The following is a 57,671-nucleotide window of genomic DNA, read 5'->3' as shown; positions in this document are numbered from 1 at the left end:
TTTGATGTAATCTCTTTCTCGCAGTATCAGTAGTCCATTTGTCATTCCACGGTTCTGCATTGAAAGTTTCGACATACGACTCTGCTAATTCATTTAGATGATTTAATGTAATTTCTTCATAATTTAAATTATTCATTGTTTCATATATCCCCGTTTCAAATTCTGAATTTTTATTTACTGGTTTTCATATTGTATCGGAACATACGGAAGTATCCCCTAAGTGATCTCATCAGCATAATGAATCTCCGTATGTATCACGGAGCGATAGTCCGCTGCAGTTGCTTTAATGCATGGAAAGTCCTTACATTTCTTACATTCTGATAGACATTTTTGAGATGCGCATTCTTTCGCATTACACAGATCATCTTTGCAATAACATTGATTACTATAACAACCTTCACAACGCATACTCCAATCCGTTTGTCCCCACATTTTAACTAATTGATGTCGTAAATAAAATTATTTTTAAGCAAGTCGAGCAACTCTATATTAGTGCCATGTTTTAAAACATAATCGAAAACATTCTTCCTCTGAAATGCCGCCAATACTAATTCCGAATCCAGCTTAGGCAGCACCTCTGCCAATTTTCGTTTTGTAGCTGCATTCATTTCCTTCAACTTTCTGGTATCTGCTCTTTTTCTTTCTGCATCTTTTAGCGGATACCCACTTCCAAATGGTCCATCAAAGAGTTTGTCCAATGTACTCTGCAGATTAATTTCTCCTGACCATCCAAAATTCAAACCAAGCGGAAAGGATACTGCATTCCCATCATTAATTCTCCCGAAAAGAAATGCATCCGCAGGATTGGCAACATATCCACACAAAACACCTGGCAGACTGTTACAAGCGAGCGTCATCCCCTGTCCGGAGGAACAGCCAGTTACAGCAAAATCTATTGCTCCACTTTCTAATAGCAAACTAATCATCAAGGCAATTTCTATGTAAGAATACGTAATTTCTTCCTCTGGAAACACACCAAAATTTATTACTTCAGATTCCTGATTTCTCACCGCTTTTACAACACATTCATATAACAATGTATTTTTCTCTTTTTGAGAACTAGCCTGAATCACCGCAATTTTCATCTTATTGAACCTCCATCTCTGCATCTCGCTCTAATCTTTTGCTCGCTAATTTGTAAACCTGCTGAACTTCTTTTAATGATAAATCCCAGGTGTCTAATTCTTTTGAAATAAGTTCCGGAAATTTCTTACTGATATCTTTTAATGCATTTCCTACGGATTTACGAGCATATGCGCTTTCGTCCTCTTTGCGCGCAGACAATATATCAATTGCCACTTGAGGATGATCCTTAAAATAAGGTCGGCTTGTCCATACTCTTAATCCTTCAGTAACAGCTCTGCGGACATTTGCACAATCACTGTCCAGCCATTCTTTCAGAAGGGGCAACGCCTTCTCATAGCCGATAATCTTACAATGATTATCGAATGCCATGGACAATATTTCCTGCACTTTCCAACTTTCGTGTTGGCTGACCACATTTTTAAGAAAAGATAATGCTTCTTCATATGCATGCGCAGAATATCCCAATAAGAATACACCAACTTCCTGTATTTGAAAATTATCCGATTGATAAAGTTCAAGCCCCATGTTATAGCATTCTTCCAAAGTATGCTCTTTATAGTATTTTTTCGCCTCTGTTTTTACTATTTTTAAACTATCTCTTTCTGGTATTAATTCCGCCAAATATAACATATAATTGTTCATAATCACTTAAATCCCCCTTTTTAACTCCAAATCACAATACAAAATGACAACTTAAATAGTGTTAACTAAAACAAAGTCAACTGTTCATACTTCTCTGGAAATTCATGCAAATACTGAAAACAAGCATCCATATCACAGATAATCCCATTCGTACGGCATTTATCCCGGAATAATTTCATTAATTCCCGACTCCGATCACTTGGAAGTTCATAAGCATATCCATATCTCTGATGATATCTTTCTCTCATACCTGGGAAATGTCTATCTAATGCTGCATAAAAATATTCCCTGTCACCCTCACGCAAGGTCAATCCCATCCCGAAACAGATAATCCCATATACTTTTGCCTGTATACAGTAATCCAGAATGCCTTCGATATTTTCCCTGGTGTCATTTATATAAGGCAGAATGGGTGACAGCCAGACCACCGTGGGAATTCCGTTTTCGTGGAAGACCTTTAATGCCTCCACCCGCTCTTTTGTGGTACAGACATTCGGCTCTAAGATTTTACATAGTTTCTCATCATAGGTGGTCAAAGTCATCTGAACAACACATTTTGCCTTCTCATTAATTCGCTTTAATAACTCCAGATCCCTAAGAATCCGATTCGATTTGGTCTGAATTGTTACGCCATATTCATAACGGTCTATGATCTCCAAACATCTTCTTGTCAGATTCAATTTCTCTTCACAATGCATATACGGATCACACATTGCGCCCGTTCCAATCATACACTTCTTTCTCTTGGAACGAAGCGCTTTTTCTAACAATTCCGGTGCATTCTGTTTAACTTCTATATCTTCAAAAGCATGCTCGAAACCATAACATTTACTCCTGCTGTCACAATAAATGCATCCATGCGTACAACCTCTATAAAGATTCATGCCATTCTGTGCGGACAGGATTCCCTTCGCATTCACAAAATGCATACTGCTCCCCCTTCCTCCCTGATATTTTAATACATCTTTTTCACATTTTCATTACACTTATCCGAATGCTGTCGGCCATCTGTTTTCCTACAGTATAATCATCAACACAAAAATCCAAAAAATCAGTTTAAATACTTGTTCAGCATCTTCTCCAATTTGCAAGATTCAAAATCAACTTCAATCCAATCCATATCAGTACCACCAAATAAACTTGTCAGTTTCTCAATGGTTGTATTAAAAGCGTGATGCCGCCGCCCTTGCCTCTGTTCATATAAATTGGTATTCCTGCTCCGGATAATGTCTCCACATCCCGATAAATCGTTCTGACGGATACTTCAAAACGGTCTGCCAGTTCTTTCGCTGTAACCATCTTTTTATCCAGGAGAATATATATGATTTCAAATAAACGGTTAATCTGCATCTCGTCCCTTTCCTCTTATGGGCCGATAAATAATAATATTATCTTGCATATAAATCCCATTCTGACATTTCCCATCTTGAAATGATATTCTATATCCATTATATAGGTTATAACATGACAAGTACATGTCATATTATCTGTTTTTAGACAAAAAATTTACAATTGAAACTATACCTACAGACATGCCACTGGCAGTTCTCTTGAGATGCTTTTGCAGTATAAAAATAGCGACATCCATTTCAGAACACCGCCTTTTTATTAAGAATTAACACCTAGCCATTGCTTAATTATGTACTCTCAATCCATACCGTCCTGTAATACACGAAGCCTTGTAGCGGCAGATGTTTTTTCTAGTATTTTTTCTTTCATCCGATCATAATATACAACCTGCCTCATTGTTGCAATCACCTCTGATATTCCTATCTCTTCTTCGGTTTTATCGCATTCTATGCCCAACACCCTCTTAAGATTATACTCAAGCCACTCAAGCCGCCCATAATTCCCATAATACAAACATTCCCAATTATCAGGCTTCAGACCACCCCCTGCAAAATATGCTTCAATAAAGGCTTCAAACAGTTTAAAATTGATATTACACTCACTATATCCCGACCAGCACAATGCCAGTTCATACATTTCGATGAACGGGCTCGTATATGTAAGACATTCCAGATCAATAATCCGATATTCCATACCTTTCCATAAGACATTCTTACAATCCATATCATTATGGCAGATCGTAACGATAGGTGGAATCTTTTTAATTGCAGCATTTCCTTTTTCCTGACTTTCATAAAGCAGAGAAAGATGATCCTTTAAAAGAATATATATCTCTTGATTTTTCTCCTTCATCTGATCCAGATAATCATTCCAGTCGATACGAATCTCATCTCTTCTATATGGCTCTTTCCTAATGTCTATCTGATGAATTCTTGCAAGTTCCCTTCCAATTCTAATACAATGCTCCTTTGATATTTCCTCTCCGTGCAAGGCTTTCCCATCATACCATTCAAAAATATAAAAGAACCGACCTTCCATCTCCTGCATTTTCTGATTATTGAAAATGATCGCTGGAAGGATAGGAATGCTATGCTTCTCCAAACGAAATTCTAATTCTTCCGCAATTCGATAGTTTTCCTTTGCGCTTTCTCTTTCCATAATATGTGGATTTAGTAATTTGACTGCGTATTTCCCACTCGTAGTAGATATCCCGTACATCTTATGAAGAAAGCCCCCGCTTAAAATAACTGGTTCAGAAAGCATTTTTCCAAAATTATATTTATCACAAATTTTTATTAGTAAATCCATAAACTCTCCTTATAAAATTGCAATTCTATACTCAATCATTTTCGTCTCCTCCTATAGGTTCTTACAATGCCATTCTCCATCGAACCAATGATAGTTCTCTGACAGTTCATCCTTCTCAAATATCTCCATCATCTCTTGAAATCCCTCTGCAAGTGCATATCGACTAATATCTTTCTTATCAATCCAAAACACGTTTCCCTCATCCGAAGATATCACTTCTCCCTCAAATACATCCGTCTTAAAGCAGAACACAATATACCTTCCGTTCCGGTACGGGAACTGTTTAATTCCACACAATCTCAATTCTGAAACATCCAGTCCCGTCTCTTCCTTCACTTCCCGGATCGTAGACCTGACAAAAGATTCTCCTGCTTCTACGTGCCCTCCTGGGAAAGTAATCCCGGGCCAATCCAGATTCAACCGCTCCTGCACTAATATTCTGTCGCCATCAAACACCATACACATATTCGTCAAAACTACTTCCTCAGTTTTTGCCATAATTCCCTGCTCCTAATGATTCCTATCCATATTCAGTTGCTTTTTCGTCAATTATCTGCCCTTAATTATATCCTCAATCACACCCTTAATCAATCCTGCTTCTTACCTAATCTTCCAGTTGTAAAATATCAAGCAAGGAGCGGGTATATGCCCGGCTTCCAACCGTCCATACACTCGCTCCTTGCAATAACTTTCGACAACAAATCTATATTATTCCATCTTCGCCACCGCTGCCTCAATGGCTTCTTTCATAATTCCCATCAATTCATCCACCTGCTCCTTCGTAACAATCAACGGTGGAATCATACGGTTCACCTTGTCTCCAATCGCCGTAATCAATGCTTTTCTGGCAAATACTTCATGCTTAACCTCTACTGCAATCGGAAGATCGTATTCACATCCAACCAGGAGTCCGCGTCCTCTTGCTTCAACTACATGAGGAAGTTTTGCCATCTCCTGAACCATATATTCTCCTACCTCTTTTGCATTTTTACTCAAATCCTTATCCAGGATCTCAGAAACAGATGCCAGTGCAGCTGCACAAGCTACTGCATGACCACCATAAGTAGATCCATGAGTTCCAGCTGTAAATTCGCTTGCAACCTTATTTGTCGCACAGCATGCTCCGATTGGCATTCCACCTCCCATTGCTTTTGCCATGGTTACTGCATCCGGTTTTACTCCATATCCCATATATGCCATCGGCGCTCCGGTACGTCCCCATCCTGTCTGAACTTCATCAAATAGAAGCAGCATATCGTTGTCATCACAAAGTTTACGAAGTCCTTCGATGAATTCCTGAGTTGCCGGATGTACACCGCCTTCTCCCTGTACAGGCTCAATCATAATCGCAATTGTGTTCTCCGTTACTTTAGAAGCAAAATCTTCCAGATTATTATACTCTGCATATGTGAATCCAGGTAATACTGGCTTGAAGCCCACCTGAATTGCATTATCCGGCTGTCCAGTTGCTGACAATGCTCCATAGGTTCTTCCATGGAATCCATTCTTGGCAGTGATAATGTGATATCTCTCCGGACCATAATGGTCAATGCCATATTTTCTTGCCATCTTAATCATACATTCATTAGCTTCAGTACCTGAATTCTGATAAAAGATCTTATCCATTCCAATCGTATCGCAAATCTTCTTTGCCAGTAAAGCCTGTGGTACTGTATATGGATAGTTGAATGTATGCATAATATCATCCACCTGATCCTTAATCGCTGCAACTACTTTTTCGTTTCTGTTTCCAGGACTGTTAACAGCAACACCACCATAAAAATCAAGATAGGCATTTCCTTCTTCATCATACAGATACATTCCCTCTGCTCTTTCTGCAATAAAGTCATAACGCTCGTATGTCTCCACCATGTATTTGTTAACCATATCCTTTAGTTCCTGTGGTGTAAGACCTGCATCTTTTAATCTCATGATAAAATCTCCTTATCTTAGTAAACTATAATTTTGAACAAAAAGAAAAGAGCACCGTATCTACGATACGGCGCCCTTGCCTTTGACGTTTTAAAGTATATACCCAGATTTTCACCTCGTCAATACCCTTTTTTCATTTTTTTAGAATTTTTAAGTGCCTTTTTAATGCAGTAATTGTCAGTCTAAATATATTTTCCTTATTCGCAGCGCATTTTGCATAAAAATAGAGTGTTGAATCAACACTCTATTTATTGCACATATTAGTTATACTTACGTTTTCTAGCAGCTTCAGATTTTTTCTTACGTCTTACGCTTGGTTTCTCGTAATGTTCTCTCTTACGAATCTCCTGCTGGATACCAGCCTTCGCACAGTTTCTTTTGAATCTGCGTAAAGCGCTATCTAACGTCTCGTTTTCTTTAACGATTACATTTGACATAGTCTCACACCTAACCTCCCCTCCAGTCCTATATTGTGCACCATACGACTGTTCGGGTATTTTTCTTGCACTACATAAGATTATAACACATATTTCATTTACGTCAATATTTTTTTCTCTATTATTTGGTAAAAACAGAGAATTAAGCCAACTGCTCTCCTAATACCTCGGCTGCTTTTGCAATGGCATCATCCATGCCTGCCGGATTCTTACCGCCTGCCTGTGCCATATTCGGGCGTCCGCCGCCGCCTCCTCCGACTAAAGAAGCAACTGCCTTAATCAGATTTCCTGCATGCGCGCCTTTGTCCATTGCCTCTTTTGTAGCCATAGCCATCAAACTTACTTTACCATCTGTAGCAGATGCCAAAAGGATGACACCTTCTCCAAGTTTCTCCTTCAACTGATCACCCAGATCACGCAGCCCGTTCATGTCCACGCCTTCCACTTTTGTCGCAAGGAGTTTGACACCTTTTACATCCACAACCTGATCCATAACATCACCCATAGCATCCTTCGCCAGTTTGCTCTTCAGGCTGTCTACTTCGCTATGAAGCGCTTTATTCTCACTCAGCAGATGAGCCACTTTCTCCGTCAGTTTATCAGGTGTTGCTTTCACAAGTTTGGCAGTCTCCTGCAGTTTCTTCTCTAACTCATTATAATAATTCATAAGACCTTTCGATGTCAGTGCCTCAATTCTACGTACTCCGGCTGCAACACCTGTCTCAGACAGAATCTTGAATGCTGTGATCACTCCTGTATTAGCAACATGAGTTCCGCCACAGAACTCAATAGAGAAGTCACCCATACTTACAACACGTACGATATCGCCGTATTTCTCGCCAAAGAGAGCTGCTGCTCCTGTCTTTCTTGCCTCTTCAATCGGCATATTCTCAGCCTTTACCGGCAGACAGTTCATAATCTGCTCATTGACAATCTCTTCTACCTGTTTCAGTTCTTCCGGTGTCATAGCAGAGAAATGTGTAAAGTCAAAACGAAGCCTTTCTGCATTCACAGAAGATCCAGCCTGCTCTACGTGATTACCAAGAACCATACGCAAGGCTTTCTGAAGCAAATGAGTTGCACTGTGGTTATTCGCAGACAACGCACGATTATCCTTGTCCACTTCCAAAGTAACAGCGTCACCAACTTTGATCATACCTTTGGTAACATGCCCAATATGACCGAATTTGCCGCCTAGAAGTTTTACAACATCCTCTACCTGGAATTCTCCTTCTGCAGTACGGATTACTCCCTTATCAGCCTCCTGACCGCCGCTGGTTGCATAGAACGGTGTCTGCCTGACAAAGATGGTTCCTCTCTCTCCGTCAGACAATGCATCTGCTAATTCTGTATCCGTCGTAAGAACCGTAACTTTTGAATCATAAGTCAGATGGTCATATCCTACGAATTCTGTCGTAACACTCGGATCGATAGACTCATATACCGTTACATCCGCTCCCATGTAGTTGGTAACCTCACGAGCCTCTCTTGCCGTCTTTCTCTGGATCTCCATTGCCTCGCGGAATCCTTCTTCATCTACAGACATTCCCTTTTCTTCCAGAATCTCTTTTGTCAGATCAAGTGGGAATCCATAAGTATCGTATAACTTAAACGCACTTGTTCCTTCCAGAATCTTTACACCCTTAGAAGCCATATCTGCTTCCATATCAGCCAGAATAGATAAGCCCTGGTCGATGGTCTTGTTAAACTGCTCCTCTTCTTTCATGATTACTTTGAAGATAAACTCTTTCTTCTCTTCCAACTCCGGATATCCATCTTTAGAACCTTCAATAACCGTCTTAGCCAGATCCACCAGGAATTCTCCCTGGATATTCAGAAGTCTTCCATGACGGCAGGCACGTCGTAACAGACGGCGAAGCACATATCCTCTTCCTTCATTCGATGGCATAATTCCATCAGAGATCATGAAAGTTACAGAACGAATATGGTCAGTAATAACACGAATCGATACATCTGTCTCTGCATTTGTCTCATATTCTACATTCGCAACGCGGCAGACATGGTCTCGTAATGCTTTGATCGTATCCACATCAAACATGGAATCCACATCCTGTACAACACATGCAAGACGCTCCAGTCCCATACCTGTATCAATATTCTTCTGTTCAAGTTCTGTATAATTATTATTGCCGTCATTGTCAAACTGAGTAAATACGTTGTTCCAGATCTCCATATAACGGTCACAATCACAGCCTACGGTACAGTCTGGGCTTCCACAGCCGTATTTCTCCCCACGGTCATAATACACCTCGGAACATGGTCCACAAGGTCCTGAACCATGCTCCCAGAAGTTATCCTCTTTACCAAAACGGAAGATTCTCTCTGCCGGGATTCCAATCTCCTTATTCCAGATCTCCCAAGCCTCATCATCCTCCAGATATACAGAAGGATACAGCCTGTCCGGATCAAGTCCCACAACTTCTGTCAGGAACTCCCATGTCCAGTGGATTGCCTCTGTCTTAAAATAATCTCCAAAAGAGAAGTTACCAAGCATCTCAAAAAATGTACCATGTCTTGCTGTCTTACCTACATTCTCAATATCCCCGGTACGGATACACTTCTGACAGGTAGTCACTCTCTTTCTTGGCGGAATCTCCTGTCCGGTAAAATATGGCTTTAATGGTGCCATTCCTGAATTGATCAGCAACAAACTTTTATCATTATGCGGCACCAATGAAAAACTCTTCATTGCCAGATGATCTTTGCTTTCAAAAAACTCAAGAAACATCTTTCTTAATTCATTTACTCCGTATCTTTGCATAAATCTCCTCCTGCTCTCTATTCATATACATATGGCATATGCACATCATACTGTATACAATATAAAAATCAATAACTAAGTTTTAATTATAAAGAGAAGCAAGCGGTTTGTCAACGTTCCGCTTGCTTCTTTATTGCTTCTTTTCCGCTTCTCTGAGCCTACTTTAACTCGATCTCTTCCAATTCTTTTGCCGGCAGTCTCTTGCTGGAGGCCGCTACGAATGCTTTCACTTTCTTCTGTGCCTTATCAATCGGAATATTCGTTCCGGCACCTGCTGAACATCCGCCCGGACATCCCATACCTTCGATCAGACAGCCATTCTTCTTACCTACCTTGGCAAGAGAAAGCATCTTCTTACATTCTGCCAGACCTTCCGCATGCTCAATCTTCACCTCAACACCTGGGTAATATTCATTGATGCACTGCTCAATCGCATCTGCTACTCCACCGGCTACCGCATAGCCACGTCCTGCTCCTGTTGCATTGTGGAAGGAAGATTCTGCCTCATAGTCTTCCAGATCAATATCTTTGGCATCGAACATTGCCTGCAATTCTTCAAAAGTGATAACGAAATCCACATCACTTCGTACAGTTCTTCTCATCGCTTCCAGTTTCTTTGCCGCACATGGTCCGATGAATACCACTCTTGCATCCGGATGCTCTTGCTTAATCGTACGTGCCGTAGCAACCATAGGTGTTAATTCCTGGGATACCTGATCCACCATATCCGGGAAATACTTCTTAGCAAGCATTGCCCAGGACGGACAGCAGGATGTCAGGAGGAATGGCAATTCTCCTGTCGCCACTTTATTCACATAATGGTGCGCTTCTGCGATTGCTCCGATGTCAGCACCCAACGCAACTTCATATACTTCTGAGAATCCCATCTCTTTTAATGCTGCCTTTAAGTTTCTTGGAGTAATATTATCCCCAAACTGACCAACGAATGCAGGGGCGATCTCAGCAATAATCTTATCCCCTTCTGTCAGTGCTCTTGCCAACTGGAAAATCTGAGACTTATCGGAAATAGCGCCAAACGGACAACTTACCATACACATGCCACAAGATACACACTTGTCAATATTAATCTGTGCGCGCCCCTGAGAATCCGTCTCGATAGCACCTACGCCACAGGCCTTCGCACATGGACGTTCTTTCTTAGCAATCGCATCGTAAGGACAGGCTGATTTACATTTGCCGCACTTGATACACTTCTCAGGATCTATGTAAGAACGTCCCTTCACCATGGAGATTGCTCCCCTTGGACAGACTTCCATACATGGATGCGCAAGGCATCCTTTACACATATTGCTTACTTCATATCCCTTCTCCTCACACCGTTCACAGGCAGATGGAATCACCTGCATAAGCGGCGGCTCATAGTATTTGTCAGAGATGTTGCTGGCTTCCACGCCTGCGGTCAGATGGACCGGCTTATTCTCCGGACGCAGGGACAGACCCATCGCAAGACGAAGGCGCTCTCTTACAACGGCACGAGCACGATACACGCTTTCTCTGTACTTAGTAGTATCCTCGTTGACGATGGTATATGGAATTGCTTCCATATCATCGTTCAGTGTCTCTGGATTCCCTTTGAATCCCAGTCTGGCAACTTCTTCAAATACTGTTCTTCTGATTTTTCTAACTGTTGTATCCAACCCTCTCATCATATTAGATTTTTCCTCCTAAATATGTACATTCTGATATAACTATAAATAATTGTGAAAGTATTGTCAACACTTTCATCTGTTCAGATTTTAAAACATTTTACAACAGGAATATGTTATGCTCCTTACAGGTTTCACGCATTTCTTTTGGCCACAGACTCGCCTGCACTTCCCCTACATGGGCACGATCCAACAAAAGCATACAGAGCCTTGATTGACCGATTCCGCCGCCAATCGTGTACGGAAGTTCACCATTCAAAAGCATCTTGTGGTAAGGGAGATTCTTTCTCTCTTCGCAGCCTGCTTTTTTCAACTGTTCTTCCAGGGCTTTTTCGTCTACACGGATTCCCATACTGGAGATCTCAAGCGCACTTTGGAGATGTTCGAACCAGAACAGGATATCTCCATTCAACTGCCAGTCATCATAATCCGGCGCACGGCCATCATGCGGCTTGCCGCTTGCAAGTTTATCGCCGATCTGCATTAAGAATACACATCCGTATTCTTTTGTGATCAGATTTTCTCTTTCCTTCGGTGTCTTATCTGGATAACGGTCTTCTAACTCCTGGGAAGTAATGAAAGTAACGTCATTTGGCAATTTCTTCACTGCATCCGGATATTTGTACCATACCTCATGCTGCATATGCTTTACAATCTTGAAGATCGTACGAACCGTCTCTTTCAGAGTCTCTACGTTACGCTCTTCTTTGGTAATGACCTTCTCCCAGTCCCACTGATCTACGTAGCAGGAATGGAGATTATCCAGTTCCTCATCTCGGCGAATCGCGTTCATGTTCGTATAGAGACCTTCTCCTGGCTTAAATCCGTACTCATGCAATGCCATTCTCTTCCACTTGGCAAGAGAATGCACGACCTCCACGGTCTCACCCGGAATACCGGCAATATCGAACTGTACCGGACGCTCTACTCCATTCAGATTATCATTCAATCCGCTGCTCTGCTCTACGAACAGAGGTGCCGAGATTCTCTCCAGATTCATCTCTTTTCCCAATTCCTTCTGGAAGGTATCGCGGATGTACTTGATTGCCTCCTGTGTCTCACGGATGCTTAACCGTGGATCATAGTTTTCTGGTAATATTAGTGACATAATTTTCTCCTTTTTTTGTACATAATTCTATTCTTAGTTTCCATCAAATATGCTCTGAGCATAGTATACAGACTGCATCGCATCTTTTCCATAGAAATCTGCCCCTATCATATCCGCATATTCCTGATTCAGTACTGCTCCTCCTACCATGACTTTACATTCCGGCTTGCGCTTGCGCAGCAATTTGATCGTATCCTCCATGCTTACCACCGTGGTCGTCATCAGCGCACTTAAACCGACCAGCCTTACATCTTCTTCAATGGCTTTTTCTACAATGGTTTCCGGCGGGACATCTTTGCCCAGATCAATGACATCAAAACTATAGTTCTCAAGCAAAACCTTCACAATATTCTTACCGATATCGTGAATATCTCCTTTGACGGTTGCCAATATGATTTTATCCTTCTTCCGGACATCATTTCCATCCTGTGCCAGCACATCTTTTAATACGGCAAACGCAATCTTGGCTGAGTCTGCACTCATCAATAATTGCGGAAGGAACACTGTTCCTTTCTCGAATCCTTTTCCCACAACATCCAGTGCCGGAATTAGGTATTGGTTAATGATTTCCAGTGGCGCTTTTGTTTTTAACAATTCCAGAGTAGCATGATGTGCTTCTTCCTTCAGTCCCTTTTCGATGGCAGTTTTCAAAGTCATCTCTACTGCTTTCGCCTGAGGTACAGCCGCCTGCTGATTTCCATACTGGCTGATATACGCTTCGCAGTTCTCATCATAATTCATCAGTGCACAGAAAGAATAATAAGAACGCATCATATCTTCTGAAGATGGATTAATGATACCTGCACTTAAGCCATTCTGCATTGCCATCGTATAGAAATTCGAATTAATTGCCGGACGGTAAGGAAGTCCAAATGAAATATTCGATACTCCAAGTACCGTACATACGCCATAAGTCTCATGGACACCTTTTAATGCTGTCAGCGTCGTCTTGGCGCCTTCCGGCTCTGAACTGATCGTCATAGCCAGAACATCAATTACGATATCCTTCTTATCAATGCCATACTTCTTCGCTTCCTCGATAATCTTGCCTGCAATCCGGATTCTTCCTTCCGGCGTTGTAGGGATTCCATCTTCATCAATTGTAAGTCCAATCACTACACCACCGTATTTTTGAATCAGTGGAAATACTGCATCCATAGATTCCTGCTTGCCATTCACCGAATTGACCATCGGCTTGCCATTATAGATCCGCATGGCTGCTTCCATGGCTTCTATGTCCACCGTATCAATCTGTAGAGGAAGACTTGTCACGCTCTGCAATTCGGTCACAACCTCTCGCATCATCGCTACTTCATCAATATCCGGAAGTCCTACGTTCACATCCAGGATATGAGCGCCCTTATCCTGCTGCGTGATTCCTTCTTTCAGAATATAATCCAGATCATGCTCCTTTAGCGCCTGCTTGAACTTCTTCTTTCCGGTAGGATTGATCCGTTCTCCTATGATTACCGGCTTACCTCCAAGAACTACTGCCTTTCCATACGAAGAAACTATAGTCTGGTTCTTTGCCTCTGGCATCTTTATCACTCTTGACGGAATTCCCCTGATCATCGCCTGAATGTGTGCCGGTGTCGTTCCACAGCATCCACCAATCACACTGGCTCCCATGCTAAGAATTTTCTGCATAGTAAGTGCGAATTGCTCAGGGTCGACATCATAATACACTTCTCCATCCCGCTGTTTTGGAAGACCTGCATTAGGCTTTACGATCACTGGTATAGAGGTGAATTTAAGAATATCCTCCAGAATCGGAATCATCTGTTCCGGACCCATACCACAATTGATTCCCAGTGCATCTACCCGAAGTCCTTCTAACATGGCAACCACACTTGGAACATCTCCGCCTGTCAGAAGTTTTCCTTTTTCATCGAAAATCATCGTAGCAAATACCGGAAGATGGGTGTTCTCTTTTGCTGCCAATACTGCTGCTTTCACTTCATAAGTGTCACTCATGGTCTCGATATGGATAAGGTCGGCACCCGCCGCTTCTCCGTATTGCATTACTTCTTTAAATGCTTCATACGCATCTTCAAATTCCAGATCTCCCATAGGTTTCAGTAGTTTTCCGGTAGGACCTACGTCCAGTGCCGTATAGACCTCTCTGCCGTCATGTACGCCGCGTTTTGCCGCTTCTTGGACGTTTGCCACGGCTCTGGTTACAATGTCTTTTAACTCATATTTTGAATCGTGGAATTTCAAGGCGTTGGCACCGAAAGTATTGGTTAGTACGATGTCGCTGCCTGCCTCGTAGTATTGACGGTGGATATCGATGATTTCTTCCGTATGCTCCAGATTCCAGACTTCAGGGAGTTCACCTGGCTTCAAGCCTTTGGATTGAAGCAGGGTGCCCATTCCGCCATCAAAATATAATAATTCTTTTCCAAGTCTCTCTAATAACATCTGTCTACTCCTTCGTTGTTCTTCACTTTATGGATTCCTGCGGTAGGTACAATCTGTCTTATTACAGGATTCACACCCTTTTGTATGGCAAGGGACATTATTTTTGCTAAGTCCTATGATTGCTGTAACAGATTTTGTAGGAGTTAGCATACTGCTGTCGGTCATGGTTAGACCTATAGTTTTGGCAGTGTCTAACATCCGAAGGATCATCTCTTGATGCTCAATCGAAAAATCTCCATAGCCGGGGCTGAATCTTGGTCTTAGGTATAGCCCCTGTTCCTTCATTTCCTTTCGAATCTTTTCCTGGTATTCGTCCAAATATTCTTCTAAGAAGGCGGCGGCGCAGGCTTGTAAGGCTACGACTCTTGCCATGTCGGTGAGGGCGTACTTGCGTAAGAGCATGTCTACGCCTGCTCCGAGGGTGGCACCCAGCACGACTGCGCTTTGACAGCCTTTCAGATTCTTTCCAAGGTTTTTACTTACAATATCTAGTTTTCCAATCTCCAGATGATCGCTATCCTTGAAAGATACGTCAAAAATGCGATAGATGATCCGCCTCCCTGTTGTTCGCTCCAGTTCCTCAAAGGAACTGGCAACGAGGGCAAGGGTACTATCATCTACCGCATGGTTTCCATATCCCAAGTAACGAACCGCTTCTTTCGTCCTTGCGTCCATAGTTTCGTCCTTCTACCTTCCTCAGAGGATTATGATTTTACAATCTCAGAAAGATTCCTCATAATTGCTTCAGCAACCTCTGGCTTATTCATAGAGTAAACGTGAATATGGTTAATACCATTCGCAATCAGATCGATAATCTGATCTGTCGCATATGCAATTCCTGCCTGCTGCATCGCTTTCGGATCATCACCAAAGCGATCCACAATAGCACGGAACCTCTCCGGCAAAGCTGTGCCAGACATTCCGCCGATTCTTGCAATCTGTTTCTTGTTCGTTACCGGCATAATACCCGGAAGAACCGGAACGACAATTCCCTTCTCTCTGATTCTATAAAGGAAATTATACATAATATTATTATCAAAAAACATCTGGGTTGTCAGGAAATCTACTCCGCAATCCACTTTATGCTTCAGATTAATAATATCATCCTTCTTATGCTCCATCTCAACATGACCTTCCGGATAGCAGGCGGCTCCTATACAGAAATCGCCCTGGGTCTTAATATCTTCGATCAACTCACATGCATATCTGTAGTGGTTCGGAAGCGGGAACTCCCTGCCTTTGGGGATATCTCCTCGTAATGCTAAGATGTTCTCAATCTCATTCTCTTTTAACTGCTCAATTACCTGATGCACTTCATCTTTCGTTGAAGACACGCAGGTAAGATGCGCCAGACTGGTTACATCAAAATCATCCTTGATATGTGACGCAATGCTAACGGTATTCTTGCTTGTACCACCGCCTGCACCGTAAGTCACACTGATAAATGACGGCTTTAACGCAGCAATCTTTTCTGTTGCCGCAAGAACGCTGTCATATCCCGCATCCGTCTTAGGCGGAAATATTTCAAATGAAATATGCGGTGTCTTTTCCTTTAATATGTCTCTAATCTTCATGTCATTACCCCATATCTTATCTTTTTGTAATCTCTTGCTGTCCTGTATTCTTAAAGGCTTTCTACAATCGGCCTTTTAACGCGTCTTACATACCATCATATAACGCTTCATACTGTTTTGCAGAATTCTTCCATGAGAAATCCTGACTCATGGCACGTTCTACAATCTTATTCCAATCACGCTTATTATCATAATAGATGCGTTCTGCATAGCGAACAGTTGCCAGCATCTCATGCGCGTTGTAATTCGTGAAACTGAATCCTGTACCAGTCTTCTCATATTCGTTGTATGGCTCTACCGTATCTCTAAGACCGCCTGTCTCTCTTACGATTGGCAGTGTTCCATAACGAAGACTCATTAACTGGCTAAGTCCACAAGGTTCGAACAGTGAAGGCATCAGGAATGCATCACTGGATGCGTAGATCTTGTGAGACAACGGATCTGAATAGTAGATATTCGCAGATACCTTGCCCTGATACTTCCATTCAAAGTGACGGAACATATTCTCATACTGCTCCTCGCCGGTTCCAAGTACCACAATCTGGACTGCATCCTGGCAAAGTTCATCCATCACATAAGCAACCAGATCGAATCCCTTCTGGTCTGTCAGTCTGGATACAATACCGATCATCATTGTATGAGGATCCTGTTCAAGCCCCAGTTCTTTCTGCAGCGCGACCTTATTCTTTACCTTCTCACGCCTGAAACTCTCAATATCATAGTTCTTCTCAATCCTGGTATCTGTAGCCGGATCATAATCATCATAATCAATACCGTTAACAATACCTGACAGACAGTTCGAGCGAGCATTCATCAAGCCATCCAGCCTCTCGCCATAAAACGGCATCTTAATCTCTTCTGCATAAGAATTACTTACTGTCGTAATTCTGTCCGCATATACGATTCCACCCTTCAAATAGTTGGCATCTTTGTAAGCCTCTAACTTATCCGGTGCAAAATAATACTGCGGAAGCCCTGTAATGTCTCGGACTCTCTTCGCATCCCATGTTCCCTGGAACTTCAGGTTATGTATGGTCATGATCGTCTTAATACCGCGATACCATTCATTGCCAAAACGGAAATTATCCAGATATACCGGAATCAGTCCGGTCTGCCAGTCATGACAGTGAATAATGTCAGGTCTGAAATCGATCACCGGCAAAGCACTCAGCACTGCTTTGGAGAAAAATGCGAATTTCTCAATATCCGCATACATATCGCCGTATGGTGCAAAGCCGTTAAAATAGTACTCATTATCTATAAAATAGAATGTAATTCCTTCATATTCGTATATCAACACCCCTACATACTGCTTTCTCCAATTCAAATCCATATAGAAGTGTGTATGGTAAGTCAGTTTTTCTTTCCATTCTTCTTTCATACACATATATTTCGGCAGCATAACACGAACATCATATTTTTCTTTGTCGAAATATTTTGGCAAGGAACCAACTACGTCTGCAAGTCCCCCTGTTTTAATGAAAGGTACCGATTCTGACGCCGCAAATAGTATTTTTTTCATATTTTTTCCTCCAAAACTCACAAAATATATGCTTATTATACATTATTTTTTTTCAGAAGAAAAGTATTTATCTATTTTTATATTCTAATCTTATTGTATCTGCAATTAATGCAATAAACTCGGAATTCGTAGGTTTTCCCTTCCCATTGCTTACTGTATAGCCGAATAATTCATCCAGTGTATCTAGTTTTCCTCTGCTCCATGCAACCTCTATGGCATGGCGTATCGCACGTTCTACTCTGCTTGCTGTTGTCTGATGTTTCTTTGCGACAGTCGGATACAGTACTTTTGTAATTGCATTCAGCACATCCATATCTTCCACTGCCATCATGATTGCGTCTCTGAGATAATGATAACCCTTGATATGCGCCGGGATGCCGATCTCATGGATCATATCTGTCACACGGTTCTCAAGGTTCACCTCCGGTGTTGTATCCTGCGCAGCGCCTGATGTCGTCTGAAGTTTCAATTCATGTCTTACCACTTTGTTCGCATGTTTGATCCGGTTCAATATCACCTCGTTATTGAAGGGCTTCATGATATAGTAACTTGCTCCCTTCTTAAACGCATCTTCTGTAATCCGTTCCTGTCCCACTGCCGTTACGACAATAAAATCAGGATGTTTCTTCAGTTCTTTGTCGCTGCTGACCATTTCCATGACACTCAAGCCGTCCATCTTCGGCATAATCAGGTCTAATAACACAACATCTGGCTGTTTTTCCTTGATCAGCTGATACATATCCTCCCCATTGTTCGCCTTTCCGACTAATCTAAGGTCTTGGTCACTGCTTATGATTTCGCCAAGCAAGTCCAGGATTCTTTCATTGTCGTCGGCTATTGCCACGTTTATCTCTCCCATTTTTACGCAATGCCTCCTTTCCTTACATCAAAAACCGTCGAGATAAATTATATAATTTGGCATATTGCAAAGCAAGAAATTGCTGTCGTAAAAACTTGACCTATATCGACATTATTTTCACAAATCGACATTCTTCAGCATATCCTCTATGAATATGCCATATCCCTTTGTGGAGTCCTGAACGAACACATGGGTTACTGCCCCGACCAGCTTGCCATTCTGTATAATCGGGCTTCCGCTCATGCCCTGGACGATTCCTCCGGTTACCTCAAGAAGTTTTTCATCCGTCACTTCGATTACAATTCCTTTATTCACTTCGTCTGTATTTTTGTCGATTTTTGTAATACGAATATCATAGTTTTTCACTTTTCCTTCTACTGCACAGCGGATCTTGGCAGGACCTTCTTCTATCTCATCTTTTGCTGCCGTCTCTATCGGCGTCTGGTCGGTAAACAGCGCGTCAATCCGATCGATTCTTCCGAAGATACCGCAATCTGTATTCTTTGTAATACTACCAAGCACATTATAATTATTATAGACAATGATTCCTTCCATCCCCCCTGGCGTACCGCTCTCTCCTTTCTGGATATCCTTGATACTGGTCTCATAAACGGTTCCATCATTAATTTCCAGCAAGGTATTGGTATCCACATCATGGATTCCATGCCCTAATGCACCAAACTGACTGTCTGCATTCAGGAATGTAATGGTTCCAAGCCCCTGCGCATTGTCCCTGACCCAGATTCCTAATTTGCATTCTTTTGCACTGCATCGCACCGGCTTCATCCGGATATTCATATACTCATCCGTTCGCCGCACTCTCAGAACTATCTCTTCACCATTTAGTTCTTTAATGACTTCCTGAAGTTCTGATTTGCTGTTAATTTTTGTATCATTGAGTGCAACAATATAATCGCCAGCCTTCACCAGATGTGCAGCTGGCTCATATTCCATGCCATCCTCTGCAGTAATAGCATCTGTCCCCAGCACCATCACACCTTCTGTCTCCAGATAGATGCCAATCGGCATTCCTCCCGGAATTACCATATTATTCGAAGTAGTCTCGGCATTTACTTCTCTTTGCATCTTATTTTGCTGCGCTTCAATGATGCAATAACCGCCTCCTACCGCAATTGTGAATGCAAGAACCATGATCAGGATTCTGCGATACCAGTATTTTCTCATCTTAAAACCTCGCTTTTTATTCAAGTACTAAAAAAGATAGATATCCGGCTTTGGATACCTATCTTATTATGTGAGATTTTCTATGAATTTACTCTGGTTGATATTGGTTGTTTTTCGTCTGTTTTGCAAGTTCTCTCATCTCAACTGCGCTCTGAATCACTGTATCTGTAATCTTCGCTCCTCCGAGAATTCTTGCAAGTTCGTTAATAGACTGATCTTCTGGTAATGCACAGATACTGGTTCTGGTAATTCCTTCTGTTGTTGCCTTCTCGATCAGATAATGATGATCTGCCATAGCAGCAATCTGCGCCAGATGCGTAATACAGATCACCTGATGCCTTCTGCCAATCACTGCCATCTTTTCAGATACTTTCTGCGCAGTTCTTCCGCTGATTCCTACATCAATCTCATCAAAGATCAGAGTCTCGATATCATCACGCTCTGCCATTACCGTTTTAATCGCCAGCATAATTCTGGACAATTCTCCGCCGGAAGCAACATTCGCCAATGGTTTTAATGGCTGTCCCGGATTCAAGGATATCATGAATTCGATATCGTCAATCCCTTCTGCCGTATAGCCTTTCGTCTCTTCAAAATGAATCTGGAATCTAACATCTTCAAAATTCAGTTCTTTTAATCCATCTTCAATTGCCAGTTCTAAGATCTCCGCTTGTTTTTTACGAAGTTTTGACAGTTTCTGTGCAGATTTTCTGAAGATTTCTTCCGTCTGCTCCAAATGTTTCCGCAGTTGCTCCATATAATGATCATAGTCTTCCAGAATCTGTATTCTTTCCTCCTGTTTTGCACAGTAACTGCATATTTTCTCAATCGTACTGCCATACTTTGTCTTGAGATGATTGATTTCGTTCAAACGATTCTCTGTCTCATAGAACTCTTCGTCTGAGAATTCACATTCCCTGCTGTATTCTGCAAGTTCCCGATTAAAATCATTCAGCAGACTGTCAATCTCCACCAACTGATCGTATAACTTGGAAGCCTTCTCATCATAATCCGTAATCTCTGACATGGCGCGAATGGCACGGCTCAAGCCTTCACTTGCATTATCATTTCCTCCACTGGTATATGTATACGCTTCACCAACACTATCTGCAATCTTCTTACTGTTCGCCATACGCCGGTAGAGCACTTCCAGATCCTCGTCTTCTCCATCTTTCAGATCCGCATTCTGAATCTCCTCCACTTCAAAACGAAGGAATGAAAGTTCCTTGGCTCTTTGCGCCTCGTCTGTTGCCGCTTCTTTTAATTCTTTCTCACATGCCTTATACTCATGATATGCTTGTGCAGTCTTCTGCTTCACATCTGCAATCGACTCTCTCGCATAAGCATCTACAATCCCCAGATGATTCTTCTTGTATAACAAGGACTGGTGCTCGTGTTGTCCATGAATATCAATCAGTATGGATGCAGCCTCCTTAAGCGCTGCCATCTGTACCGTCTCTCCGTTGATCCTGCTGACACTTCTTCCAGGCATGATTCTTCTGCTAAGAGTCACGATTCCCTCTTCCGGATAGATATCCATTTCTTTTAATTTATCGATCTGATGCTCATTCTCCACCAGAAATGTCAGTTCCACAAAGCCGTACTCTGCGCCCTGCCGCAGGATATCCTTCGAATATCGCCCGCCCAGCGCCAGGTTCACAGATCCGAGTATGATTGATTTCCCTGCTCCGGTCTCTCCGGTAAGGATATTAAGTCCATCCTGGAATTCTACTTCTATCTCATCAATTAATGCCAGATTCTTTACATGTAAATTCTGTAACATTTTTGCCCCCTTGAACAAAGTTCCCTTTGCTATAAGACAATCTTGCTGATCTTGTCCATAACTTTCACTGTATCATCAACGCTTCTGATGGCGCACATGATCGTATCGTCTCCGGCAATACTTCCTACCACTTCATTCCATTTCATCGCATCAATGGCTGCACACACCGCCATTGCCATACCGGATACCGTCTTGATCACCAGGATATTCTGTGCCATATCCATAGAAATATATCCGTCCTTTAATACACGGATATACTTCTCGCTCATGCCATTTTCTGCACTCTGGTGGACAGCATAACGCTGCTTGCCGTTCTCATCAGGCACTTTAGTCAGTTTCAGATCCCTGATATCCCTTGATACCGTCGCCTGCGTAACCTTGAACCCTTCTTTGTTCAGATACTCTGCCAGTTCTTCCTGCGTCTCTATATGATACTTATTGATCAGTTCTATAATCTTTGCATGCCTGTTTACCTTCATGATGCTAATTTCCTTTCATCTTTCTGCGCAATGTTTCTAAAAAGCTGACTTTACTTAACTTCATAATCGTTGTAGATGCATCTGATTTTTGCACCATCACTTTGTCGCCCGTCTTTAATGCCACGGTATCCGCCCCGTCAAAAGTAACATAGACTTCTTCCTCAGAGCCATTACGTCCCATACCAATCTCAATGACAATCTCGTCATCGGATGACAGAACAATGCTGCTGGTATTCAATGCATGAGAACAGATTGGCGTAATGACGATCAGCGAAGCAGTCGGCTCTACAATCGGCCCTCCGGCTGACAGGTTATATGCCGTAGAACCTGTAGGCGTAGAGATAATCACTCCATCTGCCTCGTAAGAATTGAGAAGTTCTCCATTCACATACAACTGAAAATGAATGACCCGCAGTGCTCCTTTTCTGGATACCACAATATCATTCAGAGAAACTGCCAGGTTGCCATCTTCAAAAATTCCCTGAAGCATCATCCGTTCTTCAAATTCATAATCTCCGCGAAGCATCTGAGCGATTGCCTCGTCGATATGATTGACTTCTACTTCTGTAAGATATCCCAGTGTTCCCATATTAATGCCAAGTATGGGAACTTTTCTCTTCCACAGAAGCCTTGACACCTCAATCAAACTGCCATCTCCGCCAATCACGATCGCACAATCAACTTCTTCCGGCAGGGAATTCTCAACAATCCTCTTATGTTCATCCTTCTCACATAGAATGCATGTCTTTCCGGCGCTTTCGAGCAATGCTCTTACTTTATTGGTAACGCTGCGATTAATATCTTTCCCATCATTCGTAACAATTAAAAATCTGTCCATATCTTATGCGTCCTTCTAGTTCTTAGACAGGGTATCAAATGCCTGATCCACCGTCTTCTGTATGTCTATCTGCTCTGCTATTCTATCATGTTCTTCACATTTTTCCAAATGTACCAGATACTCGATATTGCCTTCCGGTCCCTTAATAGGAGAAAATTCCAGATTCAGCACAGCGAATCCGATGGAAAGAGCATATTCAATCACAGAAGTAATTACTTCAACGTGCGTACTCTTCTCCCGCACAACCCCTTTCTTTCCAACCTTCTCTCTCCCCGCCTCAAACTGCGGCTTAATCAGGGCAACAATCTGTCCCTGGTCCTTCAGGTACTTTCGTATTGGCAGTAGGACCTTTGTAAGAGATATGAAAGAAACGTCAATAGACGAAAAATCAATTGGCTCTCCCAAATCTTCCGGAGTAACATATCGGATATTCGTCTTTTCCATACACACGACACGCTCATCCTGACGTAATTTCCAGTCCAGCTGCCCTCTTCCAACATCGATCGCATAGACCTTGACCGCACCGTTCTGAAGCATACAGTCCGTAAATCCGCCGGTAGATGAACCTACATCTGTACAGACTTTTCCTTCCACTGTCACATCAAAATTGTGTATCGCTTTTTCCAATTTTAAGCCGCCCCTGCTTACATAAGGAAGGGTATGTCCCCTAACTTCAATCTGCACATCTTCTGCAAATGTGGTTCCCGCCTTATCTTCTCTCTGTCCATCCACAAAGACATTACCTGACATAATAATCGCCTTTGCTTTCTCCCGTGATGAAGCAAGACCCTGCTTCACCAGCAATACATCTAAACGTTCCTTCATAGCCACTCCTACAATCTGTCATATATATTCTGAATTTTCTGGGTCATGGTCTCTACATCGATTCCTGTCTCTTTTCTTAACACACTAATATTGCCATGTTCTACGTAGTCATCCGGAAGCGCCAGGGTAAGCACCTTAACGCCTAAGTCCTTTCGACAGACATATTCCAGAATATGCTCTCCATATCCGCCTGTCTGCACATTCTCTTCTATCGTTACAAGAAGTCTATGCTTCTTGCTCAATTCCTCCACCATATCCTCATCCATCGGCTTAACGAATCTGGCATTCACAAGTGTACACGGATATCCCCGCTCTTTTAACTGTTCGCGCACCTTGACTGCATCTTCAAACATGTGTCCGACACACAGGATTGCAATCTCGGACTCCTCATAGATCATCTCACTCTTGCCAAGCAAGACCGGTTCACGGAATTCCTCATATTCGTCATAAGCCGTTCCTCTTGGATACCGAAGCGCAATCGGTCCATCATAAGATAATGCAAACCGCAACATATCTGCCAATTCCCATTTATGCTTCGGGGACATTACCACCATATTAGGAATACTGCTTAAGTAAGACAGATCGAAGATTCCCTGATGTGTCTCACCGTCATTGCCCACCAGCCCTGCGCGGTCTACCGCCAGAACAACCGGAAGTTTCTGAAGTGCCACATCATGAATCATCTGGTCATATGCACGCTGTAAAAATGACGAATACACTGCGAATACCGGGCGGACACCGCCTGCCGCCAGACCTGCCGCAAAGGTTACGCCGTGTGCCTCTGCAATTCCCACATCAAAGAATCTCTTCGGGTACATCTGGCGGAAACGCTTAAGCCCCGTCCCGTCTGCCATTGCCGCTGTGATTGCAACAACCTCCGGGTGATTCTTCGCTTCATCACATAATACTTTACCAAATACATCTGTATAGGTGTCTTTCTTCTTTGCTGTCTCCGGCTCTCCTGTCTCAATCTGAAATGGTCCGATTCCGTGGAACTTGTCCGGATGCTGCTCTGCCGGTTCATAACCTTTTCCCTTCTTGGTTATGACATGCAAAAGGACAGGTCCGTCCATCCTCTTTGCCTCCTGGAAAGCCCTGCACAAAAGCGGAAGATTATGACCAGGGATTGGTCCAAGATATGTAATCCCCATATCTTCAAAGAACATTCCCGGTACAACCAACTGCTTGATACTGCTCTTCGTACGATGCAGCTGCTCGATCATCGTTTCACCCACTACCGGAACCTTCTGAAGTGCATTCGTCACGCCCTTCTTTAGCCCGGTATAGATATCTGCCGTGCGAAGTCCTGCCAGATATTTTGACATTCCACCCACATTCTCTGAGATGGACATATTATTATCATTCAGTACAATAATAAAATTCGTCTTAAGCGTTGAAGCGTTATTCAATGCTTCATATGCCATTCCACCGGTTAAAGAGCCGTCTCCAATCACAGAGATGACACTATAGTCCTCTCCTTTGATATCTCTTGCCTGCACATAACCAAGTCCTGCCGATATGGAAGTAGAACTATGCCCGGTGTCAAATGCATCACAGGCGCTTTCCTTTCTCTTTGGGAAACCGCTCATCCCACCGTATTTGCGTAATTCATCGAATCCTGCTTTTCTGCCTGTCAAAAGTTTATGGGTATAAGCCTGATGCCCCACATCCCAGATAATCTTATCCTTCGGAAGATCAAATACCAAATGCATAGCCATCGTAAGTTCTACTACCCCAAGATTCGAAGCAAGATGTCCCCCTGTCTTGCTGATCTTCTCTATCAGGAATTCCCGGATCTCTTCCGCCAGTTCATCCAGTTCTTCCGGATTCAGTTCTTTAATATCATTTTCCTTCTGTATGCGCTCTAACATAATCAGGCCCCTCTCTATCTGTCCCTGTGAATCAACTGGATCAACAACTGCTCCAGGAACTCATTCTCTCCTGATAACTGATGCAGAAGGCTAATAGCTTCGTTAGATAGCTTCTCTACTACCTTTCCTGCCTCCTCAACTCCCATCAGTGTCACATATGTAGTTTTCTCATTCTTTTCATCACTATGAATCGGTTTGCCAAGCACTTCTTCAGTACTCGTCACATCCAGAATATCATCCTGAATCTGGAATGCAATACCAACATAACTTGCAATCTTTTCTACTTTTCTTACCTCTTCTTCGGAAGCCCCTCCGAGAATTGCACCAATCATCATAGAAGACTCGATCAGCGCCGCAGTCTTCAATTCATAGATCGTATCCAGGATCTCTTTCGATATCTGATGCCCTGTCTCCTTGACATCAATCACCTGCCCGCCGATCATTCCGTAGATTCCAGCCTTTTTCCCCAAGACCCTAAGTGCCCTTCCAATCAGCAGACTATCCTCCGGATCTGTCACGAATGCCTTGAAAGCCGTCTCGAATGCATAGTTAAGCAAGGCATCCCCCGCAAGGATTCCCATATCTTCTCCATAGACTACATGAGTTGTCTTCCTTCCCCGCCTGTACTCATCATTGTCCATTGCCGGAAGGTCATCATGTACCAGCGAATAAGTGTGTATCATCTCAATCGCTGCCATGAACGGATGAAGCGCCTTGGAAGTGCCGCTAAAAAGCCGGAAGGTTTCATTCATCAGCATTGGACGCAGGCGTTTACCGCCAGCAAGAAGGCTATATGCCATCGCCTCCATAATCACGCTCTGATATCCCCTCTGCTTCGGAAGATATTCCTGAAGAATCTCCTCTATTTCCTGCACCTTCTGCTTCATCTGTATCTGAAAATCATTTTTAGAATTCATGAGTCTCTCCCTCTTCATCTAATATCAGCATCTTCTTTTCAACTTTATCAATCTTATCATTGCACTGTTTTAATGCATCCATACCTCTATGATACAATCCAAAAGAGTCTTCCAGTGATATCCCGTCACTCTCCATCTTACGAATGATATCCTCCAATTGTCCAAAGAGATCCTCCAGACTCTGCTCTTCTTCCTGTGACCTGATCTTATCAGCCATGATGCTCCTCCTTTATCCCTTCTACAGTCGTATATAGAATACCGTCTGTAACATGAATTAACAGTCTGTCATGCTGCCTAACCTGCCGAATGCTTTTTACCGCATTGCCTTCTTTGTTCTCTACATAAGAATATCCCTGATTCAGTTTCTGTATCGGCGACAGACCTTTCATCATCTCCATATAGATTGCCAGTTTATGTCTCGCATCCCGGACTTTTCCATCCATTAACATCCGCATCTTATCTTCCAGTTCTACCAGTCTCTGCTGCTGATCCTGTAATTTGTTCCGGGGATGCAGGTACTTAAGCCGGGTCTGATACTCCCTTAAACGCATGCGTTCCATCTGTATCTTCTGCTGCAGCAGTCGGTTCATCTTCCTCTGCTGATCCTGCATATATGTCTGTATCTGTCTATAATCGCTGACCGCCAGTTCCGCAGCCGCAGAAGGTGTCGGTGCCCGCAGATCTGCCACATAATCTGCAATCGTCGTATCCGTCTCATGACCAACCGCAGAAATCACAGGAACGCTGCAATCAAAGATTGCCCTTGCCACTTCTTCTTCGTTGAATGCCCACAAATCTTCGATAGAGCCTCCTCCGCGTCCTACGATCATCACGTCAACTCCCGTACGCTCTAACATCTGGATTCCCCGGACGATACTTTCCTTCGCACCCTCGCCCTGCACCTGGGCAGGATAAAGAATCAACTGGATATAGGGATTCCTGCGGGCAGTAATATTCATGATATCCCTAACTGCCGCCCCTGTCGGTGCTGTCACTACGCCAATCCGTCTGGCATACGCAGGAATCGGCTTCTTATATTCTGGAGCAAACATCCCCATCTCTTCCAGTTCTCGTTTCAGCATCTGGAATCTCTCATAGAGAAGCCCATCGCCATCCAGCCGAATCTCCTTTGCATAGAGTTGGTAAGATCCGCTTCTTTCATATACATTCACCGCTCCCAGTACCACAACCTGCTGACCTTCACTCATACGAAAAGAGAGTCCGCCTCGCTGCCCGGCGAACATAACGCAGGCAATCGTTCCAGACTCATCCTTTAATGAAAAATATATATGTCCTGATGTGTGATACTTGCAGTTAGAGACCTCACCTTTTACATAGATACGGTTCAGCATATAGTCCTGGGTAAACATATTCTTAATGTATGCATTTACCTGTTTTACTGTATATACATTCCGAGTCATAGCCTACCCCTGGTTAGTCTGCAAGTTTTGCGAGTACTGCATTCACAAAAGCCGGTCCCTCATCACTGCTGTACTTCTTCGCAAGTTCCACTGCCTCATCAATTGCCACGCCTGTCGGTACATCCTCGTCCCACTTCATCTCATATACTGCCAGCCTTAAGATCGTAAGATCCACCTTATTCATACGATTGGTCTTCCATCCGGTCGTACGTGCATTGATCAAGGCATCGATCTCCTGAGCCTTACCGGCTACTTTCTGCGCTTTTGTCCGGATATATTCCAGATCTTTCTCTTTCGCATCCTCAATCTGCTCGAAATAAAGTTCCAACTGCTCAGCCATCTCTTCTTCACTGTTGAACTCGATTCCAAAAATCACTTTAAAGATATGTTCTCTTAATTCTGATCTCTTCACTTATGCTTCCTCCGGCACATCTACTCCTGCAACACGGATATTCACGTCAGCAACCTCAAGACCTGTCATATTCTCAATCGCTGCCTTCACCTTCTCCTGTACTTTTGCAGTCGTATCTTTGATGCTGTATCCATACTTCAGGTTCAGTACCAGTGAAACCGTTACGATACCATCAAGTACATCTACCTTAACACCCTTAGAAAGAGACTTCATGCCTAACTTGCCAACTAATTCTCTGGTTGCATTCCCAGTCATAGATGATACTCCATCCACTTCCATCGCTGCAAGTCCTGCAATGATTGCTACTACTTCATCGGCAATCTTAACCTCTCCAAGGTTCTCATCTGTGTTTATTGTATACGTATTTCTCTCTTCTTTACTCATATCTAGAATCCTCCTGTCTCATCTTACACTTCTTGTAATTATAACAAATTAATGGACATTTGCAAAGTGGGGACGGGGGTTTTTTCAATTGGGGACGGGGGAAATTGAAAAAACCCCCGTCCCCAATTGGATTTGCCGTGTCCCTTTTTGCGCTTATCGCGCAAACTCTGCCAGGATTAATCCCTCATTCCTCTCCTGTGTCATGCGGATACTCCAGTCATTCACAAAGAGAAGCAGCGGGCGTCCCTTCAGATCCTTTACCTTCTTCATATCTGAAGTTCCCGTCAGCTTATCCAGATCAATCTCTGTATTCTCAATCCAGCGGATGTACTCATACGGAAGAGTATCAAGTCTGATCTCTACATTATATTCATTCTCAAGTCTGTACTTAAGAACATCGAACTGCAGCACACCTACCACGCCTACGATAATCTCTTCCATACCTGTATTATATTCCTGGAATATCTGAATCGCGCCTTCCTGGGCAATCTGGTTGATTCCCTTAATGAACTGCTTTCTCTTCATGGTATCTACCTGCCGCACTCTCGCAAAATGCTCCGGTGCAAAGGTCGGGATTCCTTCATATGCGAAACGTTCACTTGCCGTTGTCAATGTATCTCCGATAGAAAAGATACCCGGATCAAATACACCGATAATATCTCCGCCATAAGCCTTCTCAATCATCTTTCTCTCACTTGCCATCATCTGCTGCGGCTGTGACAGACGAACCTTCTTACCTCCCTGCATATGGTACACATCCATCCCCGCTTCAAACTCACCGGAACAGATTCTCATAAAAGCGATCCTATCTCGATGCGCCTTATTCATATTCGCCTGAATCTTGAAGACAAATGCAGAAAATGCTTCCTCCTCCATCGGATCTATAGCACCCTTATCCGACATTCTCGGAAGCGGGGAAGTCGTCATCTGTAAGAAATGCTGCAAAAATGTCTCTACACCGAAGTTAGTAAGTGCTGATCCAAAAAATACCGGTGACAACTCTCCCTTGCTCACCAGGTCCTGATCAAACTCAGCCCCGGCTCCATCCTGCAATTCAATCTCTTCCTCTAACTGCGCTCTCTGCGCCTCCGTCACCCAATTAGCAATCTCAGGATCATCCAGCGGAATCTTCTTCACTTCGCCCTGTGTCGTACCCTTGTGAGTATCTGAGAACAGTTCTACCTTCTTCGTCTCGCGATCGTAGACTCCCTTAAACTCCTTACCAGAGCCAATCGGCCAGTTCACCGGACAGGTGGCAATTCCCAACTCGTTCTCAATATCATCCAGAAGTTCAAAAGTATCCAGCGCCTCCCGATCCATCTTATTAATAAATGTAAAGATCGGAATATGACGCATAGTGCATACTTTGAATAACTTCCTGGTCTGCGCCTCAACACCCTTAGACGCATCAATCACCATGACTGCCGAATCTGCCGCCATCAGCGTACGATAAGTATCCTCCGAGAAATCCTGATGTCCCGGTGTGTCCAGAATATTAATACAGTATCCGCCATAATTGAACTGCAATACAGAAGATGTAACCGAGATACCTCTCTCCTTCTCAATCTCCATCCAGTCAGATACCGCATGTTTCGCAGTTGCTTTTCCTTTTACACTTCCAGCCTGGTTAATAGCACCTCCATACAGAAGAAACTTCTCCGTTAAGGTTGTCTTACCAGCATCCGGATGGGAAATAATCGCGAATGTTCTGCGTTTCTTAATCTGCTCCTTCACTTCATTCGTTATCTGTGACATATATAAAAACACTCCTAAACATATTATAGCCGTTTTTACACGCTGTTAATCAGTATAACACACCTGAGGGTATTCCTCAATGGGAATTTAGTTCTTGAAGAGTAATTTGTAAGGTGTACGGCAGAGAGGGGCAGTATGGGAGTTCTTATCCGACTCCAATCGCCTACAAACCGTAAGTTCAAAAGAGGTCTAAAATCAGGAACCGAATGTATTCGCCGGAAAAAATCTGAAAGATTTTTCCGACTCAGACATTCTTGAATTCTGTGCTTGTAGCACATAATTCATCCTGATTTTAGATCTCTTTTTCACTAACGGTTTGTACGGCTCTTCTACGGATAAGAACTCCCATACTGCCCCTCTCTGCCTGACATTCTTATGTGTGACTCTTCATTAACGGGGAGGATTCCTGACTGGAGTGCGTGGGGCACGGTGTTGGCTAAATAACAGATTGGAAATGGAACGGATGTGAGGGAGAACTGGGTGAGTGATCGCTTTATATATTGGAATTGTGTTGACTGGAATGTATATGTATTATGAAGTAAACAGAAGATTATTGGACGATTCAGTCCGGTCACACAATTTCTGCCTCTTTTATTGTTACGGATTCTTAACGCAGGACTCCGAAGCCAGAGCCACTAAGCCTCATCCTTGCGCCGTACACTTTCCAACACTCCACTTTCTACACTAAATTCCCATATTGTACTAAAATAAATACAATGAATTTTGTAAAAGACATTGCGTTAATTATTTAACAGCGGTATAATTTTGATAAATAATTAACAAAAATGCAAAGGAGATACGGAAAAATGAGCAGATTTACATTACCAAGAGACGTTTATCATGGAAAAGGATGCTTAGAGGAACTGAAGAATCTAAAAGGTAAGAAAGCAATCCTTGTAGTAGGCGGAGGTTCTATGAAACGCCAGGGATTTCTTGACCGTGCAGTGAATTACCTGAAAGAGGGCGGAATGGAAGTAGAATTATTCGAAGGTGTTGAGCCAGATCCGTCTGTAGAGACAGTTATGAAAGGCGCAGAGGCAATGCGTGCTTTCGAGCCTGACTGGATTGTATCTATGGGTGGCGGATCACCAATCGATGCTGCAAAGGCTATGTGGGCATTCTATGAGTATCCGGAGACAACATTCGAAGAGTTATGCATCCCATTCAACTTCCCAGAGTTGAGAAAGAAAGCAAAATTCTGTGCAATTCCATCCACATCAGGAACAGCTACAGAGGTTACAGCATTCTCCGTTATTACAAACTATCAGACAGGTGTTAAGTATCCACTTGCTGACTTTAATATTACACCAGATGTTGCAATCGTTGACCCTGATCTTGTAATGGGACTTCCTGTAAAACAGGTTGCTTACACAGGTATGGATGCTCTGACACATGCGATTGAAGCATATGTATCTACACTGAACTGTCCATTCACAGATCCGCTTGCATTACAGGCAATTGAGATGGTACTGGATTATCTGCCGGCTTCTTACAACTGCGATATGGTTGCAAGAGAGCAGATGCACTATGCACAGTGCTTAGCAGGTATGGCATTCTCCAACGCTTTGCTTGGAATCGTTCACTCTATGGCTCATAAGACAGGTGCTGCATTCTCAACAGGACATATTCCGCACGGATGCGCGAATGCAATCTATCTGCCATATGTAATCAAATACAATGCAAAAGATCCTGTTGCAGCAAAACGCTACGCAGAGATCGCACGCAGAATGGGACTTGCAGGAACATCTGAGAAAGCATTAATCAACAGTCTCTGCGAGAAGATTGATGAATTCAATGTAAAATTGAACATTCCTAAGACATTGAAAGAATTCGGAATTAATGAAGATGAATTCAAAGAGAAGATCGCTAAGATTGCTGAACTGGCTGTAGGCGATGCATGTACAGGCTCTAATCCAAGAGCAATTGATCCTGCTACTATGGAAAAATTATTCACATGTACATATTACGGAACAGAAGTTGATTTCTAAGTTGCCAAGCATCCGGAGGAGACTGCCGGTGGCAGGTCCTATAGGTTATGTAGAAAGCATATGGAGCAGATGCCTTTTGGTATCTGCTCTTTATCCGTGTATACTGGGAAATGCTATTCGTTACTTGATATTTTTGAATAGATACATTATTATAGAAGAAGCATGAATATGAGGAGGAAGTAAGATGTACAAGATATTAAAAGCCGAAAAACTGGCTGACAAGATTTATCTTATGGATGTAGAAGCTCCACGTGTAGCGAGACATTGCGAACCTGGACAGTTCGTTATCGTTAAGATGGACGAAAAGGGCGAGAGAATACCGTTGACCATCTGCGACTATGATAGAGAAGCAGGAACGATTACAATTGTATTCCAGGAAGTTGGAGCATCTACAACTAAGATGGCAGAATTAAAAGCAGGAGATGCATTCCGTGATTTCACCGGACCGCTTGGATGTCCGTCTGAATTTGTAGAAGAAGACATTGAAAGTCTTAAGAATAAAAAGATGTTGTTCGTAGCCGGTGGTGTCGGTGCTGCACCAGTATATCCGCAGGTAAAATGGCTGAAAGAGCATGGAATTGATGTAGATGTTATCGTTGGCTCTAAGACAAAAGATATGCTGATCCTGGAGTCTGAGATGGCTGCAGTTGCAGGCAACTATTATCCATGTACGGATGATGGTACATATGGACACGCAGGTATGGTTACTACTAAGATTGAGAAATTAGTCGAGGAAGGCAAGAAATACGATGTTTGTGTAGCAATCGGACCGATGATCATGATGAAGTTCGTCTGCCTGCTGACCAAGAAACTGGAGATTCCAACCATCGTTAGTATGAACCCGATTATGGTAGATGGTACGGGTATGTGCGGTGCATGTCGTCTTCATGTAGGTGATGAGATCAAGTTTGCCTGTGTAGACGGACCAGAATTCGACGGACACCTTGTAAACTTTGACGAGGCGATGAAGAGACAGCAGATGTACAAGACAGCAGAAGGACGTGCAATGTTGAAATTACAAGAGGGCGACACCCATCATGGTGGATGTGGCCACTGTGGAGGTGACGAGTAATGGCAGATGTATTAAAGAGAGTACCTGTCAGAGAACAGGATGCGAAAGTAAGAGCAACCAATTTCGAAGAAGTATGTTATGGATATAATAAAGAAGAGGCAATGGAGGAAGCATCCAGATGTCTTAATTGTAAGAATGCAAAATGTATCCAGGGATGTCCGGTATCTATCAACATTCCGGGATTCGTTTCCAAAGTGAAAGACGGAGATATCGAAGGTGCATATAAAGTTATTGGCGAATCCTCTGCGCTTCCGGCTATCTGCGGACGTGTATGTCCTCAGGAATCCCAATGCGAGAGCAAATGTATCCGCGGAATCAAGGGAGAACCAGTGTCAATTGGTAAACTGGAGAGATTTGTTGCTGATTATGCATTGGAGAATGATATCAAGCCTGAAAAAGCGGAGAAGATGAATGGACACAAGGTAGCAGTCATCGGTTCCGGTCCGTCAGGACTTACCTGTGCAGGAGACCTTGCAAAATTAGGATATGAAGTAACCGTATTCGAAGCACTTCATGAACTCGGTGGTGTATTAGTATATGGTATTCCTGAGTTCCGTCTTCCAAAAGAGAAGGTTGTAAAGAAAGAGATTGAGAAAGTAAAAGAGTTAGGCGTTAAGTTCGAAACGAACGTAGTAATTGGAAAATCTACCACGATCGATCAGTTAATGGAAGAGGAAGACTTCGAAGCAGTATTCATTGGTTCCGGTGCAGGACTTCCAATGTTCATGGGAATCCCGGGAGAGACTGCAAACGGTGTGTTCTCTGCGAATGAATACCTGACAAGAAGCAACCTGATGAAGGCATTCGATGATTCTTATGATACTCCGATTGCAGCCGGTAAGAAAGTTGCTGTAGTCGGCGGTGGCAATGTAGCGATGGATGCTGCAAGAACCGCACTTCGTCTTGGAGCGGAAGTACATATCGTATATCGCCGTAGTGAGGCAGAACTTCCAGCCAGAGTAGAAGAAGTTCACCATGCAAAAGAAGAAGGAGTTATCTTCGATCTTCTTACTAACCCGAAAGAAATCCTGGTTGATGAGAACGGATGGGTGAAAGGCATGCGAGTGATCAAGATGGAACTTGGCGAGCCAGATGCTTCCGGTAGAAGACGCCCGGTAGAGATTCCAGGTTCTGAGTTCGAGATTGAACTTGATACAGTGATCATGTCTCTTGGAACATCTCCAAATCCATTGATTGCATCCACAACCAAGGGTCTTGAGACAAATAGAAGAAAATGTATAGTAGCAGATGAAGAAAATGGTCAGACATCCAAAGCCTGCGTATTTGCCGGCGGAGATGCCGTTACCGGTGCCGCAACCGTTATCCTTGCAATGGGAGCTGGTAAGGCAGGAGCAAAGGGTATCCACGAGATGCTGTCAAAATAGTCTAGATGGGGACGTAGTAAAATGCGCTTTTACTACGTCCCAAACTGTCTCAAGGGGTGTACCTAATTGAAAAATGTCCTGTACCCAATTGCAATTAGCCCTGTACCCAAGTGACGGAATGTGATATGATGGTGGCAAATGTTTAGATGAAATGAGGGATTATTTATGACGATTTTTCTGGGACTTATCATTCCCTTTATTGGAACTACAGCAGGCGCTGCCTGCGTTTTATTTATGAGAAACGAATTGAAGCCATTGATTCAGAAAGCATTGCTTGGATTCGCTGCCGGAGTTATGGTTGCGGCGTCCGTATGGTCATTGCTGATTCCGGCTATGGATATGTCGGAGCATATGGGAAAGTTCGCCTTTATTCCGGCGGCGGTTGGTTTTCTCCTGGGAATCGGTTTCTTATTGCTTCTTGATAAGACTATTCCACATATGCATATTGGTTCAGACGAGACGGAGGGTGTCAAATGCTCATTGAAGAAATCCACGATGCTGGTCCTGGCTGTTACGATCCACAATATACCGGAGGGAATATCAAGTGGTGCAGTTTTTGCCGGGCTTCTGACGAATAATGCGAATGTGACGTTAGCAGGAGCATTTACCCTCGCTATTGGCATTGCTATTCAGAACTTACCGGAGGGATTCATTGTATCTCTTCCAATTCGAAGTGAACGAGGAAGAGGAAAAGCATTCTTCTATGGGATGATGTCCGGAATCGTAGAGCCGATTGCAGGAGGAATCACGGTGCTTCTGGCAGCATATATTACGCCAGTCTTGCCGTACCTGCTTGCTTTTGCGGCAGGAGCCATGATCTATGTAGTGGTGGAGGAACTGGTACCGGAATCCGCAGAAGGCGAGCACAGCAATATTGGAACGATAGGATTCGCTATAGGATTCGTTTTGATGATGATTCTGGATGTTGCACTGGGATAGATGTATATTTGCGAAATGTGTCAAAAAGTAGTAAAACACTTCTAATTTATGACAGGATTCGCTATAATATAAGAAATGACCACGAGAAGGGGGCGAGAGGATGTCATTTTTACAGAAACAGCATATTATAGTAAAACTAATTTTGTTTCTGATTGCTGTATTTATCATTGGGTCTATTCTTTCGATTATCTTAGGATTGATTGTAGCACCTGCGGAAAATGAAGTTATACCGGACTGGGTATTCTCGCTCAGTTTTATACTTTCATTTATATTTGCTTCAGTAATGTTCATCGGAAGTGAGCATAATGCATTGCATAAACTGCGGGCTAAAGCAGAAGCGATAGGAAATGACGAAAAATCTATTCATTATCATGCAGATAATCTTTTACTCCAATTGAATCTTCTTCTGGATAAACACATTGGTCATGAAGCAGATATCTATCTGCATACAGGCGTGGAGAAGACCAAAGATACTATGAAAAAGGTAGGTTCAAGCCGCACATTGGAAGAAGTTAAACATAGCATCAGACAGTATCCACATTTGAGCACAGATGATCATATGATGAAATTATTCTCGGAGACAATACGGTGTTATGAGAACCTGCTGCAATGCAAATTGGCATACAACAAAACAGCGACGGAATATAATGCCGGAATCAATAGTTTTCCTGCAAAAATATTCAGAAAGATGTGGAAATTCGAACCACTGCCGTATTTCAATGATTTATATGAAAAGTAATATAAATAATATGAATCAGTAATATAGTAATGGGTAACAATTATTTTTGTGAGGAGGAGAAGATATGTGGAACAGGACGGAATTAAAAGATAGGGCAAAGATAGCATTTAAACGGAATTACTGGAGATGTGTGCTGATTTCTTTTATTTTGTTGCTTTTTACGGGAGGAACAGTTAACAGCGCAAGATCTACTGATCGTACAGATGATATTGTATCTGATTACGTAGATGATGATTATTTTGACAATGATTTTGATATTGATACGGATATGGGGATTACGGAACACATTACCTCCGTTTTCCGTGGCGGGAATGTAGCCTCCTGGATGGTTGGTAGTATTGCGGCAATTATTCTGAGCGGAATTATGATTGCAATCCTCCTTCTTAGTATCTTCGTGTTCCAACCGCTGGAGGTTGGCGGATGCCGTTTCTTCATTGAGAACGCATATGAGATGCCAGGGGCTGAAAAGATATTCTTCGCTTTTAAGAGTGGACATTATGGAAAGGTGGTTCTCACTTTATTCCTTAGAGGATTATATATCTTCTTGTGGACTCTGTTACTGGTTATTCCAGGAGTTATCAAATCATACGAATACAGGATGATTCCTTATCTGCTGGCAGATTGCCCGGAAATGAGCCGGGAAGATGCATTCAGAATCAGTAAAGAGATGATGCAGGGACAGAAGATGGAAGCATTCATTCTCGATCTGTCCTTTATCGGATGGCATCTGCTTTCAGCGGTTACCTGCGGTATCTTGGAGATCTTCTATGTGGCTCCATATGTGAATGCAACGAATGCCGAATTATTCCTGACACTGAGAGAACAATATTTCCATAGACAGAATCCATAACATTGCCATTGACTAACCGCCTCCTTGAATCTTACAATAGAAAAAAGGTTATCAGAGGAGGTGCCTTATGCAAGCATTAACAGAAGCAATGCAGGGAGAGATTTATACAATTAAGTGGCTATTTGGCGTACCAGAGGTTTTGAATTTCATGGCTGACTGTCAGATTAAAGAAGGAAGTGTGATTCAAGTTATGAAAAAATACAGAGACTGTCTGATAATCTCAGCGGGAGAAAGAAGGATTGCACTCAGCAGGGAAGTGGCGGATCGGATAAAAGTATAAGAAATCAATAGAGCGGGACACGGGAATGAATTTTCGTGTCTCGCTTTTATCATACACAAAATCAAACTTGCCATGCTTTTTCTGTACAGAGAGATGAATTTCGCGTATAATGAAACAAGAGCGATTCATTGAGTATTTGTAAGATGGCAAAACAATGGAATGAAAGTAATGAGGCAGATTATGTTTGGATGGGAGATTTTAGCATGAGAAAAAAGATATATACGGCAGACGAAGAGATGAGGGGCGTACCGGAACTGGTGATTTTTGCTGCTGTGTGGTATTTCACTTTGATTCAGAATATTTTGGCTGGTGGATTTCATTCTAGTCTGCTTATCTTCCTGGTAGGAGGAATCTTTGTTCCGGTGCAGGCAGTAAGAACTGTACAAAAGGCTCTCTATTATCGTAAATTCCATGCGCAGTGCATGAGAGATAGTTATCCGATGCAGGGAAGGATTGTAAATATCACAAGAGAATATTATTATGAATACGATGCTAAGAATCGAAGCAGACGCACGACCTGTTATTTCTTAATTATTGAGATTGTTAATCCGGATATGGGGATTGTACAGACTGTAAAAAGTGAGGCATATAGAATTCCAATCTACAAATCAAATATCTGGGATCTCCATATGTTCAGGTATATACAGACCAAACGGGATGGAAGTACGTGATTGATGGATTTCAACTCAAAAGTAGCCGTCATGATCCTGATATACCATTGGAAAATTCCAATGTATATCTGAAAGATTTTAATCAGCCTTCTGTATTATTCAGAGCAATTTTTGTTATTGTTTTGATTCTGATGCTGCTTCAGGCATCTGGAATCCTGCGTTAGCATAGTGGGTGTTAACTATAAGAAAATCATTCGTTGATGAAAGGGAATGTGTTTGATATATGAAAATTACGATTGTTACGGTAGGAAAGATTAAAGAAAAATATTTAAAAGATGCAATTACAGAATATACAAAAAGACTGAGCAAATACTGTAAATTGGAGATTGTAGAAGTGGCAGATGAGAAGACGCCGGATCATGCAAGCGAGACGGTGGAAGAACAGATTCGGGCGAAAGAAGGCGAGAGGATTCTGAGATACCTGAAAGACGATGCGTATATTATTACTCTGGAGATAAATGGGAAGCAACTGTCATCGGAGCAGTTGGCAGATAAGATAGAGACTCTGGGGGTGCAAGGGACTGGTCATATCATCTTTGTTATCGGAGGCTCTATTGGGCTTGGGAAAGAAGTGATGAAGAGGTCTGATTTCGCACTGAGTTTTTCAAAGATGACATTTCCGCATCAGTTGATGAGGGTGATATTGTTAGAGCAGGTATATCGGAGTTACCGGATTATGAATGGGGAACCATATCATAAGTAACGGAGGTTTTTATTTATTGAGAATATATAAATCAATAGAATCGGAGTATTTTGGAGGAATACGTTATGTAAGGCATTATAATTAGAGAAGCGTTAGCCAAAGATGCTGAGAAAATGATAGAATATTTAAAAATTGTTGGTGGGGAAACTGAAAATCTTACATTTGGAGAAACTGGATTACCTGTCACAGTTGAACAAGAAGAGAAATTTCTTGAAAATGTTCATGATGACAAAACATCTGTACATTTGATTGCCTGTAAAAATGGTGAGATTATTGGAGATGGTGGTCTGACTGGACTACCGCGAAGAATGTGTCATCGTGCAGAATTGGGAATTAGTGTACGGAAAAATTATTGGAATTGTGGTATTGGCAGTAAGATTATGGAAGAACTAATTGAATATGCAAAAGAAAATGGGATTGATGTTTCTTGACTTGCGGTAGTCAAAAAATTGAAGAGTATGATAAAATAATAAAAAGGGAATTTTGTTTCCGTTTTCGATTTAAATTATAATAATTTTTTAGGGGAAAATAAGTAAAGAATTAATTATAATAATAGAAAGACACAAATAGATATTTTTTATTTGAAACACGGATAAAGCTTATTTCAGTTATGTTTTGTAATTGCAAGAGTTTATAATATTGATGGCTTTTAAGTTTTATCTCAAATTTGTAAAGGAGATGAATTTAAAATGAAGAGGAATCAAGCAGTCTTAAGTAATAAAGGAGATTTCACGAGTTTCACATATGATAATCATGTGATTAGATTCCGAACATCTCCACGTTTAGAAAGATATACGAAAGTGAAAGAATGGGATAATGGATACTTGGTCGTGATGGCAAAATATAGTAATAACGAAGATGATATAGAAGAATATATTGATCTTATTCCAATTCTTCAAAACTTATATTTCGATACGGAAAGTTTTTTACATTCAATAGAAGGAGTGAGTATACAATATGATTAACATTTTAAATATCGCAGATGATGCGGATGTAATTATAAATGGATATGCATTTAAACGCAAAGAAAATGGTGTGTCAGTATTAAATTTAAATAATCCGAACAAGGCCTCTTTTCTTTCTTATTCCGGAGAAATTTTGGAAACAAGTATGGATGATATTGAATTGAGTATCGTGCAGGATTACTTTCAACGTGGGTTAAAATATATGGAGGTGCAGGATGCCGAAGTATTATGAATTTAAAGTGTGCGGTTACTATTTATATTTCACCTCTCATTGTATCATCGAATGTATGCATGTTCATGCGAGTGATCGGAAATTAACAGAAGCAGGATCGGCAAAATTCTTTGTGAAAAATGATGGAGATTCCGTTCTCCAAAATAAAGGAATTTTAAATGATCGTGAAGTTAGAATTATTCAATCTTTTATAAAGGAAAATTATAAAGAGATGTATTTGAAATGGTCGAGTTTAAGTGAAAAAGGATTTTATGGAGAAAACTAGGTAATAATATTAAGTTTAATTTCGAATTTGTAAACCTCATTTGCATATGTTATGGAGAACCATATCACAAATAAATGAGGTTTTTTATTATTAAGAATATGATGCAAAGGTATAACTATGGTATAATTACTTACGGTAAGTCAAAAAATTGAGTGTATGCGGAGGTTATATATGCAATATCAAGAAGTACAGAAAATAGCAAAAGATACTATTAAATTTGCAAGGAATCATATTCACTCAGGGATGTCGCTTCTTGAGATAAGAGAAATGTGTGAGCGTAAAATGCTGGAACTTGGAGCGGATTCCTTTTGGTATTGGGATATAGGTGCTTTTGTATTTGCAGGAGATGAAACTAATGTTTCAATTTCCGGCACACAATACAAAACCAGTGACAGAGTTATTGGAAATAATGATATTATTACTATAGATTTAAGCCCACAGAACGTTGATATATGGGGAGATTATGCAAGAACTCTTGTTGTTGAAAACGGAAAAGTGGTAGAAAATGAAAATATAGCAAACGATGAATGGAAAAGAGGAATACTAACCGAAAAAATTCTTCACGAAGAAATGTGTAGATTTGTAACAGCACAGACAACATTTGAAGAGTTGTATTATTATATGAATCGGGTTATCGAGAATAATGGCTATATGAATCTTGACTTTATGGGGAATCTGGGACATTCAATAGTAAAGAAAAAAGATGATAGAATTTATATTGAAAAGGGGAATAAGACCCATTTGGGAGAGGTCGCATTTTTTACATTTGAACCTCATATAAGTACTACCGGTTCAAAGTATGGGTATAAGCGAGAAAATATATATTACTTTGAATCTGGTAAAGTGGTTGAATTATAGGAGATAATATTTCGCAACAATTTTGTTTTAATAGATTTAGAAAATTAATAATTTTGAATATAGGAATTATATTATAATGTTTATAAAGATAATCTAAAAGGATTGATAATTTATGTGTACAAAAAAAGAGTTGAAATTTAGTGTTTTTCTTATTTACAATCTGGCAGAGAAATGGGAAAAAACGCCATCTCAAGTGTATAATATCTTAAATCGAACACGCATTTTAGACGATTATATATTTGTATGCTATGATACATTGCATACTTTGGGCACAGAATATTTAGTGGAAGACATAACTGAATTTGTAAAGGAAAAGGGAGTTGCTGTATGATTTTATATCATGGAACTACTAAAAGAATAAATCATCCGAATGTGTCATTTTCTAAAAATTTTTTAGATTTCGGGAAGGGCTTTTATCTTACATCATATCAAAAGCAAGCAGAAAAATGGGCTTTGCGAAAAGGACTTCGACAGCAATCAGATGCAATTGTAAATGTCTATGAATTATCTGATGATTTGGGAGAATATAGAGTTTTGCGATTTAATGAAGAAAATGAAAAGTGGTTAGATTTTGTATGTGCATGCCGCAGAGGTGAAACGATATATCAAACATATGATATCATAATCGGTGCAGTTGCGAATGACGATGTGTTTAAAACGGTTGATATGTATTTTCGAGGGTTGTGGGATAAAGAAAAGGCTTTACAGGAGTTGCGCTATTATAAGATGAATAATCAGATATGCATTGTAAATCAAAATGTTTTAGATGAGAAATTGATATATCAGAAATCATATAAGGTGGAATAAGTTATGACAAACAAGAAGAACTTGGACATTTTCTACAAACAAAATCTGGAAGAATCAATGATTCAGTATTTAGCAGAGATAAAAGGGATAAAATTGCGGCAGGCAATGGATATCTATTATCATAGCAGATTGGCAGAGCAAATTGAACAAGGGAAATATGGTATAGAAAATATGGACTATAAATATCTTGTACAAGATTTGATTGAAAATGAGCCACATCTATTTGATGAAGTGGAAAATGATAGATAATAAAACCTCACTTATATCTGTTATGGAGAACCATATCATAAGTAAATGAGGTTTTAGATCAAACTTAGAATAACAAATCATAAAATCTCAGTTTTGAGAATGTGATTGTTTCAAGTGTGATTTATGGATATAATATCATTAAGAAATTCAAATAAATTATGAGGGATTTGTTTTGCAGGAAAATATAAAAATATATAAAGAGAATTATGAAAATCTGCCATGCAGATTTGTTGAAAAAATTGAACACGATGTACAATATATATTGAATGCTGATATTCCTGATCTGAAAAAAATATATCTTTTCGGGAGTTGTGCGCGTGGAGAGGTGCGAAGCAGCAGCGATGTTGATCTTTTGCTACTTACGGCACATAAGATAAATGACAGGGTACTTGCGGCAGACATTCGTTGGACATTGGATGAACCAATCAAAGGAATTCGAACGGATATTGTCTTCCAAAATGAAGAATCTGAAAAAACGAAGAATGTTTTTGAAAATGTAGTCAATCGTGATAAAAAAGTAATTTTGGAGGTGATTAGATGATAAAAAATACATATTTAGATATTGCGGAAAATGATTTACAGTATCTGGAATCCATACTGAAGATAAAAAGTACATTTTATAATCAACTTGCAGTACAATGCCAGCAGGTTGCAGAAAAGTTCCTGAAAGGATATCTGGATAAAATTTGGGTTGATGAAGATGTGTCTGATTTGTTGAGAAAACACAATATGAAAAAAATTGCCTCAAGGTTAAATGAAATAAAACCAGGATTAGATTTAGATACAATTGGTTTGGAGCGGCATTATCCGTGTCTACTTCACTTCTTCTCAGATTGGAATTAAGTGGAGAGTAATTGGAATCGTCTGTGGATGGATTCCGGTCGTGCATTTGGCTGTCCTTATTAAGATCATTCACCTGGCATCTGCGGAATGGCGTTTTGAAAGATTCCCTTTGAATTTTTCGCATTATCTGGTAGAATATTTTGACGGGCCAAATGATGGGCTTGTGGCAGAGACTTCGTTTCCGTGGGGAGCGGATTATACCTTTCTTACAACAACAGGGGACAGAGGGATTTCTCATGGAGATATGATTGACCTGAACAGAGAAAATATTCAGGATTTTGATGTGCGGGAATATTTTGTAACGCTGGTACATCAATTGAAAGAGAAAGGATACTAAAATAACGAGTAAGATGAACTTCTATTTAAAAACCAACTATATCGTATCAGATATTATCATTTTCAATGAATGATTACAGAACAATTCTTTATATTTCCTGAGTGTTGGTAGTATAATTGTGAGCAAGAACATAAGAATGTTAGGAGAAAAACTTTGGATAAGAAGTGGAGAGTTGCTTTTCTCTGTAGAAAGAACACATGCCGAAGTCAGATCGCAGAGGCGCTTGGGAAGATGTTTGCATCAGATGTCATGGAATGTTATTCGGCAGGTATAGAAGAAAGTGAAAATATAAAGGATTGTGCGCTTCGGATGATGAAAATAACACATGGAATAGATCTGATAGAAAAAGGACAAAGACCTAAGCCGATATCCGCATTACCAAAAGTTGATATTATTGTATACATGGGATGCAACGTGGAATGTGTACATATTCCGTGCGAGATTGAATTTGAATGGGGGATTTCAGATCCTTGCAATAAATCCGATGAAGAATTCAAAAACATAATTAAAGAGATTGAAAATAATATACTGAAGCTACGCAAAGATATCATAAGCGGTCAGATCAATGTCTGGCAAAAAGACAAGATAGCCGTTGATTTTGCTTCCGTGTTTCCTTTCTGGGAGTCTCTAACTGACAATCAGAAAAAACGGATTTCTGATGGATGGAGGATGGAATTAATTAGCAAGGACCGCCAGATCTATCGGTATTCTGATGGCTGTAAAGGACTGATGATCATTCGGAAAGGATGTTTACGGGTATATATTATTTCTGATGAAGGGCGTGATGTAACATTATACCGTCTGTTCCCTGGAGATATCTGTGTGTTTTCAGCTGCCTGCCTGATACAAGAGATTGATTTTGATGTTTTAATTGAGGCAACGGAAGATACAGAATCTGTGACGATTCCTGCAGCAGATTTGAAACAGATTATGCAAGAGAATCTTTTGCTGGAGAATTTCATATATAAGAAGACTGCGGAGCGATTCTCAGATGTTATGTGGATCATACAGCAGATACTGTTTAAAAAGATAGATCAGAGAATTGCACAATATCTCTGGGATGGAATGTTGCGTCAAAAATCAACTGTAATCTCTGTAACGCATGATAATATTGCCAGAGATATTGGAAGTGTACGAGAGATTGTAACAAAGGTTTTGAAGCAAATGGCAAAAGACCAGATTATCAAAAGCGGATATGGGAAGATTGAGATTTTGGACAAAGATAGACTATTTAAAATGATCTGAATGTTTGCGAGGTAAAAAAGTGATAGGTTGCAATAAATGTAACATTATCACTTTTTTAAATTGGAAAAAATGATATGCTTTGAAAATAATAGATATTATATGCCGAAAGGAGACTAGTTATGAAAAAAAGAATAATTGCAGCGTTATTATGCATTGGGATGATCACGACCTTAGTTGTTGGCTGTGGCAACAACTCAAGCAGCGATTCAGACGACAGTGATTCCTCCAAAACAGCTGACGATGCCTCTGAGGAGACGCCAGAGCCGGAGGAGGAGACAGCCAAAGGCGCTATCCAGAGCGGAACCGTTACTTTCAACATCGATATGTCCCAGTATGAGAAGGGCAAGACAGTACGCGTGTGGGTACCAGTCGCTCAGACGAATGACTATCAGACAATTGAAGATGTAGAATTTGATGCAAATGGCGTGGATGCAGAGATTAATGAGGATGCCCTTGGCAATCAGATGCTGTATGTGGAATGGGACGCTGATGCAGAGCCGGAAAGCCGTACAGCAAGCCTGTCTTTCCATGTGGTAAGACCAGAGATCTTACGTCCTGAGTTAGTGGAAGAGGGCACCGTAGACGCTGATTTGGATGAGTATCTTAAAGCTTCCAGCACAATTCCGGTAGATGGAGAAGTCAAAGAACTGGCAGATGAGATCACGAAAGATGAGACAACTTATCTTGGCAAAGCCAGAGCAATCTATGATTGGATTATCGCGAATATGAACCGTGACGAAAGTGTGGTAGGATGTGGTAAAGGCGATGTATGCGTGTTACTGGAAACAAAGGGCGGAAAATGTACTGACATTAATTCTGTTTTTGTTGGATTATGCCGTTCAACTGGTATCCCTGCTCGCGAGATGTTCGGCGTGCGTATCAATGATGCTGATATTACAGGGAATCAGCATTGTTGGGCAGAATTCTATCTGCCTGGCACCGGATGGGTTGCAGCAGATCCTGCGGATGTTCTGAAAGCGGTATTAAAGAATGAGTGGGATAAGGAATCTGATGAAGCCAAAGAGATGCAGGAATACTATTGGGGCAATTGTGACGAGAAAAGAGTAGAACTTTCAAGAGGTCGTGATATTACATTATCTCCTGAACAGAGCGCAGAAGCGTTGAATAATTTTGGATATCCATACGCTGAAGTAGATGGAGAAGCAGTGGATTATTATTCACCAGATACTTTCGTATATTCCATTTCATTTGCAGAAGACAATTAGAACACATGTTAGCAGAATATTGCTAAACAACGATTAGCATGTTAGAAAGGGGTTGTTACTTAGTAGCAGCTCCTTTTGCAGCGTGTAATAACAGGGAGGAATCCATGATGAAAAAGATGCTTTCAATCATGAAGAACCATATCTAAATGAGGTGAGCAGATTAAAAAAATAACAAAAAGCCCTGTCGAAATTCCTGCATTTTTATGAAGTATTCATCTTGAATTACAACTTGCAAGTATTATAATGAGATTGTCAAATAATTAACACTGCGAATGGAGGAATCAATTATGGCAAGGCTTAGAATGATGCGTGCACCACAGAAATATGTTCAAGGAAAGGATTCTCTTTTGAAATTCCACGAAGAGATGAAGGAATTAGGCGATAAGTGGCTGTTCATCTGTTCCAGAAGTGGACATAAGATGTGTCATGATAAGATTGAGATGAGTTTTGAAGGGACAGAGGATGTCCGTCTCTATGAAGTGTTCGGTGGAATCTCCAGTACCGGCGAGATTGAGAAGATGAGAAAAATCGTAAGAGAAAACGGACTGAATGTTGTCGTTGGTGTCGGAGGCGGTTCTGCAATTGATACGGCTAAGGCAACCGCTTATTATGAGAAACTTCCGGTTGTAATTATTCCGACAGTCGTTGCAACAGATGCGCCGTGTACAGGACTTTCCGTTATCTATAATGATGATGAGACATTTAACAATTATCTGTTCTATCCAAAGAATCCAGAAGCAGTCATCGTGGACAGTGATATTATAGCAAAAGCACCCGTGAAATTCTTAGTAGCAGGTATGGGAGATGCGCTTGGAACGTATTTTGAAGCAAGGGCATGCGAAAGAACGGATGCACCGAGCCTGGAATTCGGCGGTATCACAAGATCAGCCATGGCACTGTGCAGACTCTGTTATGAGACCTTAAAGGAATATGGTGCAGCGGCAAAACATGCATGCGAACATAATGTAGTGACCCCTGCTTTAGATGCGATTATTGAGGCGAATGTGTACTTATCAGGAGTGGGTGCAGACAATGGCGGGCTTGCAGTAGCACATTCTTTCTATAATGGTTTGACTGCTTTAGGAGGACATAGTGCTCCGCATGGTAACTGTGTTGCATTCGGTACTTTGGTACAACTCGTATTAGAAGGAGTTTCCAAGGAAGAATTTAAGGAAGTACAGGATTTCTGTATGGAAGTTGGTCTGCCGGTGACACTGGAAGAGATTGGTGTGACTACAGATGAAGAGATTAAGGTTATCGCAGAGAAATCTTGTGTAGAAGGTGAATCTATTCATAATATGGTCGCAGATGTGACGCCGGATCAATTGTATGCTGCGATTGTTGCTGCAGATGCACTTGGCAAAGCGGCGAAGATGTAATTGAATTTGGATTTTTAGGATATCGTACATAAAAGATGTCATAATTGCTTGTTGATTGGCAATTATGGCATCTTTTTAAACAACAGACGTAACCTCAGCCATTAATCTTTTTGGAGATGCTGAAGTTAAGATTGTTTATTGAAAAGATTACGGATATAATAGCAGTATGAAGCAGAAGTTAAATGAATCTAAGTCTTTGTTACAACAACAGGAGACATGGTACATCAACTGAAAGAAAAAGGATATTAAGTATTTCATGGAGATTTTGAAGAGATTAGAAAATGGGGGATATAGATTATGCCGATGGAAACTAATCAAGTTTATATAGAAAAGTATAGTTTGGATTCTGAACAGGAGTTAAGGAAAGCCCAGGCAGAACTTCAGATTGCTGTATGGATGAACATAATTTCCAGCACAGAATTTTCCGCTGTGGAAGAGCGAAGGGTACAAAAGAACGAAACAATAAAAAAGGATTTGGCTGAAGGCAAGATCGTATATGGAGTCCGCTATTATACACCTGTAATGTATCTCCAATATGAATTGACCCGATTTAAACTGGATTTTACGACATACCAGGGAAAAAATATTGGACCATATCCACTGTGTCAGATTACAGAAGAAGAGAAAAGAACATTCTATGACGAGAATCGTGATCTTTTTACCCGGTATTTTGGGGATTCTTTTGGATATGAAGAAGTTCGCATGATTATTGAAAAGAGACTGAAAGAAAAGGAGTATGAAAAAATTGTCCAGGACATATTACGTTAGTTCATTAAATGGAAATGATAGGAATGATGGAACCAGAGACTGCCCTTTGCAGACTCTTGCAACAGTCAGAAATATATCCCTGCAGCCGGGAGATAAGGTGCTTCTGGAACGCGGATCAGTGTTTCTCGGTCAATATCTGCATCTTTCTGCACAGGGAACGAAAGACGAGCCAATTGTGATAGGTGCATATGGGGATGGAGACTCTCCGGTTATTCATGGAGAAGGTCAAGGAATCTGGTACCAGGATTATGGAACAGAACTGGATGCGCCTACCCATACAAAGGAAGGATATGTATCATCTACGGTACTGCTTTATGATGCTGCTTATATAACGATTCAGGATCTGGTAATTACCAATCGAGGAAATATGATAGGGGAGGAGTATTCAGCATCCCATAAGATGAACCGTACAGGGGTAGCCATTGTTGCAAAAAATGGTGGCACTTTACGGGAGATTCACCTTAAGAATCTTGTGATACGGGATGTCAATGGCAATGTCTATGACAAGCATATGAATAACGGCGGAATCTATTTTACCTGTCTGAAACCGGATGATGAGGAGAAGACAGGCGTTGCCCGGTATGAAGGTGCAAGTGTGACGGGATGCTTTGTTAAGAGAGTCAGCCGCTGGGGAATTGCGGTGGGATATACTTATAAGTGCAGGGAGTTCATGTCAGTAGAACTGCCGGAGGATTTGTATCATATCTATGGGCATAGGGACATTCGAATTGCGGACAATTATGTGAAGGAAGCTGGCGGTGACAGTATTACGGTTATGTATGCGTTGCGTCCGGTGATAGAACATAATACGGCAGATTCTTCTGCAGGAGAGATGAATGACAGGATTTACCGTTTCCCCGAGAATCGGATGGGAAAAGTGGCGGCGGCTATCTGGCCGTGGAAATGCAAGGATGCACTGCTTCAGTATAATGAGGCGGTGGATACCAGGCTTAATCAGGATGGAATGGCATGGGATGCGGATTCCGGAGACGGGACGCTATACCAGTATAATTATAGCCGGATGAATGAAGGTGGATGCGTGATGTTCTGCCTGGAGGAAGCGGTACATAATACGTTTCGCCATAATGTCAGTTATGACGATCTTGGCGGGACGATCAGCCCTTCCATGAACCCGGATGCGTATATCCATCATAATGTATTTTACCGGAGAGCGGGAGTACCGTTTGTACGGGAGAATATGGATGGAGGAAACTATATAGAGGAGGATAATGAATTTTATGACATTTAAAGGAAAAATAGATAAATGGTGGTATGTGGTTACTGCGCTTTTGAATGGGTTAACTTTTGGAACAATCGTATATGTTGATTTGTCCAGGATATGGATCTATATCATAGGACTGATTGTTGTGGATCTGTATTTTGTTCCGGTTTTATTCAGGAATGAAGTCATTGTTGATAAGAAACAGATCGTCGTGCAGTTTGGACTTTTGAAAAAGACAATTCCTACACGGGATATTGTTGCTGTGCGGAAGACTAAGGGCTATGCGGCATCTTTTGCGGCGTCTTCTGACAGAGTCGGGATTGAAGCGCGCAGGATGAGCCTCGTGTTCGTGTCGGTGGAGGACAATGGCGAATTGATTCGAGAATTGATGCAAGTCAATAAAGGAATTAAATATATGATATAGGAACGGTATGGGGAAGTATTCTTAAGGGATGCTTCTTTTTTTTGAACAGAAAATGAGGATACAAATTATTCTAATACTATCATTAAATTATTCTTATATAATTGACAATATCGAGTGTCGATAATATAATAAAGATAGAAATATCGATACTCGATAATACATGAACTCAAGAAGGAGGCTGACTTCTATGAAAGATAGAAAAAGAGAATTCAAGTACTTCAAATACCGAGAATGTGATACATTCGCAGAATATTTAACCCAGCAATCCGAAAATGGCTGGCATTTCAAAGAATGGAAGATGGGGCTGGTCTTTGAAAAAGGAATCCCCGAATCAATTCATTATAGCGTAGAAGTATTTCCAAAAGGAGCAGAGATGGATACAAGACCTGAATCTGATGCCAAAGAATATGCAGAATATTGTGAGGCGGCCGGCTGGAAGTTCATTGACAGTCATAGAAAGTTTTGTATCTTCCGTCGAGAAAGAGAAGACGCTGTACCAATTGTAACTTCAGAGGAGCGTTTTCTGAATATCAAAGAAGCGGAGTGGCACAGAGGGCTTAGTAATCTGTGTGGAACACTTTTGATTCCAGTGCCTTATTTGTATAAGTTTTTTGTGTCTGATTTTGCATCTTTGATTTTTAACGATATCATGTTGGTTATCTTGCTTATGATGTTACTGGCTGTTTTGAATGCGGGCATAAACTGCCTGAGAATCCTAGCCTGGTCTGTAAAGTCAAAATGGCAACTTCATTCTGGTGTAGTTCCAAGATATGGAATAAGAAAAAGCGGAATATTGTATTGGAGGTTATTGTATATATTGCTTCTTTCAATAGGCTATGTGCGGATGATATATCTGGTATATCATGAAGGATTTCAAAGTATCATGATGCCATGGGTTGTAATAGTAGGATTCGTTTTGTTAATGTATTATGTAGTAATTCCAATCCTGCGTCCTTCAAGAAGTGAGAACTGGCTGCTTCAGATAGGTATTGGCTTTATTGTAATGATTATGTTTGCTATTTTCTTTGTGATGATAGATGATTTAGGCGAAGATCAAGATTGGGAGCAGAATGTTCCATTGAAACTATCTGATTATACAGAGTCAACAGGAGAACCTGATTACGCAGATATCGGAAGACTGGATGGAATATTAGGGAAGTATTTATATTATTTTGCCGAATATATACAAGAAGAGGCTGTAACTCCAGAAGATTCGTCAAGAGATTTTGTCAGATATGAAATCTATCAGACAAAATATCCTTGGATATTGAAGAAAATTTGGCGTGAAAAAGCGAAAGAATTGACGATAGATAAGGCAAATGTAGATGAATGGAATGCAGTTTCGGTGTGCCAATCAACAGAGGAGTCTTATTCTGGTGTCAGATACAGCATTCTTTATGAAAATTCTGTACTCGTATTACAATCAGGCAAAAAACTGGATGAAGCGCAGATTCGTATTATCTGTGAGAAATTGAATTTGGAATAAATAAAGATATACGCTATATCTTTCTGCAAATGGTATGGAAAGAGAGGTGAATGGATATGGCGCGAGAGCAATTTCAGACATTAACGGAACCTATGTACTATATCCTGCTGGCTTTGACTGAAGAATGCTGTGGGGTAGATATTATGGAAAAGGTGGCAAAGATCTCTGCAGGACGCATCAAGGTAGGACCGGGGACACTATACGCCATGCTGTCTAAGTTCGAGGAAAATAAGGTGATCCGTCGGACAGCCGAGGAAGGACGAAGGAAGTCTTATATTATTACAGACCTGGGGATAAGCATGTTAGAGAGAGAATATGAGCGCCTGAAGACGATGGTTGAAGACGGCAGACGGTATTTTTGAATTTGTGGCATGTCAGTGGTGTGCTGTTATGCTTTTTCTGTACAATAGATAAAGTTTCGGGTATAATATGTGATACATTATAGAAGCGGTTGTCTAACATTAAAAAGGAGAGATGAGACAATGGATAAAATGAATTTGATTCCAAGAATTAATGGAAAAATGACTAAAACGAAAGATGGATGTGAGGTGCAGTTTCCTATCAGGTATAAAGGTGAGTGCAGTTTCGCGAATCAATTCGATATAGAGCCGGTTAGAGAGGAAGAGACAGGTATTTACTTAGAATTCAAAAGAGAAGACAGCATTGCTGATGAAGGATATATATTAGAGATTCATCCGAATAAACTGGTGATAAAGTCAAGTACCGAAGCCGGAAAATACTACGGCATGCAGACATTAACCGCTATCATCGAAGAGGAAAACGGTCACTTAAGTTGTGGAACAATTGAAGATGTGCCAAGATATGGATACAGAGGATTCATGATAGATGTAAGCCGTCATTTCTTCTCCGTGGAAGAGATGAAAAAGATCATTAACCAGTGTGCAAAATACAAATTAAATAAATTCCACTGGCATCTTAGTGACGACCAGGGATTCCGAATCGAGAGCAAAAAATTCCCCGAACTGAATCAGACAGGCTCTATGCGAAGAGAAGAGGATGGCACAATTACCAGAGGCTTCTACACACAGGAAGAAATTAAGGACATCGTTCGTTATGCGACAGAAAGACAGATCGAGACGATCCCTGAAATTGATATGCCAGGACACACTTCCGCAATCATCGCTGCTTATCCGGAACTTTCCTGTTCAGGCAAAGTAACAGAGGTAAAGAATAAAGGCGGCATCTATACCCAGATTCTATGTGCAGGAAATGAGAAGACGATGCAGTTTATCTATGAATTGCTGGATGAGACTTTGCCTTTATTCCCGGGAAGATATTTCCACATCGGAGGGGATGAAGCACCGAAGACGGAATGGAAGACCTGTGAGTACTGCCAGGATCTGATCCGCCGCGAACAACTGGAGGGCGAAGAAGAACTTCAGGCTTACTTTACCAAGAAACTGGCGGATTATCTGGAGAAAAAGGGAAAGACAGCAATCGGATGGAATGATATTCTGGCATCTGGCAAGGCGGAAAGGATGATTGCACAATATTGGAATGAGCCAGGACAAGGATATTCATATGCAGAAGTCCAGAAAGGACAGAAGTTTATCTTCTCGAATTCTGATGCATGTTATATGGATTATCCACATTGTATGGTTACCTTGAAAGGAATCTATTCTTTTGAACCGAATATTCAGGGACACGCGGATATTCCAGCCAATCAGATCCTTGGGCTTGAAGCACCGGTATGGACAGAGTACATTGAGACAGAAGAAAGTCTGGAAAACCATATCTTCCCACGACTTCAGGCACTTGCAGAGAATGCATGGAGCAGCGAGAAAGATTATGAAGATTTCCTGCGGAGAGTGAAAATAGAAGAGAAGAATCTTGCGAAGGCAGGGATTGTGTGTACACCTGTGGAAGAAGCAAGTGCCTGCGGCGAAGTTGGAATGCAGGGAATCAGAGCGTGGATCGATAATTGGGTGAATCAGACGCTGGCTGGTGGGGTGGAACTGCCGCCGGAGATTATTAAGGAGAATATTGAATCAAGCGCGCATATGATAGAGTCTTGTATGAAGTATGCTTATACGGAAGAAGAGATAGAGGAAGTAATTCAGTATCTTAGAGAGAAGTTAACATCCAAGATGCAGCAATTGTAATAGATTACAAACATATAGGATGAATAAAACCATATGAAACTACTAACACCACTATTACCAACAGATTCAGGGAAAGATATTCTATAATCTGATATGTGAAGAGGAGGATTTCTCACACGTCATCTTCTCAGGCGTAAAATTCGTGAACTGCCGTTTTTGGAATTGTTCTTTTGAACGGGCAGAATTCACAGATGCTATATTTCAGTCCTGTGATATATCCGGGTGTAACTTCAGAGACAGTTATATCAGCCGTTTTCGAAAAGGCTTGGAATTATTATAAAAGATTAAAAGGTGTATGAGGAATATGATTATCAATTGTCAGCCATCCATTGCTATGGTAAAATATCCCTAGATTAAAACCGTAATATAAGGAGGCAAAAAATGAAAGAATTAGCAATCGGTATCCAGCACATTGGAATCCCAACCAACGACATTGCAGCCACAATTGAGTTCTACCACGCAATAGGATTTGAGACCGCTTATGAGACGGTCAATGAAGAGGCAAATGAAAAAGTCGCCTTTTTAAAACTTCATAATCTGGTCATTGAAACCTATGAGAATAAATGTGCAAAGATGGAATATGGCGCAATTGATCACGTTGCAATTGATGTAACGGATGTAGAAAAAGTCTATGAAAAGGTCTGTGCAATGGGATTGAACACGCTGCAGGATGAGATACATTTTCTCCCGTTCTGGGACAATGGAGTAAGATTCTTCACCATTGAAGGACCGAACAAGGAACGTGTAGAGTTCAGCCAGTTTTTATAAAATGAAGATTACATAATTAAAAAGAGGACTGGTAATATTAATCAGATGACAAGATCAGGAATGTTTGGGGAGGTTCATCATGCCATATATTGTTTTCAAGGGGATTACCCGGTCGGATGATCCGATATTCGACATTGTAAATCCGCTGCCAAAAGACAGTAAGAGACTGGACATTCCTGATAATTTTATGATAAGTTCTCTACTTTTTGCAATTCCATTTGCGCTTCTGTGTTTTCTTGCGATGATATGGAAGACATATATGAATTCGTATTTCCCGTTCAATAAGTTTATCATCCCGTTAGGAATTATCCTGGGATTCCTCTGCACCTTTATCCATGAATTCCTGCATGCATTGCCTTATCCGAAAGATCAGGCTGCATATATTGGTTTCATACCGAAAGGCTTGATATTCTATATGAAATGTGCCGCACCACTTAGAAGAAACCGTTTTATCCTGATGAGTCTGCTGCCAGTCATATTAGGGATGATACCATTGGCAATATTTCTCATATTCCCTGCAAGATGGACTACCTTGAATACGATTATGTGGATTATGGCAGTCATGGGACTGATATCACCCGCTCCTGATTATATGAATGTATATTATGTATTGAAAGACGTTCCGGCAGATGCTTCTATACAAGATGGGGAGAATGGGTTATACTGGTACCAGGATTAATATATTGCAGCCGCAACTTCAGCATCTACTTAAGGAGGACTTAGGCCATTGGACAAGAATGAAAAATCACACACAGACCAACAAAACAACTGGAAGAATATGAGGATACCATCCATCCGGGGGAGCAGATACAGATTATAGATGGAGATGTATATGTGAATGGTATTTTGCTGGCGGGAGATGAGGATTACATAAAGGAACGTCCACAGGGAAGTTTTGGTCCTTATAATGTGCCGAAAGATTCTTACTTTGTTATGGGGGATAATCGGAATAATTCACTAGATTCAAGGTACTGGGAGAATCATTTTGTAAGCAGCGAGGAGATTATAGGGAAAGCAGTCTTTCAATATTATCCCCGAATAGGCAAGGTCGATTAAAGAAATAGTTTGAGGAGGAATATAATATCATGAAAGAGACTGAACTAACATTCCGCTATGCGGTGAAAGAGGATGTGCCGTTGATACTAGATTTCATTCACAAACTGGCTTCTTATGAGAAGGTGCCGGATGCTGTAGCCGCGACAAAAGAATTACTGGAAGAATGGATATTTGATAAACAGAGGGCGGAAGTTTTGTTTGCCATGGCTGATGGAAAAGAAGTTGGTTTTTCCTTCTTTTATCAGACTTTTCCGGCGTACCTGGGACATGGAGGAATCTATATTGATGACTTATATATTGATCCCATATATAGGGGCAAAGGTTATGGCAAGGTTCTGCTTCAGCAGATGGCAAAGATTGCGTTGGAAAGAGGCTGCCAGAGGTTAGAATGGTGCTACCTTAACTGGAATCAGTCGAGCATTAACTTTTATCTTTCGATGGGAGCAACGCCGCTAGACGAATGCACGTCTTATCGAGTGACGGGAGATGCACTTGTTAATATGTTGAAAAAATAATAGATAAAGAGGTGTGTTATGAAAATACTTGTATTATTGGGAAGCCCGCATAAGAACGGGACGACAGCCACATTGGCAGAAAGTTCCTGTGAAGGTGCAGGAGCAGCAGGACACAGCGTGGATAAAGTACATATTCCAAGGTTGAAAGTTGCACCATGTATGGGCTGTAATGCCTGTCAAAGCGCAAAGAAGACATGTGTGCTAAAAGACGATATGGAATTTCTGAAACCGAAGATATTAGAAGCGGATGCTGTCATATTCGTCTCTCCTTTATACTATTTCGGATTTACCGCACAGTTAAAAGCGGTAATCGATAGATTCTACAGTATCAACGGAGAACTTCGTTCCATACCGAAAAAAGCGGTTTTAGTGTCTGCGGGTGCAGATTGTGATGATTGGGCAATGGATGGTATCGTTGCCAATTATGAGACTATGTGCCGTTATCTGCATTGGGAAGATTGCGGGAAAGTGCTGGCATTTGGATGCGGAACAGCAGAAAGCCTCGAAAATACGCCGTATGCAGAAGAAGCGTATCGGTTGGGAAACACATTTTAGTATGCTGCACTGGTAGGTGATTTACATGAATAAAAGGATTGTTTCATTCGAATTTACTGAATGTGGCAATCCTTTTTATATCGGTAAAATGCGATAAGGCAAACGAGTTTTAAGTCTATCCTTATCGTACAGAATCCATTTTCATGAATAATATATAGAGAATGAATCTCATGATAAGGAGGATTCTGGATGAAGATAAAACGAGCAGTACTACTGGAGCAAGAAGCAGAAGTCGTCTGTAACGAAAGCGCCAATTGCCCAAGAATCTATCAATTGCCTCCCAGAGAAGGACGGGAAGTACTGGAAAGAATACAGGATACGCCGATCACATTATATTCAGCAAGGATAGAAAGACGGATGGTAAGTACCGGAATCTGGGGAACGATTCCGGTATATATGGTACAGCCGGACCAATACGAAGAGTATACGAATGTTATCTTGTATCTGCATGGAGCAGGGTGGGTATTCGGTAGTTTCCATACCCATGAGAAATTAGTTAGGGAACTCGCTTCGCGGACTGGATGCGTGGTTGTATTCCCGGAATACAGCCGGGCACCGGAAGCAAGATATCCAACCGCTCTTGAACAGTGTTACAATATTTTATGCCAGTTATCGGAATTGCTGAACGAACTTAATTACAAGATGATAAAAGATACACTGACAATAGCAGGAGACAGTGTGGGAGGGAATCTGGCAATTGCAGTATGTTTGCTTGCCATATGTAGGCAAGGCCCAAGGATAAGCAAGCAACTCTTATACTATCCGGTTACCAATGCCTGTTTCAATACAGGATCTTACTGTATCTTTGCCGAGAACTATTATCTGTATCGGGATGGAATGATATGGTTCTGGAATCAGTATCTGTCCTTTGTAAAAGAAGGACGAGAGATCACTGCATCACCTTTATGCGCCAGCATGGAGCAGCTAAAGCACATTCCGGAAACAATGATTCTGAATGGAGAAGCAGATGTATTGCGCGATGAGGGAGAAGCCTTTGCAGACAGATTAAGAAGAGCAGGCGTCCCTGTAACAGCTCTAAGATTCCGTGGAATTATTCATGATTTTGTCATGTTGAATGCACTGGATCAGACAAAAGCATGCAGGGCAGCAATGGATGTCTCGGTTGAATGGATCAGACGAAAGAATAATATTGTATAATAATA

66 protein-coding genes are annotated in these 57,671 nt (G+C 41.4%); 37 read left to right on the top strand and 29 right to left on the bottom strand.

Translation table 11 applies throughout. The features are described 5' to 3' along the window. Positions 1-216 precede the first annotated feature (216 nt). From ACQRBN_RS11015 to ACQRBN_RS10875, 29 genes are all read right to left on the bottom strand, one after another. On the bottom strand, positions 217-408 hold the full coding sequence (locus ACQRBN_RS11015) for a hypothetical protein (RefSeq protein ID WP_427739039.1): 192 nt from the start codon (positions 406-408) through the stop codon (positions 217-219). Positions 409-437: 29 nt separating this feature from the next. After that, a complete protein-coding gene (locus tag ACQRBN_RS11010) occupies positions 438-1,085 on the bottom strand; it encodes an RpiB/LacA/LacB family sugar-phosphate isomerase (RefSeq protein ID WP_427739038.1) in 648 nt (215 codons plus the stop codon). 1 nt (position 1,086) lies between these two features. Further along, positions 1,087-1,728, bottom strand: coding sequence for a DNA alkylation repair protein (locus tag ACQRBN_RS11005; protein ID WP_427739045.1), 642 nt, complete (start codon positions 1,726-1,728; stop codon positions 1,087-1,089). 65 nt (positions 1,729-1,793) lie between these two features. Then, the gene (locus ACQRBN_RS11000; protein WP_427739037.1) at positions 1,794-2,657 is read right to left on the bottom strand and encodes a radical SAM protein; all 864 of its coding nucleotides are present in this window, start codon (positions 2,655-2,657) and stop codon (positions 1,794-1,796) included. Positions 2,658-2,871: 214 nt separating this feature from the next. Further along, positions 2,872-3,078, bottom strand: a complete 207-nt coding sequence (locus ACQRBN_RS10995) for a helix-turn-helix transcriptional regulator (protein ID WP_427739036.1) — start codon at positions 3,076-3,078, stop codon at positions 2,872-2,874. A 297-nt stretch (positions 3,079-3,375) separates the two neighbouring features. After that, positions 3,376-4,386: a phosphotransferase enzyme family protein gene (locus ACQRBN_RS10990; RefSeq protein WP_427739035.1), complete on the bottom strand. Its 1,011-nt coding sequence runs from the start codon at positions 4,384-4,386 to the stop codon at positions 3,376-3,378. Positions 4,387-4,437: 51 nt separating this feature from the next. Then, positions 4,438-4,884, bottom strand: coding sequence for an 8-oxo-dGTP diphosphatase (locus tag ACQRBN_RS10985; RefSeq protein ID WP_427739034.1), 447 nt, complete (start codon positions 4,882-4,884; stop codon positions 4,438-4,440). A gap of 210 nt (positions 4,885-5,094) precedes the next feature. Next, positions 5,095-6,318 (bottom strand): aspartate aminotransferase family protein, encoded by a 1,224-nt coding sequence (locus ACQRBN_RS10980; protein WP_427739033.1) that lies wholly within the window; start codon positions 6,316-6,318, stop codon positions 5,095-5,097. Between the two features lie 260 nt (positions 6,319-6,578). Continuing rightward, on the bottom strand, positions 6,579-6,755 hold the full coding sequence (rpsU, locus tag ACQRBN_RS10975; RefSeq protein ID WP_004054229.1) for a 30S ribosomal protein S21: 177 nt from the start codon (positions 6,753-6,755) through the stop codon (positions 6,579-6,581). A gap of 142 nt (positions 6,756-6,897) precedes the next feature. After that, on the bottom strand, positions 6,898-9,537 hold the full coding sequence (gene alaS / locus ACQRBN_RS10970; RefSeq protein WP_427739032.1) for an alanine--tRNA ligase: 2,640 nt from the start codon (positions 9,535-9,537) through the stop codon (positions 6,898-6,900). 158 nt (positions 9,538-9,695) lie between these two features. Then, on the bottom strand, positions 9,696-11,207 hold the full coding sequence (locus ACQRBN_RS10965; RefSeq protein ID WP_427739031.1) for a 4Fe-4S dicluster domain-containing protein: 1,512 nt from the start codon (positions 11,205-11,207) through the stop codon (positions 9,696-9,698). A 97-nt stretch (positions 11,208-11,304) separates the two neighbouring features. Further along, the gene (gene asnA, locus ACQRBN_RS10960) at positions 11,305-12,312 is read right to left on the bottom strand and encodes an aspartate--ammonia ligase (RefSeq protein WP_427739030.1); all 1,008 of its coding nucleotides are present in this window, start codon (positions 12,310-12,312) and stop codon (positions 11,305-11,307) included. Between the two features lie 33 nt (positions 12,313-12,345). After that, the gene (locus ACQRBN_RS10955; RefSeq protein ID WP_427739028.1) at positions 12,346-14,733 is read right to left on the bottom strand and encodes a homocysteine S-methyltransferase family protein; all 2,388 of its coding nucleotides are present in this window, start codon (positions 14,731-14,733) and stop codon (positions 12,346-12,348) included. Positions 14,734-14,760: 27 nt separating this feature from the next. After that, on the bottom strand, positions 14,761-15,408 hold the full coding sequence (locus ACQRBN_RS10950) for a Vitamin B12 dependent methionine synthase activation subunit (protein WP_427739027.1): 648 nt from the start codon (positions 15,406-15,408) through the stop codon (positions 14,761-14,763). 29 nt (positions 15,409-15,437) lie between these two features. Next, positions 15,438-16,307, bottom strand: a complete 870-nt coding sequence (metF, locus tag ACQRBN_RS10945; protein WP_427739026.1) for a methylenetetrahydrofolate reductase [NAD(P)H] — start codon at positions 16,305-16,307, stop codon at positions 15,438-15,440. Positions 16,308-16,392: 85 nt separating this feature from the next. Then, entirely contained in the window at positions 16,393-17,829 is a 1,437-nt protein-coding gene (gene glgA, locus ACQRBN_RS10940) for a glycogen synthase GlgA (RefSeq protein WP_427739025.1), read from the bottom strand. A 67-nt stretch (positions 17,830-17,896) separates the two neighbouring features. Continuing rightward, a complete protein-coding gene (spo0A, locus tag ACQRBN_RS10935; RefSeq protein ID WP_427739024.1) occupies positions 17,897-18,688 on the bottom strand; it encodes a sporulation transcription factor Spo0A in 792 nt (263 codons plus the stop codon). Between the two features lie 117 nt (positions 18,689-18,805). Then, complete coding sequence (gene spoIVB, locus ACQRBN_RS10930; protein ID WP_427739023.1) at positions 18,806-19,873, bottom strand: SpoIVB peptidase; 1,068 nt, start codon at positions 19,871-19,873, stop codon at positions 18,806-18,808. Between the two features lie 88 nt (positions 19,874-19,961). Then, a complete protein-coding gene (recN, locus tag ACQRBN_RS10925) occupies positions 19,962-21,656 on the bottom strand; it encodes a DNA repair protein RecN (RefSeq protein WP_427739022.1) in 1,695 nt (564 codons plus the stop codon). Between the two features lie 29 nt (positions 21,657-21,685). Continuing rightward, positions 21,686-22,135, bottom strand: coding sequence for an arginine repressor (gene argR, locus ACQRBN_RS10920; RefSeq protein ID WP_427739021.1), 450 nt, complete (start codon positions 22,133-22,135; stop codon positions 21,686-21,688). A 4-nt stretch (positions 22,136-22,139) separates the two neighbouring features. Further along, positions 22,140-22,973, bottom strand: a complete 834-nt coding sequence (locus ACQRBN_RS10915) for an NAD(+)/NADH kinase (protein WP_427739020.1) — start codon at positions 22,971-22,973, stop codon at positions 22,140-22,142. Between the two features lie 15 nt (positions 22,974-22,988). Then, positions 22,989-23,798, bottom strand: a complete 810-nt coding sequence (locus ACQRBN_RS10910; RefSeq protein ID WP_427739019.1) for a TlyA family RNA methyltransferase — start codon at positions 23,796-23,798, stop codon at positions 22,989-22,991. Positions 23,799-23,806: 8 nt separating this feature from the next. Next, positions 23,807-25,669 (bottom strand): 1-deoxy-D-xylulose-5-phosphate synthase, encoded by a 1,863-nt coding sequence (gene dxs, locus ACQRBN_RS10905; protein ID WP_427739018.1) that lies wholly within the window; start codon positions 25,667-25,669, stop codon positions 23,807-23,809. A 14-nt stretch (positions 25,670-25,683) separates the two neighbouring features. Then, positions 25,684-26,586: a polyprenyl synthetase family protein gene (locus ACQRBN_RS10900; protein ID WP_427739017.1), complete on the bottom strand. Its 903-nt coding sequence runs from the start codon at positions 26,584-26,586 to the stop codon at positions 25,684-25,686. Beyond that, positions 26,576-26,803 (bottom strand): exodeoxyribonuclease VII small subunit, encoded by a 228-nt coding sequence (gene xseB / locus ACQRBN_RS10895; RefSeq protein ID WP_427739015.1) that lies wholly within the window; start codon positions 26,801-26,803, stop codon positions 26,576-26,578. The genes ACQRBN_RS10900 and xseB overlap by 11 nt, the downstream gene beginning before the upstream one ends. Beyond that, entirely contained in the window at positions 26,796-28,007 is a 1,212-nt protein-coding gene (gene xseA / locus ACQRBN_RS10890) for an exodeoxyribonuclease VII large subunit (protein ID WP_427739014.1), read from the bottom strand. Before xseA ends, xseB begins: the two co-directional genes overlap by 8 nt. Positions 28,008-28,020: 13 nt before the next feature. Continuing rightward, positions 28,021-28,419: a transcription antitermination factor NusB gene (gene nusB / locus ACQRBN_RS10885; protein ID WP_427739013.1), complete on the bottom strand. Its 399-nt coding sequence runs from the start codon at positions 28,417-28,419 to the stop codon at positions 28,021-28,023. Next, positions 28,420-28,803, bottom strand: a complete 384-nt coding sequence (locus tag ACQRBN_RS10880) for an Asp23/Gls24 family envelope stress response protein (protein ID WP_427739012.1) — start codon at positions 28,801-28,803, stop codon at positions 28,420-28,422. A gap of 153 nt (positions 28,804-28,956) precedes the next feature. Beyond that, positions 28,957-30,558: a peptide chain release factor 3 gene (locus ACQRBN_RS10875; protein WP_427739011.1), complete on the bottom strand. Its 1,602-nt coding sequence runs from the start codon at positions 30,556-30,558 to the stop codon at positions 28,957-28,959. An 806-nt stretch (positions 30,559-31,364) separates the two neighbouring features. Between ACQRBN_RS10875 and ACQRBN_RS10870 the strand changes: the two genes are divergently transcribed. From ACQRBN_RS10870 to ACQRBN_RS10690, 37 genes are all read left to right on the top strand, one after another. Next, positions 31,365-32,546: an iron-containing alcohol dehydrogenase gene (locus ACQRBN_RS10870; RefSeq protein WP_427739010.1), complete on the top strand. Its 1,182-nt coding sequence runs from the start codon at positions 31,365-31,367 to the stop codon at positions 32,544-32,546. Positions 32,547-32,730: 184 nt separating this feature from the next. Further along, positions 32,731-33,618, top strand: coding sequence for a sulfide/dihydroorotate dehydrogenase-like FAD/NAD-binding protein (locus ACQRBN_RS10865; RefSeq protein ID WP_427739009.1), 888 nt, complete (start codon positions 32,731-32,733; stop codon positions 33,616-33,618). After that, the gene (gene gltA, locus ACQRBN_RS10860) at positions 33,618-35,003 is read left to right on the top strand and encodes an NADPH-dependent glutamate synthase (protein ID WP_427739008.1); all 1,386 of its coding nucleotides are present in this window, start codon (positions 33,618-33,620) and stop codon (positions 35,001-35,003) included. The genes ACQRBN_RS10865 and gltA overlap by 1 nt, the downstream gene beginning before the upstream one ends. Positions 35,004-35,168: 165 nt before the next feature. Then, positions 35,169-35,942: a ZIP family metal transporter gene (locus ACQRBN_RS10855; protein WP_427739007.1), complete on the top strand. Its 774-nt coding sequence runs from the start codon at positions 35,169-35,171 to the stop codon at positions 35,940-35,942. Between the two features lie 100 nt (positions 35,943-36,042). Beyond that, positions 36,043-36,681, top strand: a complete 639-nt coding sequence (locus ACQRBN_RS10850; RefSeq protein WP_427739006.1) for a LemA family protein — start codon at positions 36,043-36,045, stop codon at positions 36,679-36,681. 64 nt (positions 36,682-36,745) lie between these two features. After that, on the top strand, positions 36,746-37,531 hold the full coding sequence (locus tag ACQRBN_RS10845; RefSeq protein ID WP_427739005.1) for a DUF975 family protein: 786 nt from the start codon (positions 36,746-36,748) through the stop codon (positions 37,529-37,531). A 67-nt stretch (positions 37,532-37,598) separates the two neighbouring features. Next, complete coding sequence (locus tag ACQRBN_RS10840; RefSeq protein WP_427739004.1) at positions 37,599-37,811, top strand: FeoA domain-containing protein; 213 nt, start codon at positions 37,599-37,601, stop codon at positions 37,809-37,811. Between the two features lie 203 nt (positions 37,812-38,014). Beyond that, on the top strand, positions 38,015-38,482 hold the full coding sequence (locus tag ACQRBN_RS10835) for a hypothetical protein (protein WP_427739003.1): 468 nt from the start codon (positions 38,015-38,017) through the stop codon (positions 38,480-38,482). Beyond that, complete coding sequence (locus tag ACQRBN_RS10830; RefSeq protein WP_427739002.1) at positions 38,479-38,646, top strand: hypothetical protein; 168 nt, start codon at positions 38,479-38,481, stop codon at positions 38,644-38,646. The genes ACQRBN_RS10835 and ACQRBN_RS10830 overlap by 4 nt, the downstream gene beginning before the upstream one ends. Before the next feature lie 59 nt (positions 38,647-38,705). Next, the gene (gene rlmH / locus ACQRBN_RS10825; protein ID WP_427739001.1) at positions 38,706-39,185 is read left to right on the top strand and encodes a 23S rRNA (pseudouridine(1915)-N(3))-methyltransferase RlmH; all 480 of its coding nucleotides are present in this window, start codon (positions 38,706-38,708) and stop codon (positions 39,183-39,185) included. A gap of 74 nt (positions 39,186-39,259) precedes the next feature. Further along, a complete protein-coding gene (locus tag ACQRBN_RS10820; RefSeq protein ID WP_427739044.1) occupies positions 39,260-39,616 on the top strand; it encodes an N-acetyltransferase family protein in 357 nt (118 codons plus the stop codon). Between the two features lie 258 nt (positions 39,617-39,874). Further along, a complete protein-coding gene (locus ACQRBN_RS10815) occupies positions 39,875-40,150 on the top strand; it encodes a DUF7724 family protein (RefSeq protein ID WP_427739000.1) in 276 nt (91 codons plus the stop codon). Further along, positions 40,143-40,382 carry a DUF7723 family protein gene (locus ACQRBN_RS10810; protein WP_427738999.1) on the top strand — a complete coding sequence of 80 codons (240 nt, stop codon included), beginning with the start codon at positions 40,143-40,145 and terminating at the stop codon, positions 40,380-40,382. The genes ACQRBN_RS10815 and ACQRBN_RS10810 overlap by 8 nt, the downstream gene beginning before the upstream one ends. Further along, positions 40,366-40,647 carry a DUF4160 domain-containing protein gene (locus ACQRBN_RS10805; protein ID WP_427738998.1) on the top strand — a complete coding sequence of 94 codons (282 nt, stop codon included), beginning with the start codon at positions 40,366-40,368 and terminating at the stop codon, positions 40,645-40,647. Before ACQRBN_RS10810 ends, ACQRBN_RS10805 begins: the two co-directional genes overlap by 17 nt. 171 nt (positions 40,648-40,818) lie before the next feature. Continuing rightward, entirely contained in the window at positions 40,819-41,505 is a 687-nt protein-coding gene (locus ACQRBN_RS10800) for a M24 family metallopeptidase (protein ID WP_427738997.1), read from the top strand. A 112-nt stretch (positions 41,506-41,617) separates the two neighbouring features. Then, positions 41,618-41,836 (top strand): DUF3791 domain-containing protein, encoded by a 219-nt coding sequence (locus ACQRBN_RS10795; protein WP_427738996.1) that lies wholly within the window; start codon positions 41,618-41,620, stop codon positions 41,834-41,836. After that, positions 41,833-42,312, top strand: coding sequence for a DUF3990 domain-containing protein (locus ACQRBN_RS10790; RefSeq protein ID WP_427738995.1), 480 nt, complete (start codon positions 41,833-41,835; stop codon positions 42,310-42,312). Before ACQRBN_RS10795 ends, ACQRBN_RS10790 begins: the two co-directional genes overlap by 4 nt. Positions 42,313-42,315: 3 nt before the next feature. Beyond that, on the top strand, positions 42,316-42,561 hold the full coding sequence (locus ACQRBN_RS10785) for a hypothetical protein (RefSeq protein WP_427738994.1): 246 nt from the start codon (positions 42,316-42,318) through the stop codon (positions 42,559-42,561). Positions 42,562-42,733: 172 nt separating this feature from the next. Further along, a complete protein-coding gene (locus ACQRBN_RS10780; protein ID WP_427738993.1) occupies positions 42,734-43,102 on the top strand; it encodes a nucleotidyltransferase domain-containing protein in 369 nt (122 codons plus the stop codon). Then, positions 43,099-43,404: a HEPN domain-containing protein gene (locus ACQRBN_RS10775; protein ID WP_427738992.1), complete on the top strand. Its 306-nt coding sequence runs from the start codon at positions 43,099-43,101 to the stop codon at positions 43,402-43,404. The genes ACQRBN_RS10780 and ACQRBN_RS10775 overlap by 4 nt, the downstream gene beginning before the upstream one ends. Further along, positions 43,349-43,741: a hypothetical protein gene (locus ACQRBN_RS10770; protein ID WP_427738991.1), complete on the top strand. Its 393-nt coding sequence runs from the start codon at positions 43,349-43,351 to the stop codon at positions 43,739-43,741. The genes ACQRBN_RS10775 and ACQRBN_RS10770 overlap by 56 nt, the downstream gene beginning before the upstream one ends. 153 nt (positions 43,742-43,894) lie before the next feature. Then, entirely contained in the window at positions 43,895-44,986 is a 1,092-nt protein-coding gene (locus ACQRBN_RS10765; RefSeq protein ID WP_427738990.1) for a helix-turn-helix domain-containing protein, read from the top strand. 119 nt (positions 44,987-45,105) lie between these two features. Beyond that, positions 45,106-46,212 (top strand): transglutaminase-like domain-containing protein, encoded by a 1,107-nt coding sequence (locus tag ACQRBN_RS10760; protein ID WP_427738989.1) that lies wholly within the window; start codon positions 45,106-45,108, stop codon positions 46,210-46,212. A gap of 287 nt (positions 46,213-46,499) precedes the next feature. After that, on the top strand, positions 46,500-47,591 hold the full coding sequence (locus ACQRBN_RS10755; RefSeq protein ID WP_427738988.1) for a glycerol dehydrogenase: 1,092 nt from the start codon (positions 46,500-46,502) through the stop codon (positions 47,589-47,591). Between the two features lie 297 nt (positions 47,592-47,888). Continuing rightward, positions 47,889-48,359: a hypothetical protein gene (locus ACQRBN_RS10750; RefSeq protein WP_427738987.1), complete on the top strand. Its 471-nt coding sequence runs from the start codon at positions 47,889-47,891 to the stop codon at positions 48,357-48,359. Continuing rightward, the gene (locus ACQRBN_RS10745; protein WP_427738986.1) at positions 48,328-49,608 is read left to right on the top strand and encodes a polyhydroxyalkanoate depolymerase; all 1,281 of its coding nucleotides are present in this window, start codon (positions 48,328-48,330) and stop codon (positions 49,606-49,608) included. The genes ACQRBN_RS10750 and ACQRBN_RS10745 overlap by 32 nt, the downstream gene beginning before the upstream one ends. Next, entirely contained in the window at positions 49,598-50,005 is a 408-nt protein-coding gene (locus ACQRBN_RS10740) for a PH domain-containing protein (protein WP_427738985.1), read from the top strand. Before ACQRBN_RS10745 ends, ACQRBN_RS10740 begins: the two co-directional genes overlap by 11 nt. Before the next feature lie 187 nt (positions 50,006-50,192). Next, a complete protein-coding gene (locus ACQRBN_RS10735; protein ID WP_427738984.1) occupies positions 50,193-51,491 on the top strand; it encodes a DUF2812 domain-containing protein in 1,299 nt (432 codons plus the stop codon). Between the two features lie 56 nt (positions 51,492-51,547). Further along, entirely contained in the window at positions 51,548-51,853 is a 306-nt protein-coding gene (locus ACQRBN_RS10730; protein ID WP_427738983.1) for a PadR family transcriptional regulator, read from the top strand. A gap of 120 nt (positions 51,854-51,973) precedes the next feature. Beyond that, on the top strand, positions 51,974-53,614 hold the full coding sequence (locus ACQRBN_RS10725) for a beta-N-acetylhexosaminidase (RefSeq protein ID WP_427738982.1): 1,641 nt from the start codon (positions 51,974-51,976) through the stop codon (positions 53,612-53,614). Positions 53,615-53,678: 64 nt separating this feature from the next. Further along, positions 53,679-53,894, top strand: coding sequence for a pentapeptide repeat-containing protein (locus tag ACQRBN_RS10720; protein ID WP_427739043.1), 216 nt, complete (start codon positions 53,679-53,681; stop codon positions 53,892-53,894). Between the two features lie 101 nt (positions 53,895-53,995). Further along, a complete protein-coding gene (locus tag ACQRBN_RS10715; RefSeq protein WP_427738981.1) occupies positions 53,996-54,382 on the top strand; it encodes a VOC family protein in 387 nt (128 codons plus the stop codon). A gap of 79 nt (positions 54,383-54,461) precedes the next feature. After that, positions 54,462-55,061: a DUF3267 domain-containing protein gene (locus ACQRBN_RS10710; protein WP_427738979.1), complete on the top strand. Its 600-nt coding sequence runs from the start codon at positions 54,462-54,464 to the stop codon at positions 55,059-55,061. A 65-nt stretch (positions 55,062-55,126) separates the two neighbouring features. Then, a complete protein-coding gene (gene lepB, locus ACQRBN_RS10705; protein ID WP_427739041.1) occupies positions 55,127-55,438 on the top strand; it encodes a signal peptidase I in 312 nt (103 codons plus the stop codon). A gap of 29 nt (positions 55,439-55,467) precedes the next feature. Further along, positions 55,468-55,953 (top strand): N-acetyltransferase family protein, encoded by a 486-nt coding sequence (locus tag ACQRBN_RS10700; RefSeq protein ID WP_427738977.1) that lies wholly within the window; start codon positions 55,468-55,470, stop codon positions 55,951-55,953. Between the two features lie 18 nt (positions 55,954-55,971). Beyond that, positions 55,972-56,508, top strand: coding sequence for a flavodoxin family protein (locus ACQRBN_RS10695; RefSeq protein ID WP_427738976.1), 537 nt, complete (start codon positions 55,972-55,974; stop codon positions 56,506-56,508). A gap of 195 nt (positions 56,509-56,703) precedes the next feature. After that, entirely contained in the window at positions 56,704-57,666 is a 963-nt protein-coding gene (locus tag ACQRBN_RS10690; RefSeq protein WP_427739040.1) for an alpha/beta hydrolase, read from the top strand. Positions 57,667-57,671 lie beyond the last annotated feature (5 nt).

This window comes from Bariatricus sp. SGI.154 (assembly GCF_050313795.1).
GTDB lineage: Bacteria > Bacillota > Clostridia > Lachnospirales > Lachnospiraceae > CAMBRQ01.
Note: the sequence above shows the minus strand (reverse complement) of the source record. Positions and strands in the feature narration are given on the sequence as shown.

Coding starts and splice junctions, on each gene's coding strand:
- ACQRBN_RS10980 (WP_427739033.1), bottom strand. CDS start 6,318: ATGAGATTAAAAGATGCAGGTCTTACACCACAGGAACTAAAGGATATG.
- ACQRBN_RS11000 (WP_427739037.1), bottom strand. CDS start 2,657: ATGCATTTTGTGAATGCGAAGGGAATCCTGTCCGCACAGAATGGCATG.
- argR (WP_427739021.1), bottom strand. CDS start 22,135: ATGAAGGTAAACAGGCATGCAAAGATTATAGAACTGATCAATAAGTAT.
- ACQRBN_RS10855 (WP_427739007.1), top strand. CDS start 35,169: ATGACGATTTTTCTGGGACTTATCATTCCCTTTATTGGAACTACAGCA.
- ACQRBN_RS10730 (WP_427738983.1), top strand. CDS start 51,548: ATGGCGCGAGAGCAATTTCAGACATTAACGGAACCTATGTACTATATC.
- ACQRBN_RS10850 (WP_427739006.1), top strand. CDS start 36,043: ATGTCATTTTTACAGAAACAGCATATTATAGTAAAACTAATTTTGTTT.
- ACQRBN_RS10995 (WP_427739036.1), bottom strand. CDS start 3,078: ATGCAGATTAACCGTTTATTTGAAATCATATATATTCTCCTGGATAAA.
- alaS (WP_427739032.1), bottom strand. CDS start 9,537: ATGCAAAGATACGGAGTAAATGAATTAAGAAAGATGTTTCTTGAGTTT.
- ACQRBN_RS10695 (WP_427738976.1), top strand. CDS start 55,972: ATGAAAATACTTGTATTATTGGGAAGCCCGCATAAGAACGGGACGACA.
- gltA (WP_427739008.1), top strand. CDS start 33,618: ATGGCAGATGTATTAAAGAGAGTACCTGTCAGAGAACAGGATGCGAAA.
- metF (WP_427739026.1), bottom strand. CDS start 16,307: ATGAAGATTAGAGACATATTAAAGGAAAAGACACCGCATATTTCATTT.
- ACQRBN_RS10710 (WP_427738979.1), top strand. CDS start 54,462: ATGCCATATATTGTTTTCAAGGGGATTACCCGGTCGGATGATCCGATA.
- ACQRBN_RS10990 (WP_427739035.1), bottom strand. CDS start 4,386: ATGGATTTACTAATAAAAATTTGTGATAAATATAATTTTGGAAAAATG.
- ACQRBN_RS10725 (WP_427738982.1), top strand. CDS start 51,974: ATGGATAAAATGAATTTGATTCCAAGAATTAATGGAAAAATGACTAAA.
- ACQRBN_RS10790 (WP_427738995.1), top strand. CDS start 41,833: ATGATTTTATATCATGGAACTACTAAAAGAATAAATCATCCGAATGTG.
- ACQRBN_RS10740 (WP_427738985.1), top strand. CDS start 49,598: ATGACATTTAAAGGAAAAATAGATAAATGGTGGTATGTGGTTACTGCG.
- xseA (WP_427739014.1), bottom strand. CDS start 28,007: ATGACTCGGAATGTATATACAGTAAAACAGGTAAATGCATACATTAAG.
- ACQRBN_RS10840 (WP_427739004.1), top strand. CDS start 37,599: ATGCAAGCATTAACAGAAGCAATGCAGGGAGAGATTTATACAATTAAG.
- ACQRBN_RS10875 (WP_427739011.1), bottom strand. CDS start 30,558: ATGTCACAGATAACGAATGAAGTGAAGGAGCAGATTAAGAAACGCAGA.
- recN (WP_427739022.1), bottom strand. CDS start 21,656: ATGTTACAGAATTTACATGTAAAGAATCTGGCATTAATTGATGAGATA.
- rlmH (WP_427739001.1), top strand. CDS start 38,706: ATGAAAATTACGATTGTTACGGTAGGAAAGATTAAAGAAAAATATTTA.
- asnA (WP_427739030.1), bottom strand. CDS start 12,312: ATGTCACTAATATTACCAGAAAACTATGATCCACGGTTAAGCATCCGT.
- ACQRBN_RS10735 (WP_427738984.1), top strand. CDS start 50,193: ATGAAAGATAGAAAAAGAGAATTCAAGTACTTCAAATACCGAGAATGT.
- ACQRBN_RS10700 (WP_427738977.1), top strand. CDS start 55,468: ATGAAAGAGACTGAACTAACATTCCGCTATGCGGTGAAAGAGGATGTG.
- ACQRBN_RS11015 (WP_427739039.1), bottom strand. CDS start 408: ATGCGTTGTGAAGGTTGTTATAGTAATCAATGTTATTGCAAAGATGAT.
- ACQRBN_RS10800 (WP_427738997.1), top strand. CDS start 40,819: ATGCAATATCAAGAAGTACAGAAAATAGCAAAAGATACTATTAAATTT.
- ACQRBN_RS10870 (WP_427739010.1), top strand. CDS start 31,365: ATGAGCAGATTTACATTACCAAGAGACGTTTATCATGGAAAAGGATGC.
- ACQRBN_RS10785 (WP_427738994.1), top strand. CDS start 42,316: ATGACAAACAAGAAGAACTTGGACATTTTCTACAAACAAAATCTGGAA.
- ACQRBN_RS10775 (WP_427738992.1), top strand. CDS start 43,099: ATGATAAAAAATACATATTTAGATATTGCGGAAAATGATTTACAGTAT.
- ACQRBN_RS10845 (WP_427739005.1), top strand. CDS start 36,746: ATGTGGAACAGGACGGAATTAAAAGATAGGGCAAAGATAGCATTTAAA.
- ACQRBN_RS10915 (WP_427739020.1), bottom strand. CDS start 22,973: ATGGACAGATTTTTAATTGTTACGAATGATGGGAAAGATATTAATCGC.
- ACQRBN_RS10835 (WP_427739003.1), top strand. CDS start 38,015: ATGAGAAAAAAGATATATACGGCAGACGAAGAGATGAGGGGCGTACCG.
- ACQRBN_RS10750 (WP_427738987.1), top strand. CDS start 47,889: ATGCCGATGGAAACTAATCAAGTTTATATAGAAAAGTATAGTTTGGAT.
- dxs (WP_427739018.1), bottom strand. CDS start 25,669: ATGTTAGAGCGCATACAGAAGGAAAATGATATTAAAGAACTGAATCCG.
- rpsU (WP_004054229.1), bottom strand. CDS start 6,755: ATGTCAAATGTAATCGTTAAAGAAAACGAGACGTTAGATAGCGCTTTA.
- ACQRBN_RS10805 (WP_427738998.1), top strand. CDS start 40,366: ATGCCGAAGTATTATGAATTTAAAGTGTGCGGTTACTATTTATATTTC.
- ACQRBN_RS10715 (WP_427738981.1), top strand. CDS start 53,996: ATGAAAGAATTAGCAATCGGTATCCAGCACATTGGAATCCCAACCAAC.
- spo0A (WP_427739024.1), bottom strand. CDS start 18,688: ATGGGAGAGATAAACGTGGCAATAGCCGACGACAATGAAAGAATCCTG.
- ACQRBN_RS10910 (WP_427739019.1), bottom strand. CDS start 23,798: ATGAAGGAACGTTTAGATGTATTGCTGGTGAAGCAGGGTCTTGCTTCA.
- ACQRBN_RS10880 (WP_427739012.1), bottom strand. CDS start 28,803: ATGAGTAAAGAAGAGAGAAATACGTATACAATAAACACAGATGAGAAC.
- ACQRBN_RS10965 (WP_427739031.1), bottom strand. CDS start 11,207: ATGATGAGAGGGTTGGATACAACAGTTAGAAAAATCAGAAGAACAGTA.
- ACQRBN_RS11010 (WP_427739038.1), bottom strand. CDS start 1,085: ATGAAAATTGCGGTGATTCAGGCTAGTTCTCAAAAAGAGAAAAATACA.
- ACQRBN_RS10810 (WP_427738999.1), top strand. CDS start 40,143: ATGATTAACATTTTAAATATCGCAGATGATGCGGATGTAATTATAAAT.
- ACQRBN_RS10900 (WP_427739017.1), bottom strand. CDS start 26,586: ATGAATTCTAAAAATGATTTTCAGATACAGATGAAGCAGAAGGTGCAG.
- ACQRBN_RS10760 (WP_427738989.1), top strand. CDS start 45,106: ATGAAAAAAAGAATAATTGCAGCGTTATTATGCATTGGGATGATCACG.
- ACQRBN_RS10745 (WP_427738986.1), top strand. CDS start 48,328: ATGAAAAAATTGTCCAGGACATATTACGTTAGTTCATTAAATGGAAAT.
- glgA (WP_427739025.1), bottom strand. CDS start 17,829: ATGAAAAAAATACTATTTGCGGCGTCAGAATCGGTACCTTTCATTAAA.
- spoIVB (WP_427739023.1), bottom strand. CDS start 19,873: ATGAGAAAATACTGGTATCGCAGAATCCTGATCATGGTTCTTGCATTC.
- ACQRBN_RS10795 (WP_427738996.1), top strand. CDS start 41,618: ATGTGTACAAAAAAAGAGTTGAAATTTAGTGTTTTTCTTATTTACAAT.
- ACQRBN_RS10955 (WP_427739028.1), bottom strand. CDS start 14,733: ATGTTATTAGAGAGACTTGGAAAAGAATTATTATATTTTGATGGCGGA.
- ACQRBN_RS10985 (WP_427739034.1), bottom strand. CDS start 4,884: ATGGCAAAAACTGAGGAAGTAGTTTTGACGAATATGTGTATGGTGTTT.
- ACQRBN_RS10755 (WP_427738988.1), top strand. CDS start 46,500: ATGGCAAGGCTTAGAATGATGCGTGCACCACAGAAATATGTTCAAGGA.
- ACQRBN_RS10865 (WP_427739009.1), top strand. CDS start 32,731: ATGTACAAGATATTAAAAGCCGAAAAACTGGCTGACAAGATTTATCTT.
- ACQRBN_RS10815 (WP_427739000.1), top strand. CDS start 39,875: ATGAAGAGGAATCAAGCAGTCTTAAGTAATAAAGGAGATTTCACGAGT.
- xseB (WP_427739015.1), bottom strand. CDS start 26,803: ATGGCTGATAAGATCAGGTCACAGGAAGAAGAGCAGAGTCTGGAGGAT.
- ACQRBN_RS10950 (WP_427739027.1), bottom strand. CDS start 15,408: ATGGACGCAAGGACGAAAGAAGCGGTTCGTTACTTGGGATATGGAAAC.
- ACQRBN_RS11005 (WP_427739045.1), bottom strand. CDS start 1,728: ATGAACAATTATATGTTATATTTGGCGGAATTAATACCAGAAAGAGAT.